The organism is Anaerobacillus sp. QJM3NY_17 (assembly GCF_056173665.1).
On sequence record NZ_CM149685.1, the window covers coordinates 3,392,646 to 3,450,316 of the forward strand.

The 57,671-nt window shown below is 40.5% G+C and carries 62 protein-coding genes and 3 riboswitches (1 of these 65 only partly in view); of the genes, 10 read left to right on the forward strand and 52 right to left on the reverse strand.

Annotated elements, in window-relative coordinates; genetic code table 11:
* Positions 1-41: 41 nt before the first annotated feature.
* The 7 genes from AC0VYV_RS17575 to AC0VYV_RS17605 all read right to left on the reverse strand — a co-directional run bounded on the left by AC0VYV_RS17575 (position 42) and on the right by AC0VYV_RS17605 (position 5,907).
* Positions 42-1,031: a LacI family DNA-binding transcriptional regulator gene (locus AC0VYV_RS17575; RefSeq protein WP_430241768.1), complete on the reverse strand. Its 990-nt coding sequence runs from the start codon at positions 1,029-1,031 to the stop codon at positions 42-44.
* Positions 1,032-1,160: 129 nt separating this feature from the next.
* Positions 1,161-1,913, reverse strand: a complete 753-nt coding sequence (locus tag AC0VYV_RS17580; protein WP_475372841.1) for a sugar phosphate isomerase/epimerase family protein — start codon at positions 1,911-1,913, stop codon at positions 1,161-1,163.
* A gap of 367 nt (positions 1,914-2,280) precedes the next feature.
* On the reverse strand, positions 2,281-2,637 hold the full coding sequence (locus AC0VYV_RS17585; protein WP_283153732.1) for a HesB/IscA family protein: 357 nt from the start codon (positions 2,635-2,637) through the stop codon (positions 2,281-2,283).
* Between the two features lie 327 nt (positions 2,638-2,964).
* Positions 2,965-3,825, reverse strand: a complete 861-nt coding sequence (dapF, locus tag AC0VYV_RS17590) for a diaminopimelate epimerase (RefSeq protein ID WP_475374043.1) — start codon at positions 3,823-3,825, stop codon at positions 2,965-2,967.
* 21 nt (positions 3,826-3,846) lie between these two features.
* Positions 3,847-4,086, reverse strand: coding sequence for a hypothetical protein (locus AC0VYV_RS17595; RefSeq protein ID WP_226615075.1), 240 nt, complete (start codon positions 4,084-4,086; stop codon positions 3,847-3,849).
* Between the two features lie 136 nt (positions 4,087-4,222).
* Positions 4,223-5,446 (reverse strand): NupC/NupG family nucleoside CNT transporter, encoded by a 1,224-nt coding sequence (locus AC0VYV_RS17600; RefSeq protein WP_404683161.1) that lies wholly within the window; start codon positions 5,444-5,446, stop codon positions 4,223-4,225.
* Between the two features lie 236 nt (positions 5,447-5,682).
* Entirely contained in the window at positions 5,683-5,907 is a 225-nt protein-coding gene (locus AC0VYV_RS17605; protein ID WP_475365729.1) for a DUF1450 domain-containing protein, read from the reverse strand.
* A gap of 217 nt (positions 5,908-6,124) precedes the next feature.
* On the opposite strand from AC0VYV_RS17605, the gene AC0VYV_RS17610 reads away from it, so the two are divergent.
* Positions 6,125-7,189: an NAD(P)/FAD-dependent oxidoreductase gene (locus tag AC0VYV_RS17610; RefSeq protein ID WP_283153730.1), complete on the forward strand. Its 1,065-nt coding sequence runs from the start codon at positions 6,125-6,127 to the stop codon at positions 7,187-7,189.
* Positions 7,190-7,270: 81 nt separating this feature from the next.
* Here AC0VYV_RS17610 and AC0VYV_RS17615 read toward each other — a convergent pair whose 3' ends face one another.
* Positions 7,271-7,579: a DUF1462 family protein gene (locus tag AC0VYV_RS17615; RefSeq protein WP_194218999.1), complete on the reverse strand. Its 309-nt coding sequence runs from the start codon at positions 7,577-7,579 to the stop codon at positions 7,271-7,273.
* Between the two features lie 211 nt (positions 7,580-7,790).
* Between AC0VYV_RS17615 and AC0VYV_RS17620 the strand changes: the two genes are divergently transcribed.
* Positions 7,791-8,015, forward strand: coding sequence for a NifU family protein (locus AC0VYV_RS17620; protein WP_194218998.1), 225 nt, complete (start codon positions 7,791-7,793; stop codon positions 8,013-8,015).
* A 44-nt stretch (positions 8,016-8,059) separates the two neighbouring features.
* On the opposite strand, the gene AC0VYV_RS17625 is transcribed toward AC0VYV_RS17620, so the two are convergent.
* Positions 8,060-9,061, reverse strand: a complete 1,002-nt coding sequence (locus tag AC0VYV_RS17625; RefSeq protein WP_430241778.1) for a protein kinase family protein — start codon at positions 9,059-9,061, stop codon at positions 8,060-8,062.
* Between the two features lie 167 nt (positions 9,062-9,228).
* Between AC0VYV_RS17625 and AC0VYV_RS17630 the strand changes: the two genes are divergently transcribed.
* Positions 9,229-9,726 (forward strand): phosphatidylglycerophosphatase A family protein, encoded by a 498-nt coding sequence (locus AC0VYV_RS17630; protein ID WP_194218996.1) that lies wholly within the window; start codon positions 9,229-9,231, stop codon positions 9,724-9,726.
* A 31-nt stretch (positions 9,727-9,757) separates the two neighbouring features.
* Here AC0VYV_RS17630 and AC0VYV_RS17635 read toward each other — a convergent pair whose 3' ends face one another.
* Entirely contained in the window at positions 9,758-10,522 is a 765-nt protein-coding gene (locus AC0VYV_RS17635; RefSeq protein WP_475374044.1) for a TIGR01457 family HAD-type hydrolase, read from the reverse strand.
* A gap of 166 nt (positions 10,523-10,688) precedes the next feature.
* Positions 10,689-11,135: a DUF86 domain-containing protein gene (locus AC0VYV_RS17640; RefSeq protein WP_194219608.1), complete on the reverse strand. Its 447-nt coding sequence runs from the start codon at positions 11,133-11,135 to the stop codon at positions 10,689-10,691.
* A gap of 180 nt (positions 11,136-11,315) precedes the next feature.
* On the opposite strand from AC0VYV_RS17640, the gene AC0VYV_RS17645 reads away from it, so the two are divergent.
* Together AC0VYV_RS17645 and AC0VYV_RS17650 are read left to right on the forward strand one after the other, a co-directional pair.
* Positions 11,316-11,588 (forward strand): DUF3055 domain-containing protein, encoded by a 273-nt coding sequence (locus tag AC0VYV_RS17645; protein WP_098444844.1) that lies wholly within the window; start codon positions 11,316-11,318, stop codon positions 11,586-11,588.
* Between the two features lie 49 nt (positions 11,589-11,637).
* Positions 11,638-11,907, forward strand: a complete 270-nt coding sequence (locus tag AC0VYV_RS17650) for a hypothetical protein (RefSeq protein ID WP_226615082.1) — start codon at positions 11,638-11,640, stop codon at positions 11,905-11,907.
* An 11-nt stretch (positions 11,908-11,918) separates the two neighbouring features.
* Here AC0VYV_RS17650 and AC0VYV_RS17655 read toward each other — a convergent pair whose 3' ends face one another.
* The gene (locus tag AC0VYV_RS17655; protein ID WP_194218993.1) at positions 11,919-12,224 is read right to left on the reverse strand and encodes a YutD family protein; all 306 of its coding nucleotides are present in this window, start codon (positions 12,222-12,224) and stop codon (positions 11,919-11,921) included.
* Between the two features lie 126 nt (positions 12,225-12,350).
* On the opposite strand from AC0VYV_RS17655, the gene AC0VYV_RS17660 reads away from it, so the two are divergent.
* Complete coding sequence (locus AC0VYV_RS17660) at positions 12,351-13,010, forward strand: YhcN/YlaJ family sporulation lipoprotein (RefSeq protein WP_430241783.1); 660 nt, start codon at positions 12,351-12,353, stop codon at positions 13,008-13,010.
* Positions 13,011-13,061: 51 nt separating this feature from the next.
* Here the strand turns inward: AC0VYV_RS17660 and lipA are convergent, their stop codons facing one another.
* A complete protein-coding gene (gene lipA / locus AC0VYV_RS17665) occupies positions 13,062-13,949 on the reverse strand; it encodes a lipoyl synthase (RefSeq protein ID WP_194218991.1) in 888 nt (295 codons plus the stop codon).
* A 183-nt stretch (positions 13,950-14,132) separates the two neighbouring features.
* Between lipA and AC0VYV_RS17670 the strand changes: the two genes are divergently transcribed.
* Positions 14,133-15,119, forward strand: coding sequence for a M23 family metallopeptidase (locus tag AC0VYV_RS17670; RefSeq protein WP_430241785.1), 987 nt, complete (start codon positions 14,133-14,135; stop codon positions 15,117-15,119).
* 42 nt (positions 15,120-15,161) lie between these two features.
* Here AC0VYV_RS17670 and AC0VYV_RS17675 read toward each other — a convergent pair whose 3' ends face one another.
* The 15 genes from AC0VYV_RS17675 to AC0VYV_RS17745 form a co-directional block, all read right to left on the reverse strand.
* Positions 15,162-15,266, reverse strand: coding sequence for a methionine/alanine import family NSS transporter small subunit (locus AC0VYV_RS17675; RefSeq protein WP_194218990.1), 105 nt, complete (start codon positions 15,264-15,266; stop codon positions 15,162-15,164).
* Between the two features lies 1 nt (position 15,267).
* Positions 15,268-16,794, reverse strand: a complete 1,527-nt coding sequence (locus AC0VYV_RS17680) for a sodium-dependent transporter (RefSeq protein WP_194218989.1) — start codon at positions 16,792-16,794, stop codon at positions 15,268-15,270.
* A gap of 233 nt (positions 16,795-17,027) precedes the next feature.
* Entirely contained in the window at positions 17,028-18,605 is a 1,578-nt protein-coding gene (locus AC0VYV_RS17685) for a Na+/H+ antiporter NhaC family protein (protein WP_475367896.1), read from the reverse strand.
* A 150-nt stretch (positions 18,606-18,755) separates the two neighbouring features.
* Positions 18,756-18,936, reverse strand: a riboswitch (Lysine riboswitch).
* 157 nt (positions 18,937-19,093) lie between these two features.
* On the reverse strand, positions 19,094-19,864 hold the full coding sequence (gene yunB, locus AC0VYV_RS17690) for a sporulation protein YunB (protein ID WP_194218987.1): 771 nt from the start codon (positions 19,862-19,864) through the stop codon (positions 19,094-19,096).
* A 137-nt stretch (positions 19,865-20,001) separates the two neighbouring features.
* Positions 20,002-20,295, reverse strand: coding sequence for a YunC family protein (locus AC0VYV_RS17695; protein WP_430246990.1), 294 nt, complete (start codon positions 20,293-20,295; stop codon positions 20,002-20,004).
* Between the two features lie 93 nt (positions 20,296-20,388).
* The gene (locus AC0VYV_RS17700; RefSeq protein WP_475374045.1) at positions 20,389-21,777 is read right to left on the reverse strand and encodes a bifunctional metallophosphatase/5'-nucleotidase; all 1,389 of its coding nucleotides are present in this window, start codon (positions 21,775-21,777) and stop codon (positions 20,389-20,391) included.
* A 15-nt stretch (positions 21,778-21,792) separates the two neighbouring features.
* Positions 21,793-22,614: a sulfite exporter TauE/SafE family protein gene (locus AC0VYV_RS17705; RefSeq protein ID WP_430246987.1), complete on the reverse strand. Its 822-nt coding sequence runs from the start codon at positions 22,612-22,614 to the stop codon at positions 21,793-21,795.
* Positions 22,615-22,625: 11 nt separating this feature from the next.
* Positions 22,626-23,480 carry a DUF72 domain-containing protein gene (locus AC0VYV_RS17710; protein WP_475374046.1) on the reverse strand — a complete coding sequence of 285 codons (855 nt, stop codon included), beginning with the start codon at positions 23,478-23,480 and terminating at the stop codon, positions 22,626-22,628.
* 168 nt (positions 23,481-23,648) lie between these two features.
* Positions 23,649-25,046: a Fe-S cluster assembly protein SufB gene (gene sufB / locus AC0VYV_RS17715; protein ID WP_194218983.1), complete on the reverse strand. Its 1,398-nt coding sequence runs from the start codon at positions 25,044-25,046 to the stop codon at positions 23,649-23,651.
* Positions 25,047-25,147: 101 nt separating this feature from the next.
* Entirely contained in the window at positions 25,148-25,591 is a 444-nt protein-coding gene (gene sufU, locus AC0VYV_RS17720; protein WP_430246986.1) for a Fe-S cluster assembly sulfur transfer protein SufU, read from the reverse strand.
* Positions 25,581-26,801 (reverse strand): cysteine desulfurase, encoded by a 1,221-nt coding sequence (locus tag AC0VYV_RS17725; protein ID WP_475374897.1) that lies wholly within the window; start codon positions 26,799-26,801, stop codon positions 25,581-25,583. Before AC0VYV_RS17725 ends, sufU begins: the two co-directional genes overlap by 11 nt.
* Before the next feature lie 3 nt (positions 26,802-26,804).
* On the reverse strand, positions 26,805-28,112 hold the full coding sequence (gene sufD, locus AC0VYV_RS17730) for a Fe-S cluster assembly protein SufD (RefSeq protein ID WP_475374047.1): 1,308 nt from the start codon (positions 28,110-28,112) through the stop codon (positions 26,805-26,807).
* An 18-nt stretch (positions 28,113-28,130) separates the two neighbouring features.
* Entirely contained in the window at positions 28,131-28,916 is a 786-nt protein-coding gene (sufC, locus tag AC0VYV_RS17735; RefSeq protein ID WP_430246984.1) for a Fe-S cluster assembly ATPase SufC, read from the reverse strand.
* A 345-nt stretch (positions 28,917-29,261) separates the two neighbouring features.
* Positions 29,262-29,438, reverse strand: coding sequence for a YuzK family famiily protein (locus tag AC0VYV_RS17740; protein ID WP_475365733.1), 177 nt, complete (start codon positions 29,436-29,438; stop codon positions 29,262-29,264).
* 227 nt (positions 29,439-29,665) lie between these two features.
* Positions 29,666-29,968, reverse strand: a complete 303-nt coding sequence (locus AC0VYV_RS17745; RefSeq protein ID WP_194219604.1) for a carboxymuconolactone decarboxylase family protein — start codon at positions 29,966-29,968, stop codon at positions 29,666-29,668.
* Positions 29,969-30,219: 251 nt separating this feature from the next.
* On the opposite strand from AC0VYV_RS17745, the gene AC0VYV_RS17750 reads away from it, so the two are divergent.
* Positions 30,220-31,170, forward strand: a complete 951-nt coding sequence (locus AC0VYV_RS17750; RefSeq protein ID WP_430246983.1) for an L-lactate dehydrogenase — start codon at positions 30,220-30,222, stop codon at positions 31,168-31,170.
* A gap of 53 nt (positions 31,171-31,223) precedes the next feature.
* On the opposite strand, the gene AC0VYV_RS17755 is transcribed toward AC0VYV_RS17750, so the two are convergent.
* The 14 genes from AC0VYV_RS17755 to metX all read right to left on the reverse strand — a co-directional run bounded on the left by AC0VYV_RS17755 (position 31,224) and on the right by metX (position 47,725).
* Complete coding sequence (locus AC0VYV_RS17755; protein ID WP_475374048.1) at positions 31,224-32,063, reverse strand: MetQ/NlpA family ABC transporter substrate-binding protein; 840 nt, start codon at positions 32,061-32,063, stop codon at positions 31,224-31,226.
* Between the two features lie 23 nt (positions 32,064-32,086).
* Complete coding sequence (locus AC0VYV_RS17760) at positions 32,087-32,755, reverse strand: methionine ABC transporter permease (RefSeq protein ID WP_430246981.1); 669 nt, start codon at positions 32,753-32,755, stop codon at positions 32,087-32,089.
* The gene (locus AC0VYV_RS17765) at positions 32,748-33,770 is read right to left on the reverse strand and encodes a methionine ABC transporter ATP-binding protein (protein WP_475374049.1); all 1,023 of its coding nucleotides are present in this window, start codon (positions 33,768-33,770) and stop codon (positions 32,748-32,750) included. The genes AC0VYV_RS17760 and AC0VYV_RS17765 overlap by 8 nt, the downstream gene beginning before the upstream one ends.
* Positions 33,771-33,949: 179 nt before the next feature.
* A riboswitch (SAM riboswitch) is annotated at positions 33,950-34,059 on the reverse strand.
* A gap of 132 nt (positions 34,060-34,191) precedes the next feature.
* On the reverse strand, positions 34,192-35,202 hold the full coding sequence (gene ilvA / locus AC0VYV_RS17770; RefSeq protein ID WP_475367899.1) for a threonine ammonia-lyase: 1,011 nt from the start codon (positions 35,200-35,202) through the stop codon (positions 34,192-34,194).
* Positions 35,199-35,789 (reverse strand): 3-isopropylmalate dehydratase small subunit, encoded by a 591-nt coding sequence (leuD, locus tag AC0VYV_RS17775; protein ID WP_194219601.1) that lies wholly within the window; start codon positions 35,787-35,789, stop codon positions 35,199-35,201. The genes ilvA and leuD overlap by 4 nt, the downstream gene beginning before the upstream one ends.
* A 15-nt stretch (positions 35,790-35,804) precedes the next feature.
* Positions 35,805-37,211, reverse strand: a complete 1,407-nt coding sequence (leuC, locus tag AC0VYV_RS17780) for a 3-isopropylmalate dehydratase large subunit (RefSeq protein WP_475374050.1) — start codon at positions 37,209-37,211, stop codon at positions 35,805-35,807.
* Positions 37,212-37,238: 27 nt separating this feature from the next.
* Complete coding sequence (leuB, locus tag AC0VYV_RS17785; protein WP_303535511.1) at positions 37,239-38,345, reverse strand: 3-isopropylmalate dehydrogenase; 1,107 nt, start codon at positions 38,343-38,345, stop codon at positions 37,239-37,241.
* A 16-nt stretch (positions 38,346-38,361) separates the two neighbouring features.
* Complete coding sequence (locus AC0VYV_RS17790) at positions 38,362-39,903, reverse strand: 2-isopropylmalate synthase (RefSeq protein WP_430246976.1); 1,542 nt, start codon at positions 39,901-39,903, stop codon at positions 38,362-38,364.
* Positions 39,890-40,915, reverse strand: a complete 1,026-nt coding sequence (gene ilvC, locus AC0VYV_RS17795; RefSeq protein WP_475372848.1) for a ketol-acid reductoisomerase — start codon at positions 40,913-40,915, stop codon at positions 39,890-39,892. Before ilvC ends, AC0VYV_RS17790 begins: the two co-directional genes overlap by 14 nt.
* Before the next feature lie 33 nt (positions 40,916-40,948).
* Complete coding sequence (ilvN, locus tag AC0VYV_RS17800; protein WP_194218971.1) at positions 40,949-41,470, reverse strand: acetolactate synthase small subunit; 522 nt, start codon at positions 41,468-41,470, stop codon at positions 40,949-40,951.
* On the reverse strand, positions 41,467-43,188 hold the full coding sequence (gene ilvB / locus AC0VYV_RS17805; protein WP_408962576.1) for an acetolactate synthase large subunit: 1,722 nt from the start codon (positions 43,186-43,188) through the stop codon (positions 41,467-41,469). Before ilvB ends, ilvN begins: the two co-directional genes overlap by 4 nt.
* 373 nt (positions 43,189-43,561) lie before the next feature.
* Positions 43,562-44,467, reverse strand: a complete 906-nt coding sequence (gene ilvE, locus AC0VYV_RS17810) for a branched-chain-amino-acid transaminase (RefSeq protein WP_430246974.1) — start codon at positions 44,465-44,467, stop codon at positions 43,562-43,564.
* Positions 44,468-45,336: 869 nt separating this feature from the next.
* Entirely contained in the window at positions 45,337-46,635 is a 1,299-nt protein-coding gene (locus tag AC0VYV_RS17815; RefSeq protein ID WP_430246973.1) for an O-acetylhomoserine aminocarboxypropyltransferase/cysteine synthase family protein, read from the reverse strand.
* 1 nt (position 46,636) lies between these two features.
* Positions 46,637-47,725: a homoserine O-acetyltransferase MetX gene (metX, locus tag AC0VYV_RS17820; RefSeq protein ID WP_430246972.1), complete on the reverse strand. Its 1,089-nt coding sequence runs from the start codon at positions 47,723-47,725 to the stop codon at positions 46,637-46,639.
* A 150-nt stretch (positions 47,726-47,875) separates the two neighbouring features.
* A riboswitch (SAM riboswitch) is annotated at positions 47,876-47,986 on the reverse strand.
* A 213-nt stretch (positions 47,987-48,199) separates the two neighbouring features.
* Here metX and AC0VYV_RS17825 point away from each other — a divergent pair.
* Entirely contained in the window at positions 48,200-48,625 is a 426-nt protein-coding gene (locus AC0VYV_RS17825; protein WP_430246971.1) for a TlpA disulfide reductase family protein, read from the forward strand.
* Positions 48,626-48,700: 75 nt separating this feature from the next.
* Here the strand turns inward: AC0VYV_RS17825 and AC0VYV_RS17830 are convergent, their stop codons facing one another.
* The 5 genes from AC0VYV_RS17830 to AC0VYV_RS17850 all read right to left on the reverse strand — a co-directional run bounded on the left by AC0VYV_RS17830 (position 48,701) and on the right by AC0VYV_RS17850 (position 52,463).
* A complete protein-coding gene (locus AC0VYV_RS17830; protein ID WP_475374051.1) occupies positions 48,701-49,939 on the reverse strand; it encodes an anti-sigma factor domain-containing protein in 1,239 nt (412 codons plus the stop codon).
* A gap of 21 nt (positions 49,940-49,960) precedes the next feature.
* A complete protein-coding gene (sigI, locus tag AC0VYV_RS17835) occupies positions 49,961-50,725 on the reverse strand; it encodes an RNA polymerase sigma-I factor (protein ID WP_430241070.1) in 765 nt (254 codons plus the stop codon).
* Between the two features lie 337 nt (positions 50,726-51,062).
* Entirely contained in the window at positions 51,063-51,380 is a 318-nt protein-coding gene (locus tag AC0VYV_RS17840; RefSeq protein ID WP_475365740.1) for a thioredoxin family protein, read from the reverse strand.
* Between the two features lie 69 nt (positions 51,381-51,449).
* A complete protein-coding gene (locus AC0VYV_RS17845; protein ID WP_475374052.1) occupies positions 51,450-51,782 on the reverse strand; it encodes a toprim domain-containing protein in 333 nt (110 codons plus the stop codon).
* Positions 51,783-51,935: 153 nt separating this feature from the next.
* Positions 51,936-52,463: a TraR/DksA C4-type zinc finger protein gene (locus AC0VYV_RS17850; RefSeq protein WP_194218965.1), complete on the reverse strand. Its 528-nt coding sequence runs from the start codon at positions 52,461-52,463 to the stop codon at positions 51,936-51,938.
* Positions 52,464-52,602: 139 nt separating this feature from the next.
* Here AC0VYV_RS17850 and AC0VYV_RS17855 point away from each other — a divergent pair, with 139 nt between their 5' ends.
* Positions 52,603-53,106 carry a peroxiredoxin family protein gene (locus tag AC0VYV_RS17855; RefSeq protein ID WP_475374053.1) on the forward strand — a complete coding sequence of 168 codons (504 nt, stop codon included), beginning with the start codon at positions 52,603-52,605 and terminating at the stop codon, positions 53,104-53,106.
* A 219-nt stretch (positions 53,107-53,325) separates the two neighbouring features.
* Here AC0VYV_RS17855 and AC0VYV_RS17860 read toward each other — a convergent pair whose 3' ends face one another.
* From AC0VYV_RS17860 to AC0VYV_RS17880, 5 genes are all read right to left on the reverse strand, one after another.
* A complete protein-coding gene (locus AC0VYV_RS17860; RefSeq protein WP_194218963.1) occupies positions 53,326-53,574 on the reverse strand; it encodes a YusG family protein in 249 nt (82 codons plus the stop codon).
* Between the two features lie 163 nt (positions 53,575-53,737).
* Positions 53,738-54,127: a glycine cleavage system protein GcvH gene (gene gcvH, locus AC0VYV_RS17865; protein ID WP_194218962.1), complete on the reverse strand. Its 390-nt coding sequence runs from the start codon at positions 54,125-54,127 to the stop codon at positions 53,738-53,740.
* A 101-nt stretch (positions 54,128-54,228) separates the two neighbouring features.
* Entirely contained in the window at positions 54,229-54,588 is a 360-nt protein-coding gene (locus tag AC0VYV_RS17870) for an arsenate reductase family protein (RefSeq protein ID WP_475365742.1), read from the reverse strand.
* 272 nt (positions 54,589-54,860) lie between these two features.
* Positions 54,861-56,645: an acyl-CoA dehydrogenase family protein gene (locus AC0VYV_RS17875; RefSeq protein WP_194218960.1), complete on the reverse strand. Its 1,785-nt coding sequence runs from the start codon at positions 56,643-56,645 to the stop codon at positions 54,861-54,863.
* Positions 56,646-56,675: 30 nt separating this feature from the next.
* Positions 56,676-57,671: the 3' portion of an acetyl-CoA C-acetyltransferase gene (locus AC0VYV_RS17880; protein ID WP_475365743.1), read on the reverse strand. It continues 180 nt past the right edge of the window; only the last 996 of its 1,176 coding nucleotides appear in the window; its start codon lies off the right edge, out of view; it ends in the stop codon at positions 56,676-56,678.

Below are 57,671 nucleotides of genomic sequence, written 5' to 3' on the forward strand. Positions count from 1 at the left end.
TCGATTTCAATAAACAAGTTAACGCTTACATTTATCGCAAGTTATGTAGAGTTACGAATAACAAGCGATAGTGGTAATTCTTTAACACTTTGAGTTGTACGCTCACACTGCCCTTTTAAACAATCAATAAAAATAGACATAGCTTGTCCGCCAATTTCTGCACCGGGTTGATAAATGGTTGTTAGCTCTGGTTCAATTAAGCTGGCAATTGGCTGATCGTCAAATCCGAGTATCGCTATATCTTTCGGAACATCTAATCCATTTCGCTTTGCTTCCTTCACCATTGCAGCTGCCACTTCATCTCCTCCGGTAAAGATAGCCGTTGGTCGTTCAGTTAATTCAAGAATTTTGTTAAACGTTCTTACGCCGTCTTCCATTGTGTATGTATCTTGGAAGATCCATTCTGGCTTTATTTCTAGGCCAGCTTCTTCAATCGCTTGAAAGACTCCTTTACGGCGATCATTAGACAACCCGCTTGTTGAGCCCATACAATAAGCAATCCGCTTATGTCCTCGCTCAATTAAATGCTTTGTTCCTAAATAACTCCCCTGAACTTGATTCAATCGAACCATTGGTACCGTCGCATCGTGATGATATTCATTACAAAGTATAATCGGTCCATGTGCCGTGTAGGACTGAATTTCTTCCCAATTATTTTCAATCGAAGTGAAAATAACACCATCAACTTGCTTCGTCTGTAACAAATTCAAGTATTCGAGTTCCTTCTTTTTACTAGATTTCGTCTGACAAATGATCAATTGAAATCCATTCGCTTCAGCCACGCTTTCAATTCCATTAAGAACCAGTGTAAAAAACGGATTCGTTAATCTTGGAATTAACACAGCTACTAGATTTGTTCTTCGATTTCGCAAGTTTCTAGCTGATGTATTAGGAAAGTAACCTAGTTCCCTCATTGCCTTATGAACTAATTCACGCTTGTCTTTAGTTACGTGTGGATAATCATTGATGACACGTGACACAGTCGCTCGTGATAGACCTGTATAGTGTGCGACATCAGCAATTGTTGCCATGTTTCATCCTCCTCAGAAAGTACAAAAGAACCTCCCTTCGTTTGTAACCGATTTCATGAAATCGATTACAAACAGCATAACGTAAGTTCACAGAATCTTCAACATTATTTTTTGAATATTTTAACCATTTTATTTTTTTAGCTGTATTTCTCTTAAATATTTATAACTCTGAGTCACACTTTCAATCGGATCAACATCACATTCATCCTGCTCAACAACCCACCATTTTACGCCGCATGCCTGCCCCTGCTCCACTACTTCCTGAATCGCAATGTTACCAGTGCCAAGAATAGCCGTTGCTTCTCTCTCATCATCCAAGCGGTCCTTTAAATGAATGATTGGTGTTCTACCTGAGAACTTTTGCATCCACTCAACTGGATCATGACCAACCTGGTTAAGCCAATAAATATCAAATTCAGCCTGAATGGAAGAATGCGCCTCTAAAATTCCGAACAGCTCACTACCTTCAATACTTCGACCAAGTTCAAAATCATGATGGTGATATCCTAATTCCATTTGATGCTCAGTACAAATTTCCGCTGCATTCTTCATGATCTTAGCTACCTTTAAAAAGTCCTCATGACTTCTTCTTTCAGGTGGAAGCCACGGGCAAATAATTCGGCTGTTTCCAAGTACTTTTTGTTCCTCTATAACAGTTTCCAAATCGTTTTCAATCCGCTCAATCGGGATATGATGTCCAATGACGCTTAACCCAAGTTCATCTAATTTGTTTTTTACTTCTGATGGTTCATATCCATGCAATCCTGCAAGTTCAACACCTTCGTAGCCTATGGCCTCTACTCTTATTAACGTTTCGAAGAAATCCTTGTCACATTCGTTTCTCAACGTGTAAAGTTGTAACCCAACTCCAATTTCAATCATGTGTGACACTCCTTTTCATAATTAGAATAGACATTCCATTCTTCCTGGCAAAGTCGATCAATTTGTAAATTTACAAATTGATCGTTTGAATGTTAACTCTCATAGAAGATAAATTTTCTTCACCATCACTGTGTTCGATGGAACGACTAAAATCCCTTTTTTTAGACATAAAAAAAGAAATTTTTCATTATTGAATCTGGATTAAGGTTACATTTAAAAAGCTCATAAATTGTTCAGAGAGCTTAAGGCAAAACCTATAATGGAAAGAGAGTAATAAAAAAACTCCCCCACACGTTCAATAAACAATTGAACGTTGGAGAAGCTTTAAGATACGGGTCATGACTCACCCTATCCGATATTTAATTTCTTAACAATTCTCCGGCGTACCAGCGTTGGTCGCTGTTTTAAACGAAGAACCACAGCCGCATGATGCGATCGCGTTCGGATTATCGATGGTGAATCCGCCGCCCATCATGTTTTGTTTATAATCAATATTCACACCGTTTAAAACGGGTGCGCTTTCGTTATCCATAATAATCGTTACGCCATGCTGAGCGTCGAGAGCTTGATCATCTTCCTTCATTTCTGTATCAAAGCCCATGCCGTAGCTTAAACCAGTACAGCCGCCACCTTTAACACCTACGCGTAAATAAAGATTGTCGCCTTCTTCTTGCTTCATCATTTCTTTTACCTGTGCTGCTGCAGCTTCAGATAAATGGATCATTTAAATCCCTCCAATCACCGTAATGCTACTATTAGTATATCGTGCTATAGAACTAAGCTCAACAATTGAACACTATCAAACAGAAATACTCACTTCGCTAGCCTAATGATTGTATTTCAACTGTAATATCAGATTATGCTTCTTATCAAGTTTTTGACCATATGCCAATAGTTCCGGGTAATTCAAGCCAAGTACTATATCGGCTTGAGTCATTTTTGCGCATAGAATTTCACGCCGTATCTTTTCACAGGCGGAGTCTTGAATGATCCTTCTATTCATAACCACTTATTATTCTATAACAATATCCTATCATTTACAAATATCCAGTTATTTCCCTGTATAATAAATTCCAGTTGATATCGTCACTGCTGGACCAGTCATCCAGATGTGATCATCTTCATCCCACGTAATTTCCAGATCGCCGCCTGCGAGATGAACTGTCACCTCTGTACCCTTTAATGTTTTGTTATTTAATACGCCTGCTACTACTGCTGCACATGCGCCTGTTCCACAAGCTTGAGTAATACCAGAGCCTCTCTCCCATACCCGAAAATGGTATTCACTGCTAGAGACTACTTCAACAAATTCAACATTAATACTTTCTGGGAATAGCTGATGATCTGTAAAATAAGGTCCTGCTGTTGTGAGAGGAGCCTTTTCTATATTATCGACAAACATCACCATGTGAGGATTCCCCATCGATACTCCCGTCATTTGAAGTGGTTCTTCTTCAAAAAACACCGTTTCATCAATCACTTCGTCTTCTGAATTTCCGTTCATCGGAAGACTACCTCTTGTCCACTCCGGTCTCCCCATATCAATCGTAACAGTCTCCACACGATCATCCGCTAAATGAACTTCTGCCTGTACAAGTCCTGCTAGCGTTTCAATGGCAAATTTCGTTGAAGAAACCAGCTGGTTTTCATATGCATACTTAGCTACGCAGCGGAGGCCATTGCCACAGTTTTTCCCTTCAGAACCATCTTTATTAAAAATTCTCATCTTCACTTCTGCTTGATCGGATGGGCAAATCAAGATCATTCCATCCGATCCTATACCCGTGTAAACATCCGATACTTCTCTTGCGTATTGAGGAAGGTTCTTTTCTTCTAACTTTTGCTCAAATAAGTTGATGTAAATGTAATTGTTACCAAGACCATGCATTTTTGTATATGTTATCTCTTGCAATGCTTTCACTCTTTCTATATTTTAATGGCTCTTTCGAACAGCTTCTGTCGTCCAGAAATAATCACTATCAATTTTCTCAATCATGAGCTTGCCGTTACAGCAAGGCATCACGAGTCTTGTTTTGATTTCTTCACAACCTTGTTGGTAATCTCGTTCTGTCATAGGCGTTAAAACATTCTCACTATGACAAAATGGACAATGCGGAACATAGACGTCCCCCATCATACGATCATATGGCAATGTATGTTCAAAGCTACTCACGAGTGATCCCCCCTGTCTATTATTTAGACAAGTATACCGTAAAACAGGCAAAAAACAACACCGCTTCGCCTTCCGTTTTCAATACAACCAATCAAAACGATATAAAAAAAAGCCTCTATAAAAGAGGCTTTCAAAATTAGAAAATTAGCATACCTGCGATTGCAGCATTTAAAAGGTTTGCAAGCGTACCTGCAAGGATTGCGCGCATTCCAAGCTTTGCAATTTCAGGACGACGTTTAGGCGCTAGACCTCCAAGGCCTCCAAGTAGAATAGCAAGAGAAGAGAAGTTCGCAAATCCACAAAGAGCAAAACTGATAATCGCAACTGATTTGTCAGTTAGGTTCCCAGCACTAATTTCTGGACCGAAAGAAGAGAAAGCTACAAATTCATTAAGAATTAACTTCTGTCCAATGTAGTTACCTGCTTGAACAGCATCTTGCCACGGAACACCAATAACAAAGGCAAGTGGTGAGAAGATATACCCAAGAATTTGCTGAATCGTTATGCTTCCTGCGCCAAACCATCCACCTACTGCTCCAAGTAAACCGTTTAGCAGGGCAATCAATGCGATAAACGCAAGAAGCATCGCTCCAACGTTTAAAGCAAGTTTCAGACCGTCTGATGCACCATGTGCAGCAGCGTCAATCACGTTTACGTGATCTTCGTTTCTTTCCATCTTAATTTCTTTCGCTGTTTCTGGTGTTTCAGTCTCTGGCATGATGAGCTTAGCCATTAACAATCCACCTGGTGCTGCCATGAAACTTGCCGCTAGTAAATACTCAAGCGGTACACCTAATAAAGAATAACCAATTAGGACCGAACCAGCTACCGAAGCAAGTCCTCCTGTCATAACTGCAAAAAGTTCTGATTTCGTCATTTTATCTAAATAAGGTTTGATGACAAGTGGCGCTTCTGTTTGACCAACAAAGATATTTGCAGTAGCTGAGAGTGACTCCGCTTTACTTGTTCCAAGCGCCCATGAAATTGCTCCACCAAGAATACGGATAACCCACTGCATAATTCCAAGGTAATAGAGCACAGAAATAAGAGAAGAGAAGAAAATAATGATCGTTAGTACTTGAAATGCAAAGATCATTCCAATGTCTTCATTTCCAATTAAGCCACCGAAAAGGAAGCCAATTCCTTCATTTGCATATCCAATAATATCCTGAACGAATAGTGATAGTTGTTTTAAAGCAGCTTTACCCGCTTCCCATTTTAATACTACAAATGCAAATGCAACCTGAATGGCAAGTGCACCCAGTACCGTACGTAGGTTAATCGCTTTGCGATTTGTAGAAAAGATTAGTGCGATGGCAAATAACACAGCCATACCACCGAATCCCCATAAAATTTGCATATTTTACACCCCTTGTTAATTATTGAACCCGTTTATAAGCATAGCCTACCCCATTACCAGATTTTAAATAGAAATATTATAGCAATTAGCTAAATACAGCGCTTACAAACAGTGTTTTGTTATCTGAATATTCGACATTTTTCGCGTGTACGCGGAAAATAAAAAGTCCGTTCTCTCTCTATTAGACTTCAATGGACCTTTGTCATTATAACACAGAAACTGAGCAATGAAAGCCCTTAATTTTCATCGATTAATTTTCGCATTATTTTCTCTATTAAAGCTTCAGATGTATCCGCATTTACTAAACGTCCATCTACGATAGCAAAAGACTCAGAGTAGCAGTTCCCACAATAACCAAGACAGCCGTAGTCAATTAATTCAATATCGTGGATCTTCTCCAGGGCCTCCCATACGAGCTTATTCTCTCTCAAGTTTCCCGCACAAAATTCGATTGTCTTCACAGTAAAGCCACTCCTCAGTTAAGCATTTAAGAAATGTTATTGTACATAAGTCACAGTTTCGCTATACTTTTAACTGTCATAACATAATGAATCGTATAACTATATTATAGCGCGTGTCGCTTCCTTTTTTCTTCCTAATTCATCATTTCTTCTTCATCTTTTCTACTTATTATAGGGAGACAGCGTTATGCAATTTTATTAAAGGGGACCTCTTATCATGAAAAGGCTAGTGCTATTAGGCGGCGGATACGGTGGTATGCGTATCCTACAGAAATTATTTGCATCTGATCTACCAGAAGACCTCACAATTACGCTTGTTGACCGCAACCCTTATCACAGTATGAAAACCGAATATTATGCCCTTGCCGCTGGAACAGCAAGTGATCATCACATACGTGTTCAATTCCCAGTTCATAAGAAGCTAGAAATCAAATACGGCGAAATCACTAGTATAAATCTAGATTCAAATGTCATTCACCTAAATGACGATGATGACCTTGCATATGACACGCTCGTCATTGGACTAGGATGCGAAGATAAGTATCATAACGTACCAGGTGCAGATGTTCATACTCTAAGCATTCAAACGATTGATTCATCTCGAAGAACGTATGAAGTATTGAACAACCTCGGCGCTAAATCTGTCGTTGGTATTGTCGGTGCAGGACTTAGTGGAGTGGAGCTAGCAAGTGAACTTCATGAAAGTAGGCCAGATCTTCAAATTAAGCTATTTGATCGAGGACACACTATTCTTTCTGCCTTCCCAGAACGACTTGGAAAATACGTTCAATCCTGGTTTGAGGAGCGTAATGTAGAAGTTGTTAGTGAATCAAATATTACAAAGGTCGAACCCAATACGCTCTTTAATCATGGAGAGCCTGTCCACTGTGATTCAATTGTATGGACAGCTGGCATCCAGCCTAACAAAATCGTAAGAGATCTTGACGTTGAAAAAGATGCCCAGAAGCGTATTGTATTAAATGACTATCATTCTGTTCCAAGTCATGAGAATGTTTTTGTTGTAGGAGACTGTGCAAGCTTGCCACATGCACCAAGTGCTCAGCTTGCTGAGGAACAAGCAGAACAAATTGCTCTCGTATTGCAGAAGCAATGGAAAAAAGAAACGCCACCTGCGCTTCCACCAATTAAAATCAAAGGAACGCTTGGCTCACTCGGAAGCAAGCATGGCTTTGGTGTCATGGCGAATCGTCCACTTACTGGCCGAGTTCCTCGTCTACTCAAGTCAGGTATATTATGGATGTATAAGAATCATAACGGTTAATAAGGTTGACCTTTATAAGAAGTAAATATACTTTTTCGTAAGATAAAACCCGTGAACAAATTTGTTCACGGGTTTTATCATTTAAGCCGTTGCAGAACGGTCTTCTAGAACAGCATATAAGTCTTTTAATTTAGGGTTACCTTCTGACACAATTTCATTTCGGACGACAACAACTGGATAGAACAGATCTTCATCAATCACTTTTGAAGCAAAAGCCGCCTCATAACCGGAGAGTTTACTATGAATGTCAATATATCGAACGACTATTTGGCGATCAGGATACTTGCGGTCGAGGGCCGCTTTAAGCCATTCAGCCGTTTCTTCTGAAGAAGGCAAGTTTACACAGCTTGCACAGCGCTCACCTGCTCCATAGACGAGTACTTCTTCCATGGTGAAAACGTCCTTTCTATTCAATCAATTTACCTTCATTGTACCCTATTCCTATCATGTAGAAAAGAAGCATTCGCCTTTTTCATGTTCCAATCTTGAATATGGATTCATACCATGATAAAGTTAGGATGAGAATTATAATCATTCTACATTAGCACATAGATTTTTAACTTAATCATTAGTATAATGGAAGTATGAAGGGAGTCGATGAATGATGCAAGAGCAAGTACAAGATGTATTGAATAAACTACGTCCATTCCTTCTGCGTGACGGTGGAGACGTAGAGCTTGTAGACATCGAAGAAGGCGTAGTTAAAGTACGTTTAATGGGAGCATGCGGCAGTTGCCCTAGTTCCACTATCACACTTAAAGCAGGTATTGAACGCGCACTTCTTGAAGAAGTTCCTGGCGTAACTGAACTCGAGCAAGTATTTTAAACCAAACACATCCACCCCCTCTGTCATGGAGGGGGTTTTTATTTTTAACTTAACCAATCTACTCTTCTCATTTGCTTGCCATATTCACCCATCAATTCCTGAAACAACAAACGGTACATTTCCTCCCTTTCTCCTTCTCTTCTCACAAGTTGCTTTAAATTCACAAAACTTTTTTCTTTCTCCTTTAAATTGCCATCACTATAGTAATGCTCCACTGTCTCTACATATGGAAGAGGGAATAACAAACGAGCATACAGTAGATTCCAGTCCATTTGAGTTAACGTACGCCTCTCATGATAATTCCACATAAATTGCCTGATGCCTTCAAAATTCCCCTCGCCCTCAACTAGCTCATATCTAATCCACTCAGCAAGATCTCTCGCTGGATGGTCAAGGATGAGATCATTCGGAAATAGCCCTTCAGATGTACGGTGATAATTGGCTGTATACCGATTAAACGCAAGAGTTCTAATCTGAAATGGATTCATTCCCATGTCAATACCACAGTCCACAATGTACTGAATCGCATTCTCTGATAAGCCAGAATAATAGGGGAATGTTTCTATAAACCATTCATCAAATTCTCTGAGAGGCTGAGTCTGATTCTTCAATTCCTCACGAAAAGATTCAAGTTGGTCTATCCTGTACTGCCACCGCATCTGCCAAGGTTGAATTTCTGGTAATTCACTATAAGCTGCTAGGAGATTACCTGCTTTCCTATGAAATAGCGCTAGCCGACTCCCATCATTGTGATGAATGCGAATATTTCGATCATACGGTTTTTGATAAAGAACATACGCCTCATTCTGAATTGTCTCTATATACTTCCCTCTTCTTGAAGAAATCGGTAACATTGTAGGTTCATTCTGTTGATTAAGAAAGTTTGCAACCATTACATACCAGGGAAATTCACTTTCTTGTTCACTTAATGCACGTCTTAAAATAAATTCAGATTGATCAGATGTACGAAGCAAATATCCACTATTTTTAACATTATGTTGATCTATAACGATTCCATATTGATGAAAAACCTCTCGTTCAAGCATATTGACCCTCCGGCAATTCGTCTTAATACCGTACTATATGCCCCGCGCGCCCAATCGGTGTAAAGTAGTCACAGAAGTTTAGTGTCATATTTCTTCCTGACTTACCATATACTAATATAATCAATAACATCCAATACCAATTTACTATAAAGTTAGGTGGGACAAGAATGGGCCAAGAACCTATGGACCTTGTAGAACAAGCAGCGAGAAGTAAATTAAAAGAACGTGGTGTCGAGATCAAAGATATCGCAGACCTTGTTTTCTATCTCCAAGAAAAATATCACCCTAACCTTGAAATGGAAACTTGCATACAAAATGTAGAACGTGTACTTTCAAAAAGAGAAGTGCAAAATGCAGTGCTCACGGGAATTCAGCTTGACGAACTTACGGAAAGAAAACTGCTAGATCAGCCTCTACAAGATATATTAATGAAAGATGAAGGTCTATATGGCGTAGACGAAATCATCGCTCTTTCAATTGTAAATGTATATGGATCGATTGGCCTTACGAACTATGGTTTTATCGATAAACAAAAGCCTGGCATTCTCGAAAAGTTAAATGATAAATCCAGTGGTGCATGCCATACCTACCTCGACGATATTGTTGGAGCTATTGCGGCAGCTGCATCTAGTCGACTTGCCCATAGAGCTCAAAAAACAGAATAACGGCAAATATAAAAACGCCCAATGGGCGTTTTTATATTTGCCATTCATCTAGCGTAAGAGCTGTGTACTCTGGTTGCTTTTCGACTGATAACAAGTGTTCTTTCGTTGTTACACCTGTATGAACAAGCAATGTATCCAAACCGGCATTGATGCCTGCAAGAATATCGGTGCGATAATTGTCCCCAACCATCAACGTCTCTTCTTTCGGTGTTCCAAGTTGAGCAAGAGCTTGTTCCATAATAATAGGTTCAGGCTTCCCAATAAAAATAGGGTCTACTTCCGTTGAAACAGTCACGACTGCCGTCAATGAACCATTACCGGGTAACAATCCTCGTTCAGTTGGAATCGCAATATCTCCGTTTGTCGATATAAAAGTAGCTCCGTTTCGAACGGCAATGCACGCCTTCGCAAATTTTTCGTATGTGATTGAACGGTCAATCCCAACGACAACATAGTCTGGATTGTCGTCTTGAATCATTAAACCTTCATCCGTTAAGGCATCGCGAATGCCTTCTTCTCCAATCACATAAACCGAAGCATCTTGCTTCTTATTAGAGATATAACTTGCTGTTGCCATGCTGGTTGTAAACACGTGATCTGGCGTACATGGTACACCAAACGCCTCAAGCTTATCAGAAACTTGTTCTTTCCGTTTTGATGAATTGTTCGTCACAAATAAATAGGGAATATTTGCTTCCTTTAAACGCTTCACGAACTCGACTGCTTCGTGAATTCTTTCAGTGCCCCGATACATCGTACCATCTAGATCAATTAAATAGCCTTTATAGTTTTTCATGTACTTATTATCCTCCTTCTACTTATCCAATCCATAAGAAAACCGCTTTCATTAATGAAAGCGGTTCATATATTCGGGTTTTTGAATAAAAAATGTCAGCTGATCGTTTCTTACTCTTTTCATCAAAAACACCTTACTTTCTTTACAATGTGTGTTTACCTTAACATCAATCTTCATTATCTGGAAGAAAAGCTGAAACAGCCCCTAATTCTTGATTTAAGTATGTTCTTATATCAGTAGGAAACTGCTCTAGTGCACTGAGGTTTTTCCGAAGATTTTGCTCCAATGCTTCATGATCAAGCATAACATATTGCTGCATTAGTGGTTTTCTCATGCCCACGACTTCTTTTAACATAATAGTATTTTCAGTTGATATTACTTTTTCATCAGCTAGGATTTCAATAATATCTTCATAGCTCCCGGGATCTCGCATAATGAATCCATCAATGATGCTGTTCCCTACGTCAATCATGCTCTCAATGACAACGTGATGAATTCGCTCTAATCCGAGAAAATGAAGTTCTGTTTGAAAAGAACTTTCCTTCATGAGAACAATCATTTTATCGAAATAAACCAGCTGTTCTTCTATTTTCTTACGATCCACAAAATACATACTCATGCACCTGCCTCTAACACTTATGATTCAATCACCATTTTCTGAAACGGTATTAAATACTTCTCTTCATTTTATCATATCTTAAAATGCAACGGCTTACATTTTCTAATGAAAGCTTGTATGAGAACGCCTCATAAGATGGTATGATAGCGTTAACTAGAAAAGGAGGGTGCTATGATGGAAGATGAACGACTCATCTACGACGAACAGGAGGCCACTGAAGCCAGGTTCGTCTGCTTTATGGGAAGCAATCATCGGTTTGACCTTTGTATTGTAAAATCAGATCGCTTTTATGGAAAATCGTTAGTCCTCGATATTCAAGGAGGCAAATTTGCAATTATCGGCCACGATGATCTAAATGAGCCTGGAAATCTCGAGCATGCCTACTCTCTCAATGAAGAAGATGCTGAAGAACTTCGCAACTTCTTGAGAGAAGTCTTAAGTCACTAATATTTTATCAGACAATGAATACACTACCTCCTAAAGGTGGTGTTTATTCATGTTTGATGAAGAAGATTATCAAGACTTCGCTAACGTAGAGAAAGGGCGAAATTACGTCCTCCCTGAAGATACGCCAGAAGGTCCATACGGTTCACCGGTGAATAAAAAGCTCGGTAAAACCTCACCTTGGCGAGAAGGGCAGCGTTCCTATAGTGCATTTAATTACGAAAATAAAAATCTTCACCAACATTTACCTCGTCAGGACCCTGGCTCACATCCACCACACGATGATCCAGAAAAAGACTCCGAAAAACCATACAAAGCATAAGCCCATAGGGCTTATGCTTCTTGTTGTTGTTTCTTCGGTTTTTCCTTCTTCTGCTTCTTTAATACAAAATAAGGGCAGCCGAAGTTGCAGTATTCATATAAATAATCAAGCACCGTGCTGAATTTTGTATCGAAAGTTGCTTTTTGGTTACGGTCCTCAAAGAATCCTTTTAATCTAAGCTGACCATAGCCCCAATCCCCAACAATGTAATCATATTTATCCAAAATCTCACTATATCGAGCAAGAAAAGCTTCTTCGTTCCAACCTTCTCTTTCATCCTTCATCAACTCAAACGTATGTTGATTTACTTTTATCATTCTTTATCCCTCATTTCAAAATGGGCTCATTAGTCTTATGATACCTTTTTTATTCGATTTGTCCAAGTAATACCAGTAAAAAAGGAACAGAGTTCGGTCATGATAACAGTATGGAGGTGAAGGTTATTGAAAAAACAAATTCTGCTCATACTGCCACTCGTATTAGGACTTGGGGCATGCCAGGGAGAAAATGCGACAGATTCCTTTGACCACGCAGATTTAACACCTGTTAAAACGGATCCCGATGAATACGGTATGAACACCGCTAACTCTCAGGAAAAGTCCAAAAAGGGTGGCTTTGGATATGTGCGTCATACACGAAATACTAACAACATGAATTCTCAAAAACAACCCGAGAACATAGCCTACCTTGATCGTGATCGTATGTCGGATATGATCGGTTCAATGGCAATTGTTTTACCTTATGTCAGTGATGTCGCAACGCTAGTAACAGATGAAGAAGTTCTCATTGGCTATAAAACAACAACAAAAGATCGTGATGCCACTGCAGATCAAGTAAAGAAAACGGCTCTTTCTGTCATTCCAAGATATTATCATGTCTATGTTTCTGACGAAGAAGGAATGATTGCTGAGGTCGAGCGATATCAAAATGCCTCCACTGCAAATGGAGAACTCGAGAAGAGCATAGAAGAAACGATTGCCAAAATGAAGAAAGCGCCACAAGGGAAAAAGGTAAGTGATGGAGAGAACGAGAACGGTGAGATGAAGGGCGAAATGAATGAAGACTTAAATGATACAGATGGAAAAGAAATGATGTCGAAGTAAAAAAATCGGCCCGATAAAGGCCGATTTTTTATCTTTATTATTACTTATCCATTACTTCGAAGCTTGCTTGGCTGCATTGACTTGCTCATCAGCATGATAAGACGAACGAACCATTGGACCAGATTCACAGTGTTTAAAGCCTTTTTCTAACGCAATATCTTTGAGCTCAAGAAACTCTTGAGGCGTCCAGTATTTTTCTACTTTTAAATGCTTTTTCGATGGTTGTAAATATTGCCCAAGTGTAACAATATCAACATCATGTGCACGAAGATCATCAAGTGTTTGAATGATTTCCTCTTTTGTTTCACCTAATCCTAGCATGATGCTGGATTTAGTCGGAATCTCAGGATTCATTTCTTTTGCACGCTGAAGAAACTCTAGTGTACGACGATATTTCGCGCGTGCTCTCACTCTTGGCGTTAGGCGCTCCACTGTTTCGATATTGTGGTTCATAATATCCGGTTTCGCATCCATTAGTGTTTCAAGCGCTTCATATTGGCCACCCATGTCTGATGGAAGAACTTCGATCGAACAGAACGGATTTTTACGACGAATAGCACGTACGGTTTCAGCAAAAACAGCCGCGCCACCATCTTTTAAATCATCTCGCGCTACAGCGGTAATGACCACGTGTTTTAGTCCCATCTGTTCAACGGAATCCGCAACGCGTTCAGGCTCTGCCCAATCAAGCTCAGTTGGAAGACCAGTTTTTACTGCACAGAAACGGCATGCACGAGTACAAACATCACCAAGAATCATAAAGGTTGCCGTCTTACGAACAGCCCAACATTCATGAATATTCGGACAACGCGCTTCCTCACAGACCGTATGTAACTTTTTCTCGCGCATCATCTTTTTTAAGCCTTTATAATTTTCGTTTGTATTTAGTTTTATTTTCAACCACTCTGGTTTTCTTAAATATTCTTCTTTCTTACTCACTACACTCACCTCACCTATTACTTTTCTGTAATAAAGAATACCATAGGTAACTCATTCATTTCTATAAAAAGTGTGAATCTATTGAGGATTAAGACTTTAGACCTTCCATTATTTAGTTCTAATGATTTACGCACGGAAAACCAAACTAAGGGTAATGACAAATTACGAAAGGAGAAGAAACACTTGAGAAAATATAGTTTTCTTATCCTTATTCTTTTCTTCCTCATCCCTATAAACGTTCGAGCTGCTGATATAGACGAAGATAAACTAAGAAGCGAACGGAAGATGTTATTTCATAAGATGGAAGCCGTCACACAAGTCCCCTGGTACATCTATGCTGGTATTGATCAATATGAACGAAGCATTAGGCGCTCACAAAAAGATATTCCTCGTGAAAAAGGTGCAATAGCTATCTATATTACGCCTGAGAAATGGTCTGGGAGTACGAATCCAAATAAAGAAGATCACGACCCTATCTCGATATCGTTCTTTAATGGAATTGGCCTCGATGGCAATGGAGATGGCAAAGCCGAGCGTACTAATGACGAAGATCTACTTTATACAATTGGGTCTTTCATACAACAGTATGGAAGTTCTTTAGAAGATATTCAAATTGGTCTTTGGGATTATTATCATCGTGACCAGGCAGTAAGGACGATTACAAGTAATAGTGCTGTTTATCATACATTCAAAACGCTTAAACTCGATAAGCATGCTTTTCCCGTACCACTTCACGCAAACTATAGTTACCGAAGCACTTGGGGCGATCGACGTGGCTGGGGCGGACTTCGAATTCACGAAGGAACGGATATTTTCGCTTCTTATGGTGTTGGAGTGAAAGCGACAAGTTACGGAACTGTCGAAACGAAGGGATGGAATGAATACGGTGGATGGCGGATCGGGATTCGGGATATCGATGGCAATTACCACTACTATGCTCACCTAAATGGGTTTGAAAAAGGCATTGAGAAAGGTCATGTTGTACAGCCAGGTGAAATCATTGGGTATGTTGGTAGCTCTGGATATGGACCAAAAGGAACGGCTGGAAAGTTCCCGCCACATCTTCACTATGGCATCTATAAAGACAACGGAAGAACAGAATGGTCGTATGATCCCTATCCTTCGTTGAGGCTCTGGGAACGACAGGAACGAATACGCAACAAAAAGTAAGCAAAAAAGAAGAACTAGCTCGCTAGTTCTTCTTTTTATGTTCTATTGTTTTTTCGATACTCTTACAGCATTCAAAATGCTAGCCGCAAGACCACCCCATATAATAACCATTCCAACTACCATCATGAAAATCGCGCTACCACCCATATTAGCTTACCTCCTTATACTTTTGCTGTTCAGCTTTCGCATCCCATTTCTTTAGGCTGAATAGAATTCCAACCAGAAGGGCGAATCCTGCGACAGCCCAGCCACTATAAAGAATAAAGCCGTTTGAGTAGCCTTCATAGTTCCCAGTCGGTGTATCAAACTGACGAAGAAGATTTGTCTTAAAGAGATCGAACATCATATAACCAAGTACGAGAGGAGTAATGACTCCAAGACAAGCTTTCCACCAGTACTTCAGTGAAATGTCTGAAATGCCGTTTGCATGTGACTCAAGCGTATTAAGCTCACGAAGTACCCATGCTACAACAACCACCTCCACTAGTCCTACAAAGGCAATTCCGAACTGGTTAATAAAGTAATCAGCTGCGTCAAGGAAGAACAATCCGCCTTGCGTTGCAAACAGAATCGAGATAATAGAGGAAATCCCTCCACCAATTAGAACAGCTTTCGTACGAGAAATTCCGAACTTCTCAGAAACACCTGCAACATATGTTTCTGAAATGGAAATGAGCGAAGACAAACCTGCAAGTACAAGTGAAGCAAAGAATAAGAATCCGAACAACCCGTTCAAAGCTGGGAACTCATTGATAATTTGAGGGAAGACAACGAAGGCTAGTCCTACGCCACCGCTCACTACTTCGCCAACGCTAAGCCCCTGCTGCTGAGCCATAAATCCAAGCGCTGAGAATACCCCAATACCTGCTAGAAGTTCAAACGCCGAGTTACCAAAACCAGTAATAAACGCGTTATTCGTAATATCTGATTTCTTAGGTAAGTAACTAGAATAAGTAATCATAATAGCAAAAGCAATGGATAAACTGAAGAAAATTTGTCCGTATGCAGCAACCCAAACACTTCCTGAAGTAATGCTGTCAAAATTCGGTGTAAAGAATGCATTTAGACCTTCAGCAGCACCAGGCAGTGTCACTGCTCGAATCACAATGATTAAGAAAAGAACAATTAATGTAGGAATGAAAATTTTATTAGCACGCTCAATTCCCTTTTTAACACCTGCAAGAAGTACGCCAAGTGTAATGATCCATACTGCAATTAATGGGAGAAATACGCCTGGTACGATACTACCTGTTTGTCCAGGATCAACCGTTAATTTCAGATAATCATTGAAGAGGAATGCTTCTGTATCAGAACCCCAACTTTGATTAAATGCAAAATAGCTATAAGAGATGGCCCACGCAATAATTACCGCGTAGTATGTGGAGATGACGAATGCAACGATAACGCCCCACCACCCAAGCCATTCCATCTTCTTATTCATTCGAAAGAACGAAAGTGGTGCGGATCCACGGAATTTATGACCCAATGTAAATTCAAGAATAAGAATTGGGATTCCGGCTGTTAATAATGCAAATAAATAAGGAATAAAAAATGCTCCACCACCGTTGTCATAGGCTACGGCCGGAAATCTCCAAATGTTCCCTAGACCTATTGCTGAACCAACTGCGGCTAATATAAAACCAGCCCTTGTCCCCCATTGCGCACGATTTTCCAAATAAATTACCCCCTTAGACAAATGTTAACCTTTTTCACCATAAGCCCCCTTCCAGAAAAAGGTTAAGACTTTTAAGTAAATTCAGATTATTTTGTTTATAGTATATCTAGTACGTATGTCCTTGTCAAAACAATCTTTTTACATTTTTCGTATGAATCGTTCAATTTTCTATATAAATCTCTCTATTTTTGTGAAAATACATAAAAAAACAGGAGGAATATCCTCCTGTTTGATTAATGATTTGCCATTTCAACTGGTCTGTTGGCATATTTTCCTTTTAGCATGAAAATTAATAATCCGAATAGAATCGCTGTTGCCACAAGACCAAGAATGGAACTACCAGTAAAGCCAAGAACCAGATATCCTAGTAACGAAATACCTGCAACGAGCAATGCATAAGGCAACTGTGTCATCACATGATCGATATGGTGACTACCCGCGCCTGTTGAAGAAAGAATTGTTGTATCCGAAATTGGTGAGCAGTGATCTCCAAATACAGCTCCTGCAAGAACAGCGGCAAGTACAGGAAGCATGTAGGTAGGATCCGTAGCAGCAGCAATCTCTCCTGCGATCGGAAGCATAATGCCAAATGTTCCCCACGAAGTTCCCGTTGCAAACGCCATAACACCTGCAAGTAGGAACAAAATAGCTGGTAAGAAGCCAATCACAATGTGGTCATTAACAAGTCCTGCAAGATACTTACCAGTCCCTAGTGAGCCGATAATTTCAATCAATGTCCATGCAAAGAAAAGAATGTATACGGCTGGAAGCATTGATTTAATGCCTTCCCAAATTCCTTTTCCAAGAACCGCTCCACCCATTCGTTTTGGAAAGAAGAAGAGGAGAGAAGTTATAAGTCCAATGATTCCACCATAAAGGAGAGAAGCAGCAACGTCTGTATTTTCAAAGACAGACAAAGCTGTCACGGCTGTATCCGTTCCGCTAACAGCCTGAATTCCTGTGATGACCATAAACGTCACAGTACCAGCAATTAGCATAATAATAGGCCATGCAAGATCAGCTACTTTCCCCTTCTCACTTTCAGGTAGTCCTGATGTTTGACCAGGTACGGCACCTTGATTCGGATCAAGCACTTCTCCTGTTTTCTGTGCACGGTCTTCATGTACTCTCATTGCCTTAAGATTAATGTCAAAATAACTAACAAAGAACACCATCGCAAGTGCAAAGAGAGCATACAAATTCATTGGAATCATTCTGATAAAAGCTTCTAACGCGCCAACACCTGTAATGCTATGCGTTGCTAATACACCACCAATTAACGCGATGATATAAGCGCCCCAGCTTGAAATAGGTGAAATAATACACATTGGTGCTGCAGTTGAATCAATGATATAGGCAAGCTTTGCCCTTGAAACATTGTGCCTGTCCGTAATCGGTCTACTTACGTTCCCAACTGCGAGCGAATTAAAGTAATCATCAATAAAAATAATAATACCAAATACCGCTGTGACAATCTGTGCGCCTACTCTTGTTTTCACGCGTTTCATGGCCCACTCGCCAAATGCGCGACTTCCACCTGATATCGAAATAAAGGCCGTCATCATCCCTAATAAAAGCAGGAAGAAAATAATGTACATGTTCCAAGTATTTAAACCACCGCTCTCGGAATCAATGAAGATCCCTTTTACGATTGTATAAATTTCTTCTAATGAATTTGGTACACTCCAATTGTTGATCATTAGCGCACCAAGAATAATGCCTACTCCTAAAGAAGGAAGCACTTTTCTAGTCACCACTACCATTAGCAAAGCTACGAGTGGTGGAATAATGGATAGAACTGAATTCTCCATGAATATCCTCCTAATAAATGATTGGTCATCATAACCGGAATGGACGCCTATCCCTCAGCCTTCTCGTCGTGTTTGAACGCAAAAAAGCGAGCAATGATAGGATTGGTCCTATCATTGCTCGCTTCACCGAGTCAATGTTAAGTGTCCACCCCGATCAGTAGTTCTCCATTACAAGTTAGACTCATAATGACAGTTCGACACTTCTTCAATGTCGCCCCAACACAAATAATGTGACCGTTATTTATGCTTCGGCAGATCTCCCTTTCGATGCTGATCATTGGTGTCATTCTCCCAACACGTACTCATGAGGATCTGCTCCTCTACCTCATCGTATAAGATAAGGAACAATATTAAGTTCAGTTTTAAAGTATACCTTACTTTCGTTGTTTGTGCAATTGTAGATTATTCCAGAGATATTTCTATTAGAAGGGAACCATTTTTTTAGCTATCGACATTGAACATTGAAGCTGGTTAATGGCCTCCTTGTCTTAATCTGGCTTCGGCAAAACGATCGATGGATTTCCACCATTTCCATTATCACCATTATAATAATAAGGAACGTCTCCCTGAATAAATAAATCTCCAATTTTTACAGAGTTCGAAACTTCAGTATTCTTTGTAGAGAAAGGAATAATTACGTTCATCTCAACTTTAATATTGATATACACTTCAAGATACGTGTTGTTAATTCCCGTTTCTTTCACCTTTGTATCAATATTAGAGACCACATCTCCAATCATTTCAAACCGTACTGGAATCCTCGGCCCAAAATTTGAAAGAAGAACATTATTTGTAGCCATCCCTAAAGGTATGGAGTATACGATTCCTTGTTGATTTTCGGTACCTTCGTAATCGATATCTATATCATTCTTAAAGGTTTCCAGCTTATCTAAATCACCAGCTTCAACATAATCTAAGTAAGTTTGAACTCGTTCTGTGGCCTCTGAGATCAATCGATTATAAACTTGCGAGTTAAAGCTATAACTTGGTACTTTTTCGGAATCATTACCATGAACGATAATTAAATTCTCAACGTCAATACCGTCTGCGATCTTCTTTGAAATGGCATCATTTATTGCTTGCGCAGCAACTTGACGTGTTTTTGTTTCAGCAATACTGATTAAGCTTGGTTCAATTCCTTTATTAACAATCCATAATCCTTGAACAGTAGTAAAGATAAAAATAATAAAGGAGATGACAAAAACATATCGAAAGGGAAGCGGCCCCTTTCTAAAGAATTTTCTACGAGTTCGAAACAACATGAACCCTCCCTTCTCTTCTTCATGTATATGCCATGGAGAAGAGAAGTATGGACAATTTCCTAGAAAGAGCCAAAATCAAGCTATTAAATGTTTCATAATCGAAAAGAAAGCCGTAGCAAGTGCTACGGCTTTCTTCACATCATCTTAAGCATCGCGTCTCTACCCTTAGTTCCAATCGTAATGCCTCGCGCTTCTGCTTCAAGCGTAACAGATTCGAGCGGTGCATCAAGCAGTTGTTCAATAGACCGTACACCAACAGCTCTTCCTGCGATAATCTTTCGGTCACTTAACTTTTCATTAAGTAAGGCTACATCGAGTGCGCCGCACATGATATACCCATTGTCATTCATGACCGCTAGAAAATTCGTTTTCGGAAGCTGCATACTGACCGCTGTAAAAGGATGACCGTCAATCATGATTGGTGACATAGTGATCACGTCATTCCCGCCTCCTGACCTGAATGAATATCACTATATCTATATGAGACAAAGAGCATGTTTGACAATCAAACACTGAAAGTTTTAATGTCTATTTTCTAAACGCCATGCAAGGAGATCTCGAAGCATTTCAGGTAAAAAGTATTTCTTTTTAGCATGCTTCATTTGAGGATAGAATTTCCCAAATGTGAACATATCAGCCGTGGCAACGGCATATTCTTCATCAGAAACAAGCTTATTTCCGTTGTGAAAAACATCTGTTACATGATAGAGGCCGTCGTCCATTTTGACAGAGGTAACCTCAAGCCCATCGAATGCCATGATCCCCATTACCTCTCCTCGGAAACCGAGACCTTTAAAACTTAAATTCACTATTTCATCTGACATAGAATAAGAAATGATTTCTCGTAACTCGCTTCCTTTTAGCACCACTTTGCAAGGATTAACAGGATGAGGGCAAATGCGATGAAGGTCTTCTCTTGATACATTTCCTTCTGGTAACCCATCAAGCAACATACCAGCGTTAATCATGCCAATATCCGCTCCACACCACTCTCTAAGAGCGGCAGCTAACTCATCAGCTAGAACCGAGCGTTGAAACCATTCAGATTCAAGAGGCTGTTCAAGACGACAGACGACCTCTTCAAGCATCTTATGTGCATCAATACTTAGTTGTTGAATCATGGCCTTCGCTTCCTCGTCTTCTTTACGATTCCGGACGGTTATCGCATATGCTTCCTTCTCAATCACTTTCTTTGTTTCCATATCAAAACAAATCGAAACTTCTCCAACGTAATTCCCGTTTTTACCAGACTGAGTAATAAGCGTATCCTCTACAAGCATGCCATGCTTCAGCACATGATGCGTATGGGCTCCAATAATAACATCAAGCCCATTCATTTCCCTTGCTAGCTGTTCATCATTACCTAAGCCCATATGTGACATCAATACGACAACATCTGATTGACTGCGTACTTCATCAATGAGGGACTGTAAGAAATGGAATGGAGAATCAATCTGCCATCCAAGTAGTGAGTAGAATTGTTCATAAGGGATGGTAACACCTATAATTCCTACTTTAATGCCATTTAACTCATGGATCTTGTAAGGTACAGCCCAGGAAGGCCTTGTACCATCTTGATGATAGAGGTTGGCGACAATCACCTCGAACTTAGCGTCTGAATAAAGCTCTTCTAGTTCTTTTTTTGAAAACGTAATACCCTCATTGTTACCGATAGTGGCATAATCATATTCCAGCTCATTTAGTAACTGAACGTTACCTTTCCCGACAGTTCCTTCTGTCATTGGATGCACCTTATCAGAGTGATCTCCTAAATCAAGAAGGAGATAAGGTGTCCCTTGAAGCTCATGCATTCGCTTCTTCTCTTTCAAATATGAAGAGACTTTTGACCAATTTGCGAAATGACTGTGAAGATCGTTTGTATAATAAAATTGTAATGTTCTAGAAGTCAAGACACTCTTCCTTTCTTATCCCATCGTTCCCTGCCAGATTAATCGGACACCTACAATAATTAACATCCATCGTAAAATAACAACCACTGATTTGTCCGAAAGTTTCTGATTAATAAATGAACCGCATTTTGCTCCAATCCATGCACCTGGAATGAGACCGATTAGTAAAAACCACTGAATGTTACCAAGTGCTAAATGCGTCAGGGTACCCGTTATACTTGAAAGAAAAATCATAAACATGGAGGTTGCAACAGCAACCGATGTTGGAAAACCAAATAGTAGAATCATGGCAGGAACCATAAGTGAGCCGCCACCAATTCCGAATAGACCTGAAATGACCCCAACGATAAATGAAACAATAACAGCTGCTACGGCAGAAAAGTTATAGTTCATCTCTGTCCCATTCGGATCCGTATACGTTCGTTCAAATTGACCATTTAGTTTCATAGGGCGTAAACGGTTCCTTACCATTAATAATATGGAAACAAGCACCATAAATACCCCAAAATAAATGGAAAAATAATCAACCTGAATAAATTTATTTAGCCACGCCCCTAGAATAGCCCCTGGTCCACTTCCTAGAAAAAAAAGCGCTCCGCTTTTATAATCAACGCTTTTCTTTTTCATGTAAGCAAGTGTAGAGGAAAGACCGATCACGACGAGGACAACGATCGAGCTACCTACAATTTTCTGAGGCGTTAAATCAGAAAGCCAGTTCGTATATTGATCGATAATGAGAAGAACAGGAACGATAATAATGCCTCCCCCAAGACCGACAAGGCTTCCAATCGTACCTGCTAATAGACCAATGATAAATAATAAGAACCACGTCACCATAGGTATACTCCTTATAAATCAAAGAGATCAAGTTGCTTCGGATTTAAATTCGTGTACTCAATATCAAGCATTTGAATCATTTCCTTAGCATTATTAGCAGCATGACCTCCTGAATTATTATTAAATAAAATAAATACATTTTTACATTGTCGTTCTAATTCTAATATTTGTTCCTTCCATTGTAAGAGTTCTTCTTGATTATAATCATATAAATACCGAACTTCCCTCCAGTTATGGCGATTACCTGGATTCGTCCATCCATTTGTATTTCGACCATGTAACCTGACAAGGACCTGATCCTGGTTTAGGGTTTCCATCACTAAAGGAACCGATCCCTCGCCAGCTTGTGGCTCATCGCAAATCGTATGGATAAAACCCTGTTCCTCTAGAAATGAGAGCGTCTTATCACGAAAAGCTTCATGATACCAGGACTGATGTCGAAATTCTACCGCACATGGAATATTTCCCATCCGCTGTTTACAATCCCTCAAGATGTTAACATTATCTTTATTCACATCAAACCAGGGAGGAAATTGAAAAAGCACCATCGCAAGCTTTCCTGCATTTCGCAGGGGACGAACCGATTCCTTGAAAGCTTGAAACATTTCATCTCTTGTTTCAAAGGGAATATCCCCACGTTGATGGCCAGTCATACCCTGGTAAGCCTTAACGACAAACCGAAACCCTTCTGGTGTCTCATCTACCCATTTCTGAAAATTACGTTCTGGTTGCACAGCATAGAAGGACGAATCAACTTCAACAGTAGGAAAGTGCGAACCATATATCGAAAGTTTTTCATTGCTTTTTACACCTGGTGGGTAAAGATCATCATGGTCTCCCCACCCTGTTACGCCTATGTAAATCATGCAATTCTTCCTCTCATCTCGATTCTCTTTCTCTATTCTCATATCATTACCCGAAAATAGCAAGTGAAAATCCCTCATACTATTTTGAAATAACAATTAGAATTTAGCCCTTTACACTTTCACATATAAAAAACGAACCGGAAGATCCGGTTCGTTTAAAATGGAAGCTTAACCGATTGAACCTTCCATCTCAAATTTAATGAGACGGTTCATTTCAACCGCATATTCCATAGGAAGTTCTTTCGTAAATGGCTCGATGAAGCCCATTACGATCATTTCAGTTGCTTCTTCTTCAGATACGCCACGGCTCATCAGATAGAAGAGCTGCTCTTCAGAAACCTTCGATACTTTCGCTTCGTGTTCAAGTGAAATGTTATCGTTTAGGATTTCATTGTAAGGAATTGTATCAGAAGTAGACTCGTTATCCATGATAAGCGTATCACACTCAACGTTTGAGCGAGCACCTTCCGCTTTACGGCCAAAGTGAACGATACCACGATATGTTACTTTACCGCCTTGTTTTGAAATAGATTTCGAAACAATTGTCGAAGAAGTGTTAGGTGCTAAATGAATCATCTTAGCGCCAGCATCCTGGTGCTGTCCTTTACCAGCAAGAGCGATGGAAAGCGTCATACCACGAGCGCCTTCACCCTTTAAGATAACAGCTGGATACTTCATTGTAAGTTTGGAACCAATGTTACCATCAATCCATTCCATCGTAGCATTTTCTTCCGCAACTGCACGCTTCGTAACAAGGTTAAACACGTTGTTAGCCCAGTTCTGAATCGTCGTATAACGGCAGTATGCATCCTTCTTAACAATGATCTCAACTACAGCACTGTGTAGAGAGTTAGTTGTATAAACCGGTGCAGTACAACCTTCAACGTAATGTACAGAAGAACCTTCATCAGCGATGATAAGCGTACGCTCGAACTGACCCATGTTCTCAGAGTTAATTCGGAAGTATGCTTGTAGAGGCGTATCGACTTTCACACCTTTAGGAACGTAGATGAATGAACCACCTGACCATACAGCAGAGTTAAGAGCTGAGAACTTGTTATCCGTTGGAGGAATTGTTTTCGCAAAATACTCTTTAAAAAGATCTTCGTTCTCTTTAAGTGCAGTATCTGTATCTTTAAACACAATCCCCATGTTCTCAAGGTCTTCTTGCATGTTATGGTAAACTACTTCAGATTCGTACTGTGCAGAAACACCCGCAAGGTATTTTTGCTCAGCTTCAGGGATACCTAATTTATCAAATGTCGCTTTGATTTCTTCTGGTACTTCATCCCATGATCTTTCAGACTTCTCGGAAGGCTTTACGTAGTACGTAATTTCATCAAAATCTAGATCAGCAAGGTTTCCGCCCCATTGAGGCATTGGCATGCTGTAGAAATGTTCAAGCGATTTCAAGCGGAAGTCAAGCATCCACTGTGGTTCATCCTTCATGCGAGAAATTTCTTTTACAATTTCAGGAGTTAATCCACGCTCTGAACGGAAGATCGAAACGTCTTTATCACTAAAACCATATTGGTATTCGCCAACTTCAGGCATTTTTTTAGCCATTTTATTTCCCTCCTTGACATTACACATGTCAGTGTTTGGCTGATGTTCTCTTTCCATCATTCTAGTATGAAAAAGAAGCGGTGACAACACCTGGAAGCGGGTTAAGCTTCATCCTGTTCCTTGAAACCCTTCTCCATTGCCTTCCAGGAGAGTGTTGCACATTTAATACGAGCAGGAAACTTCGAAACGCCTTGAAGTGCTTCAATGTCGCCTAGATCGAAATCTTCTTCTTCATATTCTTTCCCCTGCATCATATCAGAGAAAATACCGGATAGCTTCAAGGCCTGATCAACTTCAAGTCCTTTAACTGACTGTGTCATCATCGACGCTGATGCCAGGCTTATAGAGCAACCTTCTCCAATAAACTTCGCATCCGAAATCTTCCCATCATCTACTTTCAGCTGAAGCTGAATTGTATCTCCACATGTAGGGTTATTCATGTTTATTTTAAGGGCGCCTTCTTCAAGCTCCCCTTTATTTCTTGGATTTTTATAATGATCCATAATGACCTGTCGATACAACTGGTCTAGATTATTAAAAGACATTACCGAAAAACTCCTTTGCTTTTCGTAATCCGGCTACAAACGTATCCACGTCTTCTTCAGTATTGTATAAATAGAAGCTAGCACGCGCAGTAGCCGATACCTCTAGCCACTTCATTAGTGGCTGAGCACAATGGTGTCCAGCGCGGACAGCGATGCCTTCTGTGTCAAGTACGGTTGCCACATCATGTGGGTGAACGTCATCACTATTAAAAGTGACAACCCCAGCACGTTTTTCAGGTCCGTAAATGGATACGCCTTCGATAGTTGATAACTGCTGCATAGCATATTTAGCAAGATGAGTTTCATGCTGTTGGATGTTGTCCATGCCAATTTCATTTAAGAAATCAATCGCAGCTCCAAGACCAACCGCACCTGCAATGATTGGTGTGCCCCCTTCAAATTTCCAAGGGAGCTCTTTCCATGTCGAATCATACAGACCAACAAAATCGATCATTTCTCCACCGAATTCAAATGGCTCCATGTTTTCAAGGAGCTTTTTCTTCCCGTAGAGGACGCCTATCCCAGTAGGTCCGCACATTTTATGACCAGAAAATGCAAAGAAATCGCAGTCAAGATCCTGAACATCAATCTTCATATGAGGGGTGCTTTGAGCCCCATCAACAACCATAACAGCGCCATTTCGGTGCGCAATCGCGGCAATTTCTTTAATCGGGTTAATTGCCCCAAGCACATTCGAAACTTGCATAACAGAAACAATTTTTGTGTTTGCTGTTACCGTTTTCTCAACGTCTTCCAGCGCAATTGTTCCGTCTGGTTGAAGAGGAATATATTTTAGAGTGGCTCCAGTTGCTTTTACAACCTGTTGCCATGGAATAATGTTGCTGTGATGCTCCATCGGTGTGATGACAACTTCATCACCTTCTTGAAGATTTGCACGTCCATAGCTTGAAGCGACCATATTAAGGGCTGTGGTTGTTCCGCGAGTAAAGATCACTTCTTCTGTTGAAGAAGCATGAATAAATTCACGAACCTTTTCACGTGCGCCTTCATAGGCATCTGTCGCATGTGTTCCAAGCGTATGAACACCACGGTGAACGTTTGAGTTAATTTCCTTGTAGTAACGCTCTACTGCGTCAATTACTTGAGTAGGTTTCTGAGACGTTGCTGCACTATCAAGGTAAACAAGAGGTTTCCCATTTACCTCTTGATGTAAAATGGGAAACTGCTTGCGAATGTCCTGGACATTCATCATTTAATTAACTTTCCCTTCAGTTACCTCAACCGCACGTTTACGAACACCTTCGATCGGAAGTTCGTTAATAACTGGAGCGAGGAAACCGTGGATGATCAAACGTTCAGCCTCTTGACGGGAAATCCCGCGACTTTGCAAGTAATAAAGCTGAATTGGATCAACTTTACCAACAGATGCAGCGTGGCCTGCCATAACATCATCTTCGTCAATAAGAAGGATCGGATTTGCATCCCCACGCGCTTTCTCATTCATCATTAGAACGCGCTGTGTTTGCTCACCGTTTGATTTCTTAGCACCGTGTTCAATCTTCGTAACACCGTTAAAGATGGCGCTAGCACTATCTTTTTGGACACCGTGCACAAGAAGAACACCCTCAGAGTTTTGACCGTGATGGAAAATCTGATTAGTGAAGTTCTGACTCTGGCTTCCACGACCGATTGTTACAGTCTTAGAATCAGCATAAGAACCATCACCAATAAGGTGCGTTGTATTTGTAGAAACCGTGTTTCCATCGTTCATTTGAGCAAGAGCCCAATCAACTTTACCGTCTCGTGCCACATTTGCACGGCGATTTACGTAAGTAGTGACACCTTTTGCAAGGTTATCAACAGAACCAAACGTAACGCGAGCATTCTGTCCTACATGAACTTCAGCAATAATGTTCGCAACGGATTCAACATCGTGACCATAAGATAAGAAGTTCTCAACATATGTCACAGAGCTATTATCCTCTGCTACGATAATCACGTGGTTGAATATCCCAGCTTCAGGGTCTTCTTGCCAATTTAGTGCTTGGATTGGCACTTCAACTTCTACATTGCGAGGTACATATAAGAAAGTACCGCTATTAAGAAGTGCTGCATGAACGGCAGTTAAACGGTTCTCATCAACCTTCATAACGTCTTTCATGAAATACTTCTCAACTAGATCACCATGATTTTGAAGAGCTGTTTGAATATCTGTGAAAATCACACCTTGTTCTTTCAGCTCATTCGATAGCTGATTGAAAACAGGTGTAGAGTTACGGTGCACAAGAAGATTTCCTGACTGTTGATCTTTAGCAACAAGATCGCGCACATCTTCAGGAAGATCATCAAGTGATGAAATCGCTTCTCCGACTACATCGTGTTTAAATGAAGTGAAATTCCACTTATCGATTTTTGTTTTATCAGGTCTTGGCATTGGAAGACTTTCTGACTTCTCTAAAGCCTTTAAACGAAGAGAGGCCATCCATTGCGGCTCCTCACGCTTTTCTGAATAAGATTTAATGTATTCTTGATCGAATGCAATTTTCGTATCCACTGACATTGTCATCCTCCTTACTGCTTACGCTTCTTGACCAACTGTTTCGTCTTTAATTCCAAGTTCTTCTTTAATCCACTCATAACCTTCTTCTTCAAGACGCTGTGCTAGTTCCGCGCCGCCTGATTTCACAATGCGACCTTGCATCATAACGTGTACTTTATCAGGAGTAATATAATTCAATAGACGCTGATAGTGAGTAATGATCAAGCAACCGAAGCTTTCATTGCGCATAGCATTAACACCTTTAGAAACAACTTTAAGCGCATCGATATCTAGACCGGAGTCAATTTCATCCAGAACAGCGATTTTTGGTTCAAGCATCATAAGCTGAAGAATTTCGTTACGTTTCTTTTCACCACCAGAGAAACCTTCGTTAAGGTAACGCTGTGCAAATTCTTCACCCATATCAAGTTCAGCCATTTTACCGTCTAGCTTTTTGATGAATTTCATTAGAGAAATTTCATCGCCTTCTTCACGACGAGCATTAATTGCAGAACGAAGGAAATCAGCGTTTGTTACGCCGCTTACTTCACTTGGATATTGCATTGCAAGGAAGAGTCCAGCTTTTGCACGCTCATCAACTTCCATTTCAAGTACATCTTCATTATCAAGGAAGACACTGCCTTCAGTGATTTCGTATTTCGGATGGCCCATAATTGCTGAAGCAAGGGTAGATTTCCCTGTACCGTTCGGCCCCATTACTGCGTGAATTTCTCCACCATTTATTTCAAGGTTCAATCCTTTGATAATCTCTTTTCCCTCAATGGAAACATGAAGATTCTCAATCTTTAGAGTTGATGCTGCCATTTGTGAATACCTCCAATAACGTTTATACTATTCCTTCCTTATTGTAGTACCTATAAGGTGTATGTCAAGGAATGTGTGCTGAGTCATTCTCAATCTATTTTCATTCTTATTTTATAACAAATCCAAACTAATATCAAGGAACGCAAGACTCATACTTTCTAGCGTTAGCCAAGGTATAGCTTGCTATTCAAATTGAGAATGAATCGTTTATATTTTCGTTGCATACCTTTCTAAGCCTACCATTTAATCACCACAGCTACAACGAAATACACGTGATTATCTTCATACAAAAAAACCAGTCGTAAGACTGGTTTTTCGTATATCATAGTTATTTTGGATGCTGATTCATCTAGATAGTTTACGGTCGAATTCACTAACCATTTTGAGACTCCGACGGTGATCCAGCTCACGCTCTCGCTCGACTTGCATTCGCTTGTTGAAATTACGACTATACTCCGCATAGCCAACTCCGTGAGACTGGTACATCGCCTTTTCCATTTCAGGTGTGTGGTTTAACCGCATGGGGCTAATAATGAATCAATCCTTTCAATATCGTTTTACTTACAAAATTACTTTACCACGTTACATTAGTAGCTACAAACAGCATTTTAAGGGCTGAGGGGGTTTCCGGAGTGGTGAAAGAAGTTCTGAATAGTTAAAAAACATCCATTCTTACTTTTCCTCCCATATCCACCCTATTTCAGTCCTTCGACACAATACACTATTTAAATAGTAGAAACACGAATTCATTAATGCTTCGGTTGGTTCAAATCTTTCATACATTCCTGAACGAGAGTAACGGCCTGGCTCATCGCTGCGCCACCACCAAATGCAGCTGTCACTCCTACCGTTTCAAGTATTTCTTGTTCAGAACATCCTTGATCAAGACAACCTTTCGTATGGTAGATAATGCAATATTCATCTTGTGAAAAAATAGATATTCCGAGCGCAATCATTTGTTTCTCCTTTTGACTCACTTCCCCATCTTTAAAACACGCTTCAGTAAATGCCGAATACTTCTTAGCTAACTGCGGCATCTTCTCTGTAAACATTCCTAATCCTTCTTTATAATCATGTAGCGCCGCTTCTGCAAAGTTGTTAAATTCCTGTTCCTGTTTCAAGACACAGGCCTCCTTTATTCAATATCATCCTTACTAGTATGAGAATTGGGTAACAAAGCTATCCATCATTTTCTTTAAATTGTTTTTGGATGAGTGCGTTTACATGTGATGTATGTCACACTAATAAGTAAACGGATACGTTATGATGCTTATGAAGACAATATCTACTAGCAGAGGTGAAGATGATGTATGAAGGAAAAACAACGCGCGTAGCATTAATTGGCACTGGATTTGTAGGGACAAGCTATGCCTTCTCGTTATTGAATCAAGAACTAGTAAACGAACTTGTACTAATCGACGTAAATAAAGAAAAAGCGGAAGGGGAAGCAAGAGACTTAAATCACGGCCTTCCTTTTGGCGCTCCAATGAAGATTTGGGCTGGCGACTATCCCGATTGCAAAGGCGCAGATATTGTCGTGATCGCAGCGGGCGCAAATCAGGCACCAGGTGAAACACGCTTAGACCTTATTGATAAAAACACTGCGATCTTTAAAACAATCGTTTCAAGCGTTATGGAAAGTGGATTTGATGGTATTTTTATCGTTGCAACGAATCCTGTAGATGTGCTTACTTATGCGACTTGGAAGTTCTCAGGCTTGCCTAAAGAACGGGTTATCGGCTCAGGTACGATTCTCGATACGGCTCGATTCCGTTATTTACTGAGCGACTATTTTAATGTAGATTCTAGAAATGTACATGGCTATATTCTCGGGGAACATGGTGATACTGAACTTCCTGTCTGGAGTCATGCTACAATCGGTAGTCGACCAATCATGTCTCTTATTAAAGATAAACCAGAGGCTAAAGAAGATCTTGATGCGCTTTTCGTCAATGTTCGCGATGCGGCTTATCATATCATTAATCGTAAGGGAGCAACATACTACGGTATCGCAATGGGCCTCGTACGGTTAACAAGAGCAATTATTCGAAATGAAAACTCTATTCTTACCATCTCTACGTTACTTGAAGGCGAATATGGTTTAGATGATTTGTATATTGGCGTACCCGCGATTGTAAATAACAACGGCATTCGTGAAATTATTGAACTTGACCTTGATCAAACCGAGCTAGACCAATTGCACCATTCTGCAAAAACGTTAAAAGAAGCGATGAAGCCAGTTTTCCAACATTAAAATAATTAAAAAAAGGTCCTCCGTCGTTTTGGCGGAGAACCTTTTTTTCTTTCTTATTCGTCTACTGGTACAACAGCGCCATCGTATTCTTCTTCAATAAAACTCTGAATTTCATCAGAATGAAGAACTTCTACTAACGCCTTGATCGCTTCATTGTCTTCGTCACCTTTGTTTACTGTAATCACATTCACATATGGTGAGTCTGAATCTTCAAGTGCGATGGCATCTTCTTGAGGATTAAGTCCTGCATCAATCGCATAGTTTGTATTGATCATCACTGCATCACCTTCACCTTGCTGGTAAATCTGCGGAAGCAGTGAAGCCTCAACATCTGTTTTGAAATCAATATTCTTAGGGTTTTCAGCAATATCTTCAACCGTTGCATCTGAAGCCTTTACGCCTTCTTTTAATGTGATAAGACCCTGTGCTTCAAGTAATGAGAGCATACGTCCATGGTCAGAAACAGAGTTACTCATTATGATCTGAGCACCATCAGGAAACTCATCTAAGCTCTTGTAATCCTGAGAGTAAACACCGATTGGCTCGATATGAATGCCTCCAGCATTCACGAAGTCATAATTATCGTTTTCTTCCATTTGCAAGTCCATATAAGGAATTGTTTGGAAATAGTTTGCATCTAATTCACCATTTGCAAGCGTCTTATTAGGTAGAATATAATCCTGGAATGTTTTAATTTCAAGCTCTATTCCTTTTTCCTCTAACATCGGCTTAGCTTCTTCAAGAATTTCAGCATGGGGGATGTTTGAGGCACCTACTACGATTTTCTTCGAATCTTCACCGTCACCAGAACCTTCGCTGCTTCCGCCATTATTCCCACACGCAGCAAGCACTGCAAGAGCAAGAACTACGATTAGCGATAAAAACTTTTTCATCATAATCTCTCCTTTTCTCCTCATTATCTTTTGTCTATTACTCGTGTTGCAATGTCTCCACAAACCTGAAGAATCGCAACAATTACTAATATCAATACTGTTGCAACAAGTGTCACATCAGGATTATTCCTTTGGAAACCTTCAAGATAAGCTAGGTTTCCGAGACCCCCTGCGCCTACAACACCAGCCATAGCGGTGTAGCTTACAAGAGCTATCGCCGTCACAGTAATCCCTGAAATAAGGGCTGGCATTGCTTCTGGTAGAAGCACTTTAAAAATAATCGAACCATTGGATGCTCCCATTGACTGAGAAGCTTCAATGACCCCTTTATCTACTTCACGTAAAGCAATTTCAACCATCCTCGCATAAAATGGCGCTGCTCCTGCAATAAGGGCTGGAAGGGCAGCATTAGCACCTAGCATCGTCCCTATAATGTAAACCGAAAGAGGGATCAGCAAGATAATCAAAATGATAAATGGTATGGAGCGAAATAAGTTCACGACTCCGGCAATAATACTATTCACAAATTTGTTTTCCCATATGTTCCCTCTACCTGTTAGAAACAACAATAAACCAAGGAGGATTCCGAGAATAAACGTTGCCAGAACCGAAATTGCCGTCATGTACGCTGTTTGTAGAGTGGCTTCCCACATAGATTCCCACCTGACGTTAGGAAATAACGATTCAGTCATTCGTAATCACCTCCGCTTTAACACCTTGGGCCTGCACATAATTCAAGGCCTTTTCTACCACAACTGGTTCCCCTTTAAGGAACACAGAAAGTTTTCCATAAGGACCATCCTGTGTATGAGAAATCTTCCCTTGAATAATGTTGACTTCCACATCAAATTCACGAATCAACTCTGTCACAAGTGGTGAACCTGTTTTTCCTTTCACAAAGGTAAACTGAACAAGTTCTCCATCCTGACTCGTTGCCAGATGTGCAATCGATTCCTTCATTTCTTCAGGCTCGCTTAGCTGATTAACAAAGTCTTTCGTAATCTCTTCCTGTGGATGGTGGAAAACTTCAAGGACAGAACCATTCTCCACTACTCGTCCATTCTCCATAACGGCTACACGATGGCAAATTTTGCGTATGACGTGCATTTCATGCGTGATGAGGACAATCGTTAGGCCAAGTTTCTGATTAATTTCAGTCAGAAGTTCTAGAATGCTATCCGTCGTTTTAGGATCTAAAGCAGAAGTAGCTTCATCACAAAGCAAAACCTTTGGATTGTTAGCAAGTGCTCTCGCAATACCCACTCGCTGCTTTTGTCCACCACTTAGCTGTGAAGGATAAGCTCCTTCCCTACCTTCGAGTCCAACAAGGTTAATTAATTCATCAACACGCTTCATTCTCTTTTCTTTCGGAACACCTGATATTTCAAGAGGAAAGGCGATGTTATCACGTACCGTTCTTGACCAGAGAATATTAAAATGCTGGAAAATCATACCGATTTCCTGTCTTGCTGCACGAAGATCTTTCCCATTAAGAGAAGATAGATTATTACCAGCTACTGTGACTGTCCCATCAGTAGGTCTCTCAAGAAGGTTAAGCATTCGAATTAGCGTACTTTTCCCAGCACCACTGTAGCCAATAACACCAAATATTTCGCCTTTTTTGACTTCAAGGTTAACATCCTTAACGGCTTCCACCTTCCCGGATTTCGAAAAGAAGGTCTTATTAATGCCTTTAAGCTCAATCACATGTCTCACATCCTTTATGCATTTGCATGATCAGCTACCTGAAAAAGGACTTCAGTCCCATGCCTTTGTTCTTTATTTCTGTGCACTTAGAAGCCTAATTCGCTTATCACTTTGTATAGTAAAGTAAAAAAATGCCCTTCTGCTTTGAGCAGAAAGGCATTTGATAAATCGATGTCTTCCTCTCATTTCTCAAAGCAATCGCTTTGCAGGAATTGGCACCTTTTCAAACGAGTCGTTTGACGGTTGCCGGGCTTCATAGGGCCAGTCCCTCCACCTCTCTGAATAAGAGATATATAGTTGTTATTACTTTACTGTGGTTAAGTGCTAAATGAATTCTAGCATGGTACTTTATGAGTGTCAATTACTGAGCAAAAAGTCGGAATAATCTAAAATATATACTTTGAATCCCATTAGAAAACCATCAGCTTATTCGCCTGATGGTTTTCGCTCGTTGAGAAAGTTGTTTATAAAGGGATATTTTCGCAAGATCCGCATTCCCTCCACTAACAACAACACCAATTCTCTTACCTTCTAAACGATTTGACTTGCATAAGACAGCAGCTATCGATGCAGCACCCGCACCTTCTACAAGCGTTTTGTGTCTCTCAAGCATAAAGACAATCGCTGCAGCAATTTCTTCTTCTGACACGGTTAGCATATCATCAACAAGCTCTTCAATAATTGGAAAAGTTAATTTTCCAGCTTCTTTCACAGAAATACCGTCTGCAATCGATTTGACAGATTGAAGGACAAGAGGACCAGTACCTTTAAATCGATTCCATGTCGCAGATGCTTCAGAAGCCTGGACTCCGATGATTTTCACGTGAGGAAAGAACGACTTAATCGCCATCGCCATTCCAGCTAACAATCCTCCACCTCCAACAGGTACGAGAATCGTATCTAAGTCAGGACATTGTTGCATCATTTCGAGTGCAACCGTTCCCTGTCCTGCCATTACTTCAGGATCATCGAAAGCATGAACGAATGTGGCCCCTTTCTCAACACGCTCACGATCCGCTCCACTAAACGCTTCGTTATACGATTCTCCTTCAAGAACAACCTCTGCTCCATAAGATCGCGTCGCATCAATTTTGCTTGTCGGTGTATGGACGGGCATATAAATCTTAGCTTTAATTCCACGCTCTCTAGCAGAAAGCGCCACTCCCTGAGCATGGTTTCCAGCCGATGCAGCAACAATCCCTCGCGCTGCCTCAATATCCGTTAGCGACGCAACTTTGTTATAGGCACCTCGAAGTTTGAAGGAACCCGTTCGTTGAAGGTTTTCCATCTTCATGAAGACATCTTTATTTGTATAATCATTAAGCGTTGTCGACTGCTGAAGCGGGGTCCTGTGGACGGCTTCCAGCAAATTCTCCATTGCTTTTACGACATGAACGTTATATTTCTCCTGGTAATTCCCAACGTCATTCACTCTCCTACAAGTTGTTTTTCTTCATATAATTTAATTTTATCTTCGAGAGATAAAGTTCGAGATACTTCATCCCATCCATTTAACAGCATTTCTTTCCAATAAGGATCGATCTCGAACGACGCATTTAGTCCTTCTCCATCAATTACTTGCTGTTTACTTAGGTCTACGCTAAGTTCGTATCCATCCTTTGCTTTTTGAAAAAGCTCCGAGATCGTTTCTTGATCAAGAGCGATAGGAAGTATACCGTTTTTTACACAGTTGTTATAAAAGATATCAGCAAAGCTTGTCGCAATGACAATTCGAAAACCATAATCTAGAAGGGCCCATGGAGCATGTTCTCTTGATGAACCACACCCAAAGTTTTTACCCGACACTAGAATAGAAGCATGCTGGTATTGTTGTTCGTTCAAATTAAAATCTTCACGCGGTTGACCATCATCATCAAACCGCCAATTGTAAAAAAGAAACTGACCAAAGCCTTGCCGTTCAATTCTCTTTAAAAATTGCTTCGGAATAATTTGATCTGTATCTACGTTAACCTGCTCAAGGGGATAAACGATCCCTTTGTATTTATTAATCGGTTCCAGGACGTCTCACTCCTTTTACACTACAAGAGGTTTTATTTTTCTAGCGTCTGTAAATCGGCCTTCAATGGCAGCAACTGCAGCCATTGCTGGGCTGACAAGATGTGTTCTAGCGCCATTCCCCTGACGCCCTTCAAAATTACGGTTAGATGTAGACGCGCAGCGCTCGCCTGGTGGAACAATGTCATCATTCATCGCAAGACACATGCTACATCCTGCTTCTCGCCACTCAAACCCAGCTTCTTTAAAGATCGTATCTAACCCTTCTGCTTCAGCTGCATCCTTCACTGATTTAGATCCAGGTACTACGAGAGCTGTCACACCTTCATGAACTTTTCGACCACGAACAATATCAGCAGCTGAGCGCAGATCACTTAATCGTGAATTCGTACACGATCCGATGAAAACATATTGAATATCTATATTCTGAATAGGTGTTCCCGGTTTAAGATCCATATAGGCAAGTGCTTGCTTAATTGCTTTTTGGTCACCTGGATCTGCATAATCCTCAGGGAAAGGAACGCGAGCATAAACAGAAGATCCCATTGAAGGATTCGTCCCCCATGTTACTTGTGGCTCGATTTCGTCAGCTCCAATTTCGAGCACTTCATCATACGTTGCCCCTGGATCAGATGCGAGCTCTTTCCACTCAACAACGGCTCGATCGAAATCTTCTGGAACATGTCTTTTTCCTTTTAAATAGGAAAAGGTCGTCTCATCTGGGCTAATAAGCCCTGCTTTTGCGCCAGCTTCAATCGACATGTTACAAACAGTCATACGTTCCTCCATTGTCATATTTCGAATCGCTTCGCCTGTGTACTCCACAACCGCGCCAGTACCTGCATTAACACCAAATTTAGCAATAACAGCAAGAATTAAATCTTTAGCGGTCACCCCAGAACCAAGGCGTCCGTTCACACGTATTTCAATTGTTTTGGGTCTTGATTGCCATAGCGTTTGAGTAGAAAGAACATGCTCTACTTCACTCGTTCCAATCCCAAAGGCAAGGGCACCAAACGCCCCATGTGTTGAGGTATGACTGTCACCACAAACGATCGTTTTTCCTGGCTGCGTTAAGCCTAGCTCAGGACCAATGACGTGAACAATCCCTTGATCTGGATGATTAATATCGGCGATTTCCACTCCAAATTCATGACAGTTCTCTTCAAGCTTCTCCATTTGAACTTTTGATACAGGGTCATTAATAATATGACGTGCAATGGTTGGAACGTTATGGTCCATAGTAGCAAAGGTTAAATCTGGTCTTCTTACACTTCTATTATTCATCCGCAGACCCTCAAATGCCTGCGGAGAAGTTACTTCATGAACAAGATGCAAGTCTATATATAGGAGATCCGGGCTACCTTCTTCTTCATGCACAACGTGTTTATCCCAAATCTTTTCAATAATCGTTTTCGGCTCCACACCCATCCTCCTCTTACCTGTTTGTCATTAAGCGTATGCTTCCATGATGCCTGCTGTGGCATCCGCTTCTTCTAATTGATAAATCACTTTCTTGATCATAGCGTCTGTCCCAAGTGCTTTCGGCGAGCCATTTGCAAGATCATTCGTATAATATCCGGCATCAAGTACTTCTTTCACAGCCTTTTCGATTGACTCCGCTTCTTCATTCATATCGAATGAATACTTCAGCATCATTGCACTTGATAAAATCATCGCCAGTGGATTCGCAAGATTTTTCCCTGCGATGTCTGGCGCTGAACCGTGTACTGGTTCATACATTCCAAAACCGTCGCTACGAAGACTTGCGGAAGGCAACATTCCAAGTGATCCTGTGATCATCGAGGCTTCATCGCTCAAAATATCTCCAAATAGATTCTCCGTTACAATAACATCAAAGTGAGCCGGGTTTTGAACCAGTTTCATTGCTGCCGCATCGACAAGCATATGCTCCACTTCTACTTCAGGATAATTCTTCGCTTTTTCTTCAACGATTTCTCTCCACATTCGGCTTGATTCTAGAACGTTCGCTTTATCTACGCTCGTTAATTTCTTGTTTCGCTTACTTGCAGCTTCAAATCCCTGATCCACAATACGTTCGATTTCTTCTCTTGTGTAATGAAGCGTATCAACAACTTCTTTCCCATTTTGACGACGCTCACTCGGAGTACCGAAGTACAAACCACCCGTTAATTCGCGAACAATTAACATATCCACACCTTTAATCCGATCCGGTTTAAGTGGAGATGCATCTAATAGACTTTCAAATGCCGTCACAGGACGAAGGTTCGCAAACAAGCCTAGTTCTTTTCGAATACCAAGAAGACCTCGTTCAGGACGAAGATGGCCAGGAAGAGTTTCCCACTTAGGACCACCGACAGCACCTAGTAGAACAGCATCGCTTTCCCTACAGATGCGCAGTGTTTCATCTGGTAGTGGCGAGCCATCCTCATCAATAGCAGCCCCTCCAATTCTTCCCTGTTGAAATTCAAACGTATGGCCAAATCGATCTGCCACGGCATTTAGAACTTTCATCGTTCCTTCCATTACTTCTTTACCAATTCCATCACCGGGTAATACCGCAACTTTTCTCTTCATCCTTCTAACCTCCCTGTTAGACGTGCGCTTTTTTATTAACTTGATAGCTTTCACGAGCAAGAACGCGATTCACTGCATTCAAGTAAGCAATAGCGGAAGATTCAAGAACATCCTGCGCTGTGCCGCGACCATTCGACTCAACCCCGTTATACATGACTCGCACATGAACTTCAGCAAGAGCATCTCTTCCACCACCGACGGAATTAATTCGATAGTCCTGAAGCTGAAGTGTGCCAGGAATCATTGCTTCAAGCGTGTTATAGATCGCTTCTACACTACCCGATCCTGTTCCAGCTTGTTGAATCATGGTTCCATCAGGCTTCTCAATTGAAATAGTAGCCGTCGGAATGTTTGCAGTTCCATACTGTACTTGAATACTATGAATCTCATATTTATCAACAAATTCATCTGTTTGAATATCAGTTAACAATGCGAAAAGGTCATCTTCCGTAACCTGCTTCTTCTTATCAGCAAGATCTTTAAAGTCTGCAAATGCCTCATTAATCTTCGCTTCGTCAAGTTCAAAGCCTAAATCCTTCACTTTATCTCTGAAGGCGTGACGGCCAGAGTGTTTTCCAAGAACAAGACTATTCGACTGAACACCGATAAGCTGTGGACTAATAATTTCATAGGTTGTTTTTTCTTTTAATACTCCATCCTGGTGAATGCCTGATTCATGAGCAAAAGCATTCGCCCCAACAACTGCTTTATTACCAGGAACCGCCATGCCAGTAAGCTTGCTGACAAGGTTGCTTGTTCGTTTAATTTCATCAAGCTTCAATCCTGTTTCTGCTTGGTAGAAATCATTGCGAATTCGAAGCGCAACGGCAACTTCCTCAATTGCTGCGTTACCAGCGCGTTCTCCAATACCATTAATCGTTCCTTCTATTTGAGTCGCGCCACATTCAATCGCAGCTAGGGAATTCGCTACCGCCATCCCTAGGTCATTATGGCAATGGGCAGAAAGATCAACGCCCTCAATATTCGGAACATTGTTTCGCAAATAAGTGAACAGTTCTCCGTATTCCTGTGGACTTCTGTATCCAACTGTATCTGGAATATTAATGACAGATGCTCCTGCATCAATCACTTCTTTAATAATCTTTGCAAGAAAGGAGCGGTCGGAGCGGCAAGCATCTTCTGCTGACCACTGCACTTTCGGGAAAAATTTCTTGGCATACTTCACTGCTTCAACTGCTGTTTCAACTACTTCATCAGGCGTCTTCTTTAGCTTGTGAGTCATATGAATGGGAGACGTTGCAAGAAAAACATGAAGTCTTGGATCAGCGCCACCTTTTAAAGCATCCCATGCTGCATCAATGTCTTTCATATTCGCTCTCGCAAGACCAGTAACGGATACATCCCTTACAGTATCAGCAATGTTCTTCACACCCTGGAAGTCACCTTTGGAAGCAGCAGGAAAGCCTGCTTCCATAATGTCGACTCCAAGTCTCTCAAGCTGCTTCGCGATTTCCAGCTTCTCTAATGCATTCAGATTGACTCCGGCTGACTGTTCTCCGTCACGAAGCGTTGTATCGAATACATTAATCTTTCGCACTGGCAACCACTTCCTTCTTTGATTTTGGTTTCACGAATGGCATCATCGCACGAAGCTCTTTTCCTACTTGCTCGATTGGATGATTCTTCTCTTTCTCGTTGATCGCGTGGAATTCTGGACGATTTAGTTTATTTTCTAGGATCCAGCCCTTCGCAAATTTACCTGTTTGGATATCTTCAAGAATATCTTTCATACGCGCTTTTGTATCAGCATCAACAACACGTGGTCCAGATACGAAGTCCCCCCACTGAGCTGTGTCAGAGATCGAATAACGCATACCAGCAATACCATCTTCATACATCAAGTCAACAATAAGCTTTAGCTCGTGCAAACATTCGAAGTAAGCGACTTCTGGTTGATATCCCGCTTCCGTGAGCGTTTCAAATCCAGCTTTTACTAGTGAGGATAATCCGCCACATAGGACCGCCTGTTCACCAAAAAGATCTGTTTCAGTTTCTTCTTTGAAGGATGTTTCAAGTACCCCAGCACGAGCACCGCCGATTCCTTTTGCATAAGCTAGTGCAAGCTCTTTTGCGTTACCAGATACGTCCTGATAAACACCGAATAGTGCTGGAACCCCTGCACCATCTTCAAATGTTCTTCTTACAAGGTGTCCAGGTCCTTTTGGAGCAACAAGGAAAACATCCACATCTGATGGGGGTACAACTTGATTGAAGTGAACGTTAAACCCGTGAGCAAAGACTAGCGCATTTCCAGCACGAAGACCTGGTTCGATTTCCTCTTTGTACACTTCAGGCTGATACTCATCTGGAAGAAGAATCATGATAACATCTGCTTCATCACTTGCTTCCTTTACTGTTTTTACATCAAAACCATCTTCCTCTGCTTGATTCCATGAACGCCCTTTACGTAAGCCGACTGTTACATCAAAACCACTCTCGCGAAGATTTAGTGCATGCGCATGACCTTGAGATCCGTAACCAACTACTGCGATTTTCTTTCCTTTTAGCATTCCCTCGTTGATATCACCGTTATAGTATACTTTTGCCATTTTCATTCATCCCTTCATATTTAGGTTTATTAGTTAATTTAAAATGGAATACTGCTTCAAATCTGTTACTGACTTTTGACTTCCTCTTGGGAAAGCCGTTATACCTGTTCGAACCATTTCCTTAATGCCATATGGCCTAAGAAGGTCTAGAATCGCTTCAATTTTGTCGGAGTTACCCGTTACTTGTACGGTAATGCTCTCTCGACTGACATCGATGATAGAAGCCCTAAACGGCTCAATAATTCCTGAAATCTCACTTCTAATTTGGGCGTTACTTATCACCTTAATTAACGCTAATTCTCGGACAACGATAGCTTGATCCGTTATATCAGTTACTTTCAAAACATCAATCTGCTTATTGAGCTGTTTGATCAGCTGCTCAATCTTCGCATCACCGTCGACATTAACGACAAAGGTCATTTTGGATACCCCTTCTGTCTCGGTATGACCAACCGTTATGCTTTCAATGTTAAATTGCCGCTTGGTCATCAACCCCGTAATGCGGTTTAGAACACCACTTTGGTTAATCACTGTTGCAGTTACGATTCGTTTCATGGTTTCACCCCAATCATCTGATGAAGCCCTTTACCAGGTGCAATCATTGGATATACATTTTCCTTTCCAGCTACTCTACAGTCGATCAAAACTGGATCTCGGTGAGAAAAGGCTTCTTCAAAAACAACTTTTGCTTCTTCTTCATTGGTTACTTTAAAAGATTGGATACCGTAAGCTTCACCAAGCTTCACAAAATCTGGCTGTACAGGTATAAGGGATTGAGAATAGCGTTCTTCATAAAAAGCTTCCTGCCACTGCCTCACCATTCCAAGCGTCTGATTGTTCATGATGACTACTTTCACAGGAAGGTTTAACTCTTGCAGAGTCGATAGCTCCTGTAATGTCATCTGAAATCCCCCGTCTCCTGTAAGAGCCACAACCGTTTGTTCAGGGAATGCGAGCTGTGCTCCAATCGCGGAAGGGAAACCAAAGCCCATCGTGCCAAGTCCACCAGATGTTACCCATCGGTTGGCATCTGCAAATGCGTAGTACTGAGCCGCCCACATTTGATGTTGACCAACGTCCGTCGTAACAATAGCGTCTCCCTTCGTGTATTCATGCACGAGTTCAACTACTCGCTGTGGAAGAAATTCCGTTGAAGATGTTTTCTTCCAAAGTGGGAAATCTTCACTATTTTGAGTTAGCACCTTACGCCAATCCTCTGTATCTGGAACTGGTGAATCAATATCTAGAAGCTTCTTCAATGCCTCTCTTGCATCAGATACGATTGGAATCTGAGTAGGAACGTTTTTCCCAATTTCTGCAGGATCAACGTCGATGTGAGCAACCGTTGCATGAATGGCAAAATGGTCAAGGTTACCTGTTAATCGATCATCAAATCGTGCACCAATGCTAATTAACAAGTCACATTCATAAAGTGCCATATTCGCTGTGTACGTTCCGTGCATTCCTCCCATTCCAAGGAATAGAGGATGATTGCCAGGGTAGCTTCCTAAACCAAGTAATGTATTGATGACTGGAATGCGATGCTTCTCAGAAAAAGCGACGAGTTCTTTTCCTGCATTCGCGTGGAGAACACCAGCTCCAGCTAAAATCACCGGTTTCTTTGCTGCACCAACCGCATCCGCGAGCTTCTTGATCTGCAAAATGTTTGGCGAGAAAGTTGGCTGATAGCCGGGTAGATGAATAGTAGAATCATAGCCGGGTGAAATGGTTTTGTTCGCCACATCCTTAGGGATATCAACTAGAACTGGACCGGGACGTCCTGTTGTTGCAATATGGAACGCTTCTTTAATAATTCTTGGTAGATCCTGAACGTCACGCACCTGATAATTATGTTTTGTAATTGGTGCTGTAATTCCCATAATATCTGCTTCTTGAAAGGCATCTGTACCAATCACCGTACTTGCAACCTGCCCAGTGAAGATAACCAGTGGTAATGAATCCATCATGGCATCTGTAATCCCCGTTACGAGGTTTGTTGCTCCTGGACCTGATGTTGCAATAACTACACCAGGTTTCCCACTAACCCTCGCATATCCTTCAGCCGCATGAATGGAACCTTGTTCATGCTTTGAGAGAATGTGTTTAATTGGCGATCGATAAAGTGCATCATAGATCGGAAGAACTGCTCCTCCCGGATATCCGAAGAGAACTTCAACATTTTCTTTTTTTAAAGAGTCAATCAATACGTCTGCCCCGGTCATTTCCGCTGTTACCGCTTCGGCTTCTGGTTTAGCCTTCGCCCGCATATTCATACCCTCCAATGCTTTATTGTGTTGCACGCCTCCGTTCGATAACGGGTTTGCGTATTTCACTGTTTATTACTAATAAAAAAAAGCCTTCTCATCCCTACGCCGCTTTTTTTACGGTCCATAGGGGCGAAAAGACTTCACGGTACCACCCTACTTTGCGACAAAAAGATGCCGCCTCATGAGCAAACTGCTCGTTTTGATAACAAGTGTTTTTAGAACACTTGGCTGATCCTATGTTACTTGATTCAGATCAGCACTCGGAGGGGATGTCGATACAGGGGGTAATACCGGCTTCCACCACTACCGGCTCTCTGGTTAATACCAATTCCTGTTTCTTTTGCCTCGTCATCGATTATTGATATTTATTTTGTAAGAATTATCCTGCTTGAACGTCTCGTTTTGAAGGGTAAACACTGACACCATCGACAGTGACGATATCTCGAAATGCTCCAAGCAACTCGTTCGTCGTTTTACCCGGCTTTGCTTCACCAATTTCTCGACCATCTACTTTTACGACCGCAATAACTTCAGCAGCTGTTCCAGTTAGGAACACTTCATCTGCAACATAGACATCATGACGTGTGAAAGTTTCTTCTCTCATGTCATATCCCTTTTGTCTTGCTAATTCCATAATGGCATTTCGCGTAATTCCTTCTAATGCACCAACATATCCAGGCGGTGTTTTGATCACATTGCCTTTTACGATGAATATATTATCAGCTGATCCTTCAGCGACATATCCCTGATCATTTAACATTAGAGCTTCGCTGACACCAGCTAAATTCGCTTCGATTTTTACAAGAATGTTATTTAAATAGTTGAGCGATTTAACCTTCGGACTTAAGACATCCGATCGGTTTCTTCTACTTGCTACCGTTACAATATCAATTCCTGTTTCATATAATCGCTTAGGGAACAAGGCTAGTGATTCTGCAATAACGATCACTTGAGGTTCCTTACATGTGAAAGGATCAAGTCCCAGGTTCCCAACTCCGCGTGATACAACAATGCGGATATAGGCATCCTGAAGGTTGTTTTTCTTCAGCGTTTCCACAATAATGGCGGTCATTTCCTCCATAGTGTGCGTTATTTTAAGCATAATTGAATGAGCTGAATCATAAAGCCGTTGTAAATGATGTTCTAATCGAAAGACATTTCCGTCATACATGCGAATTCCTTCGAATACCCCATCGCCATAGAGAAAACCATGATCGTATACAGATACTTTGGCATCTTCTTTCTTCACAAATTCTCCGTTAAGGTAGATCCACTGTTCACTCACCTTGTTCACTCCTTTCTGTTTGTTAAGTAGACGCAGTAAAGCGTTAGTGTTTAATGATAGGACCAACGTAATCCGGGGTCCTAATTGTGTGTTTGAGTTATTTGAATACTTTGTTTAATTGAGGATTATATTACGCCGGTTTGGACTTAAGGTCAACACCTAAAATATAAGTTTTTTGATAATTTCGATATATCAATCTATTTGGAAACGCTTACAACGTTGGTATGCGTGAGATTTAATCACACGAAAAATTTTTAATTATAAATTCAATAAAACGCTTACAGTTTTAGTTGTTTTATGACAAGGAAATTTAAAAGAAAGATCTGGATCCATCTGTACCTTTTCTTGGCCAAGCCCTCTCCTGATCTTTAAACCATTCCCAAAAAATTTTAAATATATCTTATATACTTTACACCTGCCAACGCCATACGCAGTGCTATCTTCTGTGAGAATTCCTATACTGAGCTATAACTCATTCAAGTATAAACCTGGATTGTTCTAATTATTTTATCCAATTTGATACGAATTGAATGAAACAACAAACCTATCTCAATGAGTAGCATCATAGCGAAGCTCTCGTTTTTATGAAAAAGCATAGTAGAAAAAATCACGACTCGATTTACTTATTGAAAAGAAAAAGATTAAACTAGGAACGACCAAACGGCTTAGTCCTCTTTCGTAATTGACCATTGCATCACCAAAAAGGTAAGCTTTCTTTCTGTATGTTTATTTACAGTTGTCATGTGTATATATGATGAGCTTTGAAGACTAGCCATCTTAGTCTCTCATTCAACATTAGACTTAATGAAGTAAAAAACTGCTAAACTAAAAAAAGCTCTCTTCAAATGGAAGAGAGCTTTAGTGCTGAATTATACGTTAGCTTCAACTTTTGCTTTTGCAATGGCCTGATCCAGGTCAGCAATTAAATCATCAATATGTTCAATTCCAACAGATAAACGAATGAGGTCATCTCGCACACCGGAAGCTGTTAGCTCTTCCGCACTTAGCTGCTGGTGGGTCGTGCTAGCAGGATGAATAATTAAACTTTTCGCGTCTCCCACGTTCGCTACATGAGACCAAAGTTCAACTGAATTAATGATTCCTGCTCCGGTTTCGCGTCCTCCCTTTATTCCGAATACGACGACAGCTCCAGCGCCTTTAGGTAGATACTTTGGCACCAATTGATTCGATACGTGATCCTCATCTTCAGGATAGCTCACCCACTCAACTGCCGGATGATCTTTTAAGTAAGAAACGATTTTTCGAGTATTTGCAATGTGCTCTTTCATACGAACATGGAGTGTTTCTACACCTAGGGCAATTTGAAAAGCGTTAAATGGACTAAGCGCAGCACCTGTATCTCTTAGGAGCTGGACCCTTGCTTTCACGATATACGCGGCTTCGGGTAGCGCTTCTGCGAATACTATGCCATGGTACGTGTGATCGGGTTCGGTGAAGCCCGGGAACTTAGGTGAATTCCAATCAAATTTACCACCATCGACAATAATCCCTCCCATTGTGGACCCGTTTCCGCCAAGCCATTTTGTGGCGGAATGAACGACGATATCTGCTCCATGCTCAATTGGTCTACAAAGATACGGAGTAGCAAATGTATTGTCTATAATAAGTGGGATTCCAGCTTCATGTGCAATATCTGCTACTTTTTCAATATCTAATACATGTAGACCCGGGTTGCCTATCGTTTCTGCAAAAATAGCTTTCGTATTTGGAGTAATGGCTGATTTAAATGATTCCAGATCTTCTGGATCAACAAAATTGGTCTTTATTCCGTATTTCGGAAGTGTAGCAGAAAAGAGGTTATACGTTCCACCGTATAAAGTCGAAGCAGATACAATTTCGTCTCCGCTATTGGCTACATTTAGAATGGCAGTTGTAATGGCAGCCATACCACTTGCAAGAGCTAGTGCTCCAACACCACCTTCTAGTTGAGCAATACGTTCTTCAAGTGTACCGACTGTAGGGTTGCCGATGCGCGAATAGATAAACCCTTCTTCCTTTAAGGCAAATAAATCGGCTGCGTGATCAGTATTATTAAATCGATAAGCATTCGATTGATAAATCGGTAGAGCCCTTGCGCCTGTAGCTGGATCAGCTTGTAAACCTCCATGAATTCCAATTGTCTCCAAATTATATTTTTTCTCTGCCATTTCACTTCACTCCTTCGATATTTTTAGTTAATGTTACTTGTTCCTTTATAAGCGGTCCCCATTTATCAAACTCAACGAGAAATCCATCATGACCAAATTTCGTGTTGATTAAATAAAACGGAGAAGAATGAGCTTGAGCAAACAATTTTTCTAAATCTTCTGGAGGATAGATTAAATCCCCTTTAAATCCAATAGCAAGAATGCTCGCTTTAATGTTCTTGATGATGGATATAAGATTACCTCGCCCTTTACTAATATCATGTGTGTCCATTGCCCTTAATAAATACAAATAGCTATTTGCATCAAATCGGCTTACAAGCTTATTTCCTTGATAGTGTAAATAAGATTCCACTTCGTACTGTGCTTCTTTATGATTTTCTTCTGAAGTTTCGATCGCCGCTCGACCGAATTTTTTTTGAAACATTTCATCTGTCCGATAAGAAATCATACCGATCATTCTTGCAGTTGCAAGCCCCGATGTTGGCTGGTGATGAGGATCGTAGTATCCATCCTTCCAATCAGGATCGTTTGTAATAGCAAATCTAGAAATCGCGTTATAAGCTATTCCATACGTATTTAAGCTTGGAGTTACTGCAAGTGGAATCAGATGCTCCATTCCATCTGGGTAAAGGGCACCCCATTCAAGAACCTGCATTCCTCCAAGTGATCCACCAATCACAGCATGAAGGTGATCGATACCTAACACTTCAAGTGCCTTTTTCTGTGAGTGCACCATATCTCTCACTGAAACAAATGGGAAGTCCGCTTTATACTGTTCTCTGGTGACTGGATTAATCGATAGCGGTCCTGTAGAACCGTTACATCCTCCAAGAACGTTAAACGTTATAACTTGAAATTCGGAAGTATCGATATAGCCATCCTTTCCTATTAATCCTTTCCACCAGCCGGGCTCCGAATCACCAATTGTATATTGATTTCCTGTTAATGCATGACAGACAAGAATAACGGGAGCGTCTTCTGGTCCAACGCGTTCATAAGCGAGTTCTACTTCATGTAGCGTCTCGCCCGACTCAAGTGTGAACGATCCAATCAATACGTTCTGAGCTTCGTATCTCGTCTCACTTTCCAAACCCCTATCACCCCTTTCGAGCAATCCGTCTTTATTCATTAAGGCTATAATAATGAGCCATAAATCTAGAACCAATGCTATAAGAAAACGTCGCTTCAATATAAAAAAACCTCTCCGAAAGACAGAGAGGCTTGATTTATTCATCAGCTCCGCTTATCTTTCAGGATTTCTCCTGCAGGATTTGGCACCTTTTCAAACCACAATTGGTTTGACGGTTGCCGGGCTTCATAGGGCCAGTCCCTCCGCCTCTCTAGATAAGTAAGAATATTTTGTTTTTGTTTAATTGAGTTTATTTTAGCAAGGTGGCGCATTAGTGTCAAACACTTTTTCGGAATTATCATTCTTTTCATTTTTTTAAAGAATGTCTAAGTTAATCCAAATTATCGTGAAACAGAGCCTACAGTGTATTAAGTTTGATTAGAATCGAATTTTTGATAAAGTAGCCTTAGAATAATTTTGAAGAGGTGATTGATAGTGCAAGCGCCGTCCTTTGCGTTAGAAGAAGTACAAAGCGGAGAAATCATCAGCTTAACGGACTTCAGGGGGAAACCAGTTATGATTACATTCTGGGCTTCCTGGTGCCCCGATTGTATGAAAGATTTACCGATGAAAGAACAGTTCTACCAGCATGCAGATACTGATACATTAGCATTCTTAACAATTAACGTGACAGGTCGTGAACGGTCAGAAGAAGCCGGTAAAGATTTCACGATCAAAAACAATCTTCCTTTCCTCGTTTTACAAGACAGTGGACGAGAAACTTACGACAAATTTGGTTGTACAGGTGTCCCAACAACTGTATTGCTTAATCAAGATCATCAAATCGCACATGTGTTTGATGACAAATCATCATTTCTTGATATCGCAAAGGCATTGCCCGACATCATGACATCAAAATAAACACACCATAAAAAAAGCCAGAGGGATCCCTCTGGCTTAAAATAATGAAAATAAAATAAATAATAGCATGTTGCGTTATTTGTCTTTTTTATCTTTCTTGTCTTTCTTGTCTTTCTTGTCTTTATCCTGCTTTTCGTCTTTCTTTTTGTCCTTTTTATCCTCTTTTTCTTGAGCTTTTTCTATTTTTTTATCCGATTTTTCCTGAGATTTCTCTATTTTCTCGTTTACTTTTTCAGCTTTCTTTTTTTCTTTGTCTTGTTCTTTAGCTATTATAGAATTAGATTTGTCTTCGTTTTTCTCTATTTTATCTTTTTGCACTTTGTTGTTATCTTTAGAGTCTTCAGTTTGATCTGACGGGCTGGTTTCTTGTTCTGAAGGCGTGTCCTTTTGTTCTTTCTCCACCTTTTCAACCTTATCAGAAGAGCTTTGCTCAGGCTCCTGAAGAACTAAATCACTATCTTCTCGATTCTGATTAGGTACCGTCTTATCGTTCAACTGGACGACAGAATCTTCTAGCTCCAAAGAGCGATCTTTCGACTTTGATTCCACTGCGGTCATGCTTTCGGTCTCTAATTCATCCATGTTTTTGACAGACAAATTCCGTACATCCTCTATTGATAACGTAGCTCCCCGATCAACAGCAGCAAGATAAGTCATATATTTTCCTGGTGTTATCCCATTTTCTATAGCTTTTGCTCGAGTACTATAGTCAGTATCAAGTATGGTTGTAATAGCAACTGCTTGATTGACTAATGCTTCATTCTGTTCTATTCCTTGAATCGTATTCTCAAGCTGATCCTTAATCGCCTGATAACGCTCTTTCTTCTCTACATTTGAGGCGACAATAAGCAGTTTTCTATCTTCTGTTAGATACCCCTCTTTGTCGAGTTTCGAGACTAGGAGCCCTCCAAATTCGCTTAGAGGCATGTTCGTTACCTCTTGATCTAAGTTTAACCCTTCACCGTCCGAATTCCACGCTTGATATTGAACAACTTCAAGGTCGGAGTTGACTCCAACCTCAATACTTGGATTGATATCAAAGCTTACATAGGCCGCAACTGCGTCATTTTGTCTAACAGGAATCACACCTGTCACGATTACAACTAATAACAAAATTGCTGCCATACCGGCCAGGGTGGGCATAGAGGGGGTAAAATAACCTTTTTTCTTGTTTAATGGTTTTGGTGTAAGTTTAATTTCAGAGCCGATTGTTAACGTATGATTTCGCTTCAAATTGATCGTAGTAAACTCCCCATCGGGTGTTAATACAACCGCTTTACGTCCACGAATGTCCATTATGACCCCATTTTTCATCCCCTGGCCCCCTTAATTCAACTACTGTATATATGATTTCAGCGCATTAAATCCACCCAGATGAATTAACGCCACTGCTATTATATACTTTCGATTACGTTCAATCGTTTTTCGACTGCATGTAACGAGCGCTAGCAAATCTTTTATAGGGAGCTGCTTTTTTTCTAGCAAATAACTTGAAAGAATGTCATCTTGAGCAATCAATTGCGCAATCATCTTTGCATTTTCTCTTGCATCAATATGTTTAGGACAGTTTTTGCTCAGAACTTTAAACGTAATGCTAAATTTCTTCAACAATTGTTCGTATTCCTCAATTTCATACATTCTTACTTCACGCTGTCTGTCCATTTCGTATACATCAAGTGCAGCTTTCTGTTCTGCAAAACTATCTTCTAGTCGGCCTTCCTCATCAAGTTCCTCAGGCTCAAGATAAATATACTTATTTTGTCTTGCTTCTTTACGGATATGGTCGATGACTCTTCTTCTAATCACCATATCAGCAAAGGTTAAAAATCTACTTCCTTGTCCTTTTCGAAACTGATCCATCGCTTCGTTAAAAGCTGAAAGTCCGATACTGAACTCATCCATCGAATGATTGATATAACGATTACAAACTTTGGACGTGATTTTCTTAATAAACGGTTGGTAATCTTCTAATAGCTGGTTTCTTAATAACTGGTTTCCGTTTTGTATACTATCAATTTTATCTTCTAATGTAATATTATCTTTTTTATTTTCTTTATGATTTGCGAAATTTCCCATTGTGCTGATTGAAATGGTTGTCATGTTATACACCTCTCATCTTGCAGTCAATTTCTAATTGATTGCTTCTCGGGTTGGATTCTTAGATGTTTTTAGTTTGAGAATTCTAAATTAGTAATTAAAATAAAAATGCGTCACCATTCGTATCAAACATCGGAAAGGTGACTCTATTCAGTTATACCATTCAATCAGCATGAACGAAAATACAATTTTATGACAATGTTACTGTTTCTTTACTTCCTGTTATATTAATTTATCATTATTAATCTTGCTTAATTTTCAGCGAATTGCGTATTCATTCAAGCCCGTCTTGAAGCGATTTTCTAAAACCAGAAAATAACGATAAATTGGTCAAATTTCATCAAACGAATTTGTGTTCACTAAGAAATGCATCCACAGTTACGACTGATTCGAAGGCAAAAAGGGTGTTATTTCCGCCCTTCTCCCTAATAACTGTTAATGCAGGTACACTTTGTATTTTAAGTGTTTCCGCTACCCAAGGAAAATAATTTAAATTACATGAGTAGATATGTGATTCAACCCCTTTAGAGCTCGAAACAATTTGTAACATTCGCTCTGCAATTTTACACGTCTGACAAAAAGGCGTGTAAAAGAAAAAAACAGTGCCTTCCTTTTGTAAAAGTTCACTAACCATGGATTCATCGGTTATGTCTTGCATGTTAATACCCCATTCTATGTAAGAGCGAAAAGGAAGCTTCGTTAAGCTTCCTTTTCGCTCATTTCTTGATTATTGGACGGTCACTACTTTAAATTTCGCCGCCCTTAAAATCCTATTTAAATAATTTATAGGTGTTTCTGCTACTTCACGATGAAGCATTGTAATGTAGAGATGTTCGGCATGTGGAATTTCTTGTGTAAGCTGCCGTCTTAATTTCTCACCGGCATCATCAGCATCTACAAGAACATATACATCCTTCTCCTCAAGCTCTTCACTAAGTTCTTCTAACCTGTCAAAACTAATCGTTCCATAAGTGCAGATAATCTCCACTTGCTCATCTAACACTCTCATTAACTGTTCTTTATCTGTCTTTCCTTCTACAATAATTACTTTATCAGTCATGGCACAACGCTCCATTTCAAGCTGTCGTATCAATTCATTTACTATAGCATATGGTAGTTGAAGCATTTCGTTTCAAGGCATATGATTTAATTTATTCATTTTGAAGTGTTAGATACAACAGCTACTCATTGAGCCAGATGAATGACAGCTTTGTTAATCATTGTCTTGATCAGGATCGTCCTCTTCTAAATATGTTTCAGATGTTGAATTACCGTGTTCATTCTGAAGATCATCTACTGTGCGAAGGCGATCATCGACTCTATTGCCTGACGTTTCAAATGTAGCCTCATCATCCGGTCTATTGCTGTCTTTGGCCTCTTCCAATTGATCTTGTGCTTCTTTGGTACGTATTGCATAAGGAATGGCTTCAAGCCGTTCTTTATCAATTTCTTCACCAGTATCCACACATATTCCGTAATTACCTTCTCGAATACGATCAAGTGCTGTATTAATTAAGCTTAGTCGTTCTCTAGCTGCATCTTCTAGTGTAATATCTTTCTCGCGTTGATCCAATTCAGAAGCCATATCAGCAAAATGATTGTCGTACGATGTTAATTCTCCTGTTTCCTCAGATAGTGCGGCATTTTCATCTCGGTGACTTGCACCACCATCTAAAAGATCTTTCTTTTGATCTAATAATTGTTTTTTAAAATGCTGTAATTCTTGTTTCGACAAAGCCATAGTAATTCCCTCCATAGGTCATTTTCTTTTCCAGTACCTATTTTCCCTTTACCCTACTCACACTAAACCACACAATTATGTTTTATCATGCTCAACTGGTGGAAATAAATCAATAAGATTAAAGATTGGAGTGGTCATAATGGCAAAGTTAAAACTTGGACAGGAAGTACCATCCTTTTCGTTAATTAATACAGAAGGTGAACTGTTTCAATTTGAACAGCACCAAAAGGAAGACAAGCGTTGGCATATGCTCGTATTTTTCAGAGGAGAATGGTGCCCTGTATGTAATGAGCAATTAGAAGAGCTTCAAGAGCATCTAGGTGCTTTTAGAAAGTTAGACGTCCATCCAATTGCAATTGCAAAAGAGAGCTTAGAATCTCTTAGAAAAATGAAAGAAAAGCATAACCTCGAGTTCCCAGTACTAAGTGACAAAGAGAATGCGGCAATTGACTCCTTTGGCGTTATGATGCATCGAGAAGACGACCCTTATGAAGATCACGGTGAGCATGGAGAGCCTGCCATCTTTCTTATCGATGAGAACGGCAAATTAATGGCGCAATATTTACAGTCAAGCCCATTTGGAAGACCGTCAGCTGATGGTCTAATCACAACGATTAAATATATTCGCAAAAACAAAGCATAAAAAAGACCGGCCATTTGGCCGGTTTTTTTGCAGTAATAAAGTCGTTGGCGTTAGAAGAGAAGTGCTTGTCGGGCCTTAACGAGCGTATTCGCTTTTCTTGTCCAGCTACTACGCTCAGTCCCTCGATCACTTCTCCTTATGATTTGAACACAAAGAGCGTGTTCGAATCATAAGGTTCCAGTGCTTGTCGGGCCTTAACGAGCGTATTCGCTTTTCTTATTAACACCAGCCGAGGTCGCAGTCTTCTACATACCTTCCATTTTGCTCGATTACTTGTTCGTAATGATAAATTTTGTTTTGCTCCATCTCAAATCCTTCAAGAAACTCATATTGATTTCCTTGATCTGAGAATAAGATACGGCCAATTCTTTCCTTGTCCATAAACAAGTTCATCGCTTGTTGATCAAATTTACCATATACCTTTCGAGTAACGTCGATTCTTTGCATTGGGCGAGGTGTCTCAATCATTGGTATCATCCCCTCTTTATTGTGTCATTCCGTAAAGCCATCATGTATTCATTCTATGACTGAAATTAGGAAACACATTCATTAATAAGAGTTTACGATGATGAGTGGACTTTTACGCTCATAATTCGACTAGCAATGGAGAGCTATAAAATGAATGACTGATTTATTCGTCTTCGCTTACCATTTTTTCGTATGCTTCAGCTGTCATTAGTTCTTCTACTTGAGAAGGCTCAGAAGGTTCTACAACGACCATCCATGCTTTTTCGTATGGTGAATCATTAACGAATTCAGGGCTGTCTTCTAAATCCTCATTGACAGAAAGAACTTTGCCTGAGATTGGTGCGTATAGCTCAGAAACAGTTTTTACAGATTCCACGCTACCGAACGGCTCGTCAGATTCAATCGTGTCGCCTTCTTCTGGAAGCTCAACAAAAACGATATCTCCAAGTTCTGATTGTGCGAAGTCTGTAATACCGATGCGGATGTTTCCGTCTTCTTGTACTTGCACCCATTCGTGTTCTTCTGAGTAGCGAAAATCTTTTGGTAAGTTCATTAGTAATTCCTCCCTGAAATAATTCCTCTTAATAAAGGTTAGTAGTCAATATTATTTACAATAACTATCGTATAATAGTTATTATTAATTAAGCAACTATTTTATCGTTTCCATGTTTCCTCAAATACATCCTCTTTAAACCCAACAGTAACTTTTTCTCCGTCAGTTACGATTGGACGTTTGATTAACATCCCATCAGAAGCAAGGATTTCAAGCAATTCGTCTTGAGTCGATGTAGCGACCTTATCTTTTAATCCAAGCTCTCGATATTTCTGCCCACTCGTATTAAAGAATTTCTTAATTGGTAAGCCGCTATAATTAAGCAGGACAGCTAACTCATCTTTTGAGGGCGGATTTTCGACGATGTGTACTTCATTTACTTCAATATCGTTTTGCTCGAACCATTTCTTCGCTTTACGGCATGTACCACATTTGGGATATGCATAGAATGTAATGGGCAAATCTGTTCCTCCTTAAAGACACTCAAGTGATTATAACGTTAGTTTACCACATGAGAGGAGTTGGACAAATACAGATGCACCTAAAAGTAAATTTCGTCATCTATTAACAAAATCCTTTCATTATTCCACTCACTATTTTTCCTAATTAAGAGAAAAAAATCCCCCCATTTCTGGAGGGACAATAGAGAACATGGTTTGGAAATTAGTTACGATCCTACCGGTTATGACCAATTCAAATTGTTATTTTACATTAGTATAGCGATGATAGCTTATTAAACCGTAAAACGCTGTTGTTCAAGAATGCTTGCAGCGATTTCACGTTTCTTCGCAATAACATTAATTGGCGTGTAACGTGATAGTTTACGAAGAGCAGATATCATCATGCGAAGTGAATCGCCTGTTTCGACGGCAACCAAAGTCTCTTTAGCATGAGCTTCAATACGGTTGAAAGCTTCCTGACAGAAAACTTGTGTTAGAAGAAGTTTATTTTGTTGCTTTTCTGCACCAGTTTTATTAATCGCTTTCTCTGTGCGAAGTACGGCTGATTCCATAGAGTAAATTTCGCTTACGATATCTGCCATGTTTGATAAAACTTCTTGTTCTTTATCAAGAGCCTTGCCATATTTTTGAACAGCTGTACCTGCAGTCATAAGCATAATCTTCTTTGCCATCTTAACGAGATGCTTTTCCTGTTCAAGAGGTGCATCACCAATTTCTTGTGGCGTTAACATCATGAGCTCTTCTTGAAGTGCAGTAGCCTTTTCAAGGAATGGAAGCTCGCCTTTCATTGTTTTACGGACAAGCGTGCCTGGAACTAGAAGGCGGTTGATTTCATTCGTTCCTTCAAAAATACGATTGATACGAGAATCACGGTACATTTTCTCAACTTCATATTCAGACATAAAGCCGTATCCACCGTGAATTTGTACTGCCTCATCTACAACATAATCTAGCGCCTCTGAAGCAAACACTTTATTTAGTGAACACTCAATTGCATACTCCGCAATTGCTTCTGCGACTTTCGCTCCGTCTTTTTGTTCTTCATCCGAAAGCTTTCCTAACTTCTGCTCAAAAAGACCTCCTGTGCGGTAAGTAGAACTTTCTGTCGCGTATGTTGCTACTGCCATATTCGCCAGTTTCTCTTGTATGAGAGAGAACTTTGCAATTGGCGTGTTAAACTGCTTACGCTCTAAAGCATACTTAGCGGAAAGTTCGATCGAACGCTTCATTCCACCAATAGTACCTACTGCTAGCTTATAGCGACCAACGTTCAAGATGTTAAACGCAATGATGTGCCCTTTACCTGCTTCTCCTAGTAAATTTTCTTTTGGCACGGCTACATCTTCAAGAATCAATGTTCTTGTAGAAGAGCCTTTGATGCCCATTTTCTTTTCTTCGGGACCAGTTGAAAGACCTTTGGAATCCCGCTCAACAATGAAAGCAGAGAAATGTTCGCCATCAATTTTTGCATAGACAATGAATACATCTGCGAAAGCGGAGTTCGTGATCCACTGCTTTTCACCGCTTAGAAGATAGTGTGTTCCTTCAGCATTGAGCTTAGCTGTGGTTTTAGCCCCAAGAGCATCAGAACCTGAACCAGGCTCAGTCAAAGCATAAGCAGCAATTGTAGCTCCTGACGCAAGACCTGGAAGATACTTTTTCTTCTGCTCTTCGTTTCCGAAAAAGACGATAGGTAGAGAACCGATTCCAACATGGGCGCCATAACTTAGGGAAAACGAACGAGCACGAGCGAATTTCTCAGTAATAACAGATGAACTGATTTTATCAAGGCCAAGACCGCCGTATTCTTCTGGGACGTCCGCTCCAAGAAGTCCGAGATCACCAGCTTTTTCGAGAAGCTTCCGTGAAATTTCAAATTCATGATTCTCAATTTTATCAAGCGCTGGAACGACTTCCTTTACTACAAAGTCTTCCGTTGTTTTCCCCATCATGACATGCTCATCTGAAAAATCCTCCGGTGTGAAAATATCTTCTGCCTTTTGATCTTCAATCAAGAAGCTTGCACCTTTAACCGTTTTGTTCATTGTATTAGACATGCTTGTTTTCCTCCCTTGTTTTCGTTGCTCTTAAAGAATTTCAAACACTCCAGCAGCGCCCATTCCTCCGCCAATACACATCGTCACAACGCCAAATTGTTCTCCGCGGCGTTTCATCTCATGAATTAAGCTTAAGGTTAACTTCGTCCCTGTACATCCAAGTGGATGACCAAGTGCAATCGCTCCACCATTTACATTCACTTTGTCTTCATCAAGTCCAAGCTTTCTAATGACGCGAAGAGATTGTGATGCAAAAGCTTCATTTAATTCGAATAACCCAATATCAGATAGCTCAAGTCCAGCGAGTCGAAGAGCTTTAGGAATCGCTTCAACCGGTCCGACTCCCATTATTTCGGGTGCTACACCAGCAACAGCAAATGATCTGAACTTAGCCATAGGCGCTAAGCCTTCACTTTCAGCTTTTTCTCGATCCATGACGAGAACACTTGCTGCTCCGTCACTTGTTTGTGATGAATTTCCGGCGGTCACAGAGCCTCTAACATTAAATACTGGACGTAACTTACCGAGAACATCAAGTGACGTATCTGCCCGAACACCTTCATCCTGTGAGAAAAGAACTTTCTTTTCCTGTAATTTGTTTTTCTCATCAATCCATCTTTTCGTTACTTCGATCGGAACAATTTCATCCTGAAACTTCCCATCTTTGATTGCCTGAGCTGCACGCTGATGACTCCTTAGTGCAAAAGCATCCTGATCTGCTCTGCTAATCTCAAAGCGACGTGCGACTTCTTCCGCTGTGTGTCCCATTCCCATAATATATTCAGGTTTTTCTTCTACAAGAGCAGGATTGGGCTTTATTACATGACCGCCCATCGGCACAAGACTCATCGATTCCACTCCACCAGCCAATATGGCACCGGATTGGCCAAGCATTATGCGTTCTGAAGCATAAGCGATACTCTGTAAACCTGAAGAACAATATCGGTTGATTGTAATGGCTGGAACCGTCTCAGCAAGACCTGCTCTAGCTCCAATCATTCTAGCTACATTCAGCCCTTGTTCAGC

Excerpts from the sequence above, each read along its gene's own strand:
- AC0VYV_RS17845 (WP_475374052.1), bottom strand. The coding sequence starts at position 51,782 with ATGACTGATAAAGTAATTATTGTAGAAGGAAAGACAGATAAAGAACAG.
- AC0VYV_RS17600 (WP_404683161.1), bottom strand. The coding sequence starts at position 5,446 with ATGCAAATTTTATGGGGATTCGGTGGTATGGCTGTGTTATTTGCCATC.
- leuB (WP_303535511.1), bottom strand. The coding sequence starts at position 38,345 with ATGAAGAGAAAAGTTGCGGTATTACCCGGTGATGGAATTGGTAAAGAA.
- AC0VYV_RS17855 (WP_475374053.1), top strand. The coding sequence starts at position 52,603 with ATGGCAAAGTTAAAACTTGGACAGGAAGTACCATCCTTTTCGTTAATT.
- AC0VYV_RS17620 (WP_194218998.1), top strand. The coding sequence starts at position 7,791 with ATGATGCAAGAGCAAGTACAAGATGTATTGAATAAACTACGTCCATTC.
- ilvN (WP_194218971.1), bottom strand. The coding sequence starts at position 41,470 with ATGAAACGAATCGTAACTGCAACAGTGATTAACCAAAGTGGTGTTCTA.
- gcvH (WP_194218962.1), bottom strand. The coding sequence starts at position 54,127 with ATGAACTTACCAAAAGATTTTCGCTACTCAGAAGAACACGAATGGGTG.
- sufB (WP_194218983.1), bottom strand. The coding sequence starts at position 25,046 with ATGGCTAAAAAAATGCCTGAAGTTGGCGAATACCAATATGGTTTTAGT.
- AC0VYV_RS17705 (WP_430246987.1), bottom strand. The coding sequence starts at position 22,614 with ATGGTGACGTGGTTCTTATTATTTATCATTGGTCTATTAGCAGGTACG.
- AC0VYV_RS17710 (WP_475374046.1), bottom strand. The coding sequence starts at position 23,480 with ATGATTTACATAGGCGTAACAGGGTGGGGAGACCATGATGATCTTTAC.
- AC0VYV_RS17625 (WP_430241778.1), bottom strand. The coding sequence starts at position 9,061 with ATGCTTGAACGAGAGGTTTTTCATCAATATGGAATCGTTATAGATCAA.
- AC0VYV_RS17655 (WP_194218993.1), bottom strand. The coding sequence starts at position 12,224 with ATGATAAAAGTAAATCAACATACGTTTGAGTTGATGAAGGATGAAAGA.
- AC0VYV_RS17875 (WP_194218960.1), bottom strand. The coding sequence starts at position 56,645 with ATGTCTAATACAATGAACAAAACGGTTAAAGGTGCAAGCTTCTTGATT.
- ilvC (WP_475372848.1), bottom strand. The coding sequence starts at position 40,915 with ATGGCAAAAGTATACTATAACGGTGATATCAACGAGGGAATGCTAAAA.
- AC0VYV_RS17745 (WP_194219604.1), bottom strand. The coding sequence starts at position 29,968 with ATGTTTACAGAGAAGATGCCGCAGTTAGCTAAGAAGTATTCGGCATTT.
- AC0VYV_RS17610 (WP_283153730.1), top strand. The coding sequence starts at position 6,125 with ATGAAAAGGCTAGTGCTATTAGGCGGCGGATACGGTGGTATGCGTATC.
- sufU (WP_430246986.1), bottom strand. The coding sequence starts at position 25,591 with ATGTCTTTTAATAATCTAGACCAGTTGTATCGACAGGTCATTATGGAT.
- AC0VYV_RS17695 (WP_430246990.1), bottom strand. The coding sequence starts at position 20,295 with ATGTCACCAATCATGATTGACGGTCATCCTTTTACAGCGGTCAGTATG.
- AC0VYV_RS17850 (WP_194218965.1), bottom strand. The coding sequence starts at position 52,463 with ATGGCTTTGTCGAAACAAGAATTACAGCATTTTAAAAAACAATTATTA.
- AC0VYV_RS17815 (WP_430246973.1), bottom strand. The coding sequence starts at position 46,635 with ATGGCAGAGAAAAAATATAATTTGGAGACAATTGGAATTCATGGAGGT.
- AC0VYV_RS17645 (WP_098444844.1), top strand. The coding sequence starts at position 11,316 with ATGGAAGATGAACGACTCATCTACGACGAACAGGAGGCCACTGAAGCC.
- AC0VYV_RS17860 (WP_194218963.1), bottom strand. The coding sequence starts at position 53,574 with ATGATTGAGACACCTCGCCCAATGCAAAGAATCGACGTTACTCGAAAG.
- AC0VYV_RS17840 (WP_475365740.1), bottom strand. The coding sequence starts at position 51,380 with ATGCAAGACATAACCGATGAATCCATGGTTAGTGAACTTTTACAAAAG.
- AC0VYV_RS17640 (WP_194219608.1), bottom strand. The coding sequence starts at position 11,135 with ATGTATTTTGTGGATCGTAAGAAAATAGAAGAACAGCTGGTTTATTTC.
- AC0VYV_RS17725 (WP_475374897.1), bottom strand. The coding sequence starts at position 26,801 with ATGAATGTCCAGGACATTCGCAAGCAGTTTCCCATTTTACATCAAGAG.
- AC0VYV_RS17685 (WP_475367896.1), bottom strand. The coding sequence starts at position 18,605 with ATGGAGAATTCAGTTCTATCCATTATTCCACCACTCGTAGCTTTGCTA.
- AC0VYV_RS17585 (WP_283153732.1), bottom strand. The coding sequence starts at position 2,637 with ATGATCCATTTATCTGAAGCTGCAGCAGCACAGGTAAAAGAAATGATG.
- AC0VYV_RS17675 (WP_194218990.1), bottom strand. The coding sequence starts at position 15,266 with ATGGGTGGTAGCGCGATTTTCATGATGGTAGTTGGAATGGTTATTATA.
- AC0VYV_RS17575 (WP_430241768.1), bottom strand. The coding sequence starts at position 1,031 with ATGGCAACAATTGCTGATGTCGCACACTATACAGGTCTATCACGAGCG.
- AC0VYV_RS17630 (WP_194218996.1), top strand. The coding sequence starts at position 9,229 with ATGGGCCAAGAACCTATGGACCTTGTAGAACAAGCAGCGAGAAGTAAA.
- AC0VYV_RS17830 (WP_475374051.1), bottom strand. The coding sequence starts at position 49,939 with ATGAAAAATGGGGTCATAATGGACATTCGTGGACGTAAAGCGGTTGTA.
- AC0VYV_RS17650 (WP_226615082.1), top strand. The coding sequence starts at position 11,638 with ATGTTTGATGAAGAAGATTATCAAGACTTCGCTAACGTAGAGAAAGGG.
- AC0VYV_RS17740 (WP_475365733.1), bottom strand. The coding sequence starts at position 29,438 with ATGCGGTTAAACCACACACCTGAAATGGAAAAGGCGATGTACCAGTCT.
- ilvB (WP_408962576.1), bottom strand. The coding sequence starts at position 43,188 with ATGAATATGCGGGCGAAGGCTAAACCAGAAGCCGAAGCGGTAACAGCG.
- AC0VYV_RS17580 (WP_475372841.1), bottom strand. The coding sequence starts at position 1,913 with ATGATTGAAATTGGAGTTGGGTTACAACTTTACACGTTGAGAAACGAA.
- AC0VYV_RS17750 (WP_430246983.1), top strand. The coding sequence starts at position 30,220 with ATGATGTATGAAGGAAAAACAACGCGCGTAGCATTAATTGGCACTGGA.
- sufC (WP_430246984.1), bottom strand. The coding sequence starts at position 28,916 with ATGGCAGCATCAACTCTAAAGATTGAGAATCTTCATGTTTCCATTGAG.
- sigI (WP_430241070.1), bottom strand. The coding sequence starts at position 50,725 with ATGACAACCATTTCAATCAGCACAATGGGAAATTTCGCAAATCATAAA.
- AC0VYV_RS17760 (WP_430246981.1), bottom strand. The coding sequence starts at position 32,755 with ATGACTGAATCGTTATTTCCTAACGTCAGGTGGGAATCTATGTGGGAA.
- AC0VYV_RS17615 (WP_194218999.1), bottom strand. The coding sequence starts at position 7,579 with ATGGAAGAAGTACTCGTCTATGGAGCAGGTGAGCGCTGTGCAAGCTGT.
- sufD (WP_475374047.1), bottom strand. The coding sequence starts at position 28,112 with ATGTCAGTGGATACGAAAATTGCATTCGATCAAGAATACATTAAATCT.
- AC0VYV_RS17635 (WP_475374044.1), bottom strand. The coding sequence starts at position 10,522 with ATGAAAAACTATAAAGGCTATTTAATTGATCTAGATGGTACGATGTAT.
- AC0VYV_RS17755 (WP_475374048.1), bottom strand. The coding sequence starts at position 32,063 with ATGAAAAAGTTTTTATCGCTAATCGTAGTTCTTGCTCTTGCAGTGCTT.